The organism is Corynebacterium sp. sy017 (genome assembly GCF_017918135.1).
Taxonomy (GTDB): Bacteria; Actinomycetota; Actinomycetes; order Mycobacteriales; family Mycobacteriaceae; genus Corynebacterium.
Genome location: NZ_RZUE01000001.1, coordinates 634,387 through 692,057, shown reverse-complemented (window position 1 = coordinate 692,057; position 57,671 = coordinate 634,387). Strand labels below are relative to the sequence as shown.

Sequence of the window (57,671 nt, the reverse complement as noted above, 5' to 3'; positions counted from 1 at the left end):
GATCTGTGCCCTAATAGTTGTGTCTCCGGTATTTTTGCAGGCGGCTATTGGGCTTGTCCGGTATGGTAAGTGCCACGAGATCAGCTTTGATTGCAGGGTTGAGATACGCTGCGCGGAAATGTTTGCGATCGGATAGACCGAGCGCTTCCATGAGCTCGGCACTAGATAGCTCTTCGTTGCCGAGTGTATTAAGTAACTGAGCGACTTGGGGGGTGACTTGGGGGGTGACTTGGGGGGTGACTTGGGGGGTGACTTGGGGGGTGACTTGGGGGGTGACTTGGGGGGTCTGGTAATTCATATCCGCCAATGTCACAGCAAAAATATCATCTTTGCTACTAAATTGAGGCATATGTTCTGGGCGGAAATTGCTTTGCTGCTCAGTTTCGCGGCAAATTCTGCGTAAACCACTACCGCGGCGTTCCATGAGTCCAACTCGATGAAATAAGTCAGCTATGACTGGGTTCCGTCGTCTGCTCTTTACTTCATCTGTCAATGGGTCATCAGGTAGCGTGCCACCCTGAAACATGGCTCCTGGAGATGATATGACCATACGATCATCGTAAATATCCACATTAATTTCTGTTCCGTTGAGCAGATAATCTCGATGGATAAGTGCATTAACTAGGGATTCAGTAATTGCGCGTTGTGCATAGCTTGGTTGGTCAGAACGACTTTCTGGTTTTTTCTGCCAAGGGGTTGTGTTGTGTCGCATGACAAAAGCACGAGCTTCCCTTAAGAGAAACAGCAGACCGCCAGAAAGTTCCATGTCGTCGAGAGCATCGTCTTTTGCTAAACCTGCCCACCGAGTACAAAATACCCGAGAATGTTTCATGAGCGGTTCGTCTGCTAATAAAGCGCCTGCATTAGTGAGCATTTGCCCGCTGGTATCTACCAAACCAAAAGAGGAGAAATCAGAGTCGCTAAACTTATTGCCGGTAGCCTCTGCATAGATAGCTTTCAAGACCGTGAAACTGCCATTGGTAAAAGGAAAATTGGATATCAGGGAGTCGTATGTCTCGTTTTTTCCTCGTAAAATTAGTTCATTAAGAATCTCTATAGGTGCTAACTCGCTGCGGTCACCAAGCCGTATATATGCTTCACGACGTCCATCCCCGCGATAATAATGTGGTGTATTCATATCTGGGTAAATGCCAGCTCAGTTTAGCTACTTGCCTGTAAAATCTTTCCACGTACTATCACCAGGTAAACCAGTCCATTTTTCTAGTTTCCTCTTTACTATTTCCTTGGCTTCATCAAAGGGTACTCCTGGATCGACCTCGAAGTTTTCTAAGGAAAGAGTCCCCTGTGTATTTCGTGCTGCAACACGACCGATCAGTTCGTCACCCAAAAGCAGAGGCAAACCATAATAACCAAAAGTCCTTTTAAGAGCCGGTTTATATGCCTCGAGTAAATACGTTTTTCCAAAAAGTGCTTTTTGTCTGCCACGTGTCCAAATTAATGAATCAAAAGGAGACAAAGCAGTAATGCTATCAAGATCATGCGTAGGTGATTGCTCAGTCACAGTGTGAGGGGAAAAATCACGGTAGTGTGTATCGAGGTACCATATCGCCGTGCTGTCTGCTACACGCGTTGGCACTGCTCCTACACTAAGAATATGATCCTGGATAGCTAAGGTTTTTGGGATTCTGATGTAATCGCGGATGTGATCCTCGGTGGCAATACCTAGTGCTTTGATAGCAATAGCTACTGTTTCTTTCAGGCTAGTATCACAATCAAGTCTGCTATAAACCGGAAGGTCTGCTTGCTGTGGTGTCCGGTAGATTCTTTGCCATTTATCATTTCTATCTACAACCACTAATTCTCCGATACTGAGCAACCATTCACACGCAGTTTTAATGGGACTAGAACGCTCCCATCCTTTTCCGTTGAGTTTGCCTAACTCGGCAACTGTTGCAGGTCCGGAATCTGCAATGCGCTGTGCTATTTCTGCTGCTAATTTCTTGTCTATTGCAGGACCAGATAATCCCTTGTCACGAATGTGAGCGCGTTGCCATTCAAGACGTGGCCACATACTTAGCGCTAATAATGAATGTGCGTGCCCCCACGTCTCGAATAATCCTGCTTGTTGGGTAAAAATGGATTGGATATTTTCAGCTGGTACACCACGCGCTAAGAGTACCAACTCATGTGAGCGCAACACTGGTCGGAGCGGATCAATCTGGACACACCCTAAGCGTTCGATGGTGGTGAGCAGATCGGTATTGCGTTGTTTACCTCCCAATCCTTGTGCTGCTACAGCAATTGCGCGTGCGTCGGAAAGGCTAAGGGAAAGCTGCGGGGGTATGGGATTATGCGTCATGATTTTGCGTCCTCAAATTATGGAGGTGTTGTGGGAGCAACATTGTGGATTAAAAGTATAAGACAAAGCGTTTTAGCAGGAGATCCTTACGCAAGAATGGTCATCTTAATCGACTGCGCTGCACAAATTGCTCTGTCTTGAGCTAGGGAAGCTGTTTTGGCTGTTGCACACAGGTTTCCGATTCTCGATCGGTAGGTGCCCACCTCAGTGATAATATCTCCTTGGTTTCGTAAGGGGAACCATTCTGGGTTTCCGGGGTAACGCTTGATGTTCTCAATTCCTTGCACAGAATCTAGGGTTCCAGTTTGTGAAGCGTACAGGCTTACGTGTGAGAATCCACCTTTTATTTCCCGGTGAGTGGGGGAGTCGAGTGGTGCGCCTAGTGCCTGATTAACTGCCATTGCATAAGGGTTAAAATTTGTTGTCTTGAGTATTCCAGGTGTGATGAGTGCTCCTGCCATTCGAGCATTTATTTCAACCAGCTCAAACCCCGTAGCTGTTTCGATGAACTCTATGTGAGCTAAACCGAGGTCATAGTCGAGAGCTCTCAATATATCGAAAACCCAATTTTCTACATCTTTTTCCCAAGGAGAGAAAGCGTCCCACGGAAACGACTTCACGCGTTCTGTAAAAAACGGTGGTTGGGACAGAATGCGATTTGTAATGCCAAATAATATCTCTGATGATCCATCACACCACACCTCAGCAGAATAGGTAGGGCCGAAGTAAAAATCTTGCTCGAGGTAATCCTCTAGATGTAGTTCTGCCTCTGAAGAAAATGCGGACATCTCTGCCTCGGATTCAACGAGATGAATTCCAATTTTTCCGGTACCGCCGCGTGGTTTTATAATCTTTGGCCAGTCTTGCGACGTGGATGCCAGACCGGAAGAAATTAGTTTTTGTTGAACTGACTCCTTGTCTCTAAAAAACTTTAACTTTGAGGTATCGCCGAATTGATAGTATCCAAAGGAATCTCGCATTGTGGATGCGATAACGCCCCAAGTATCTGTAACGCTAAAGACTTGGGCAATGCTTGACTGATTCTCTTTCACATAATTTTCGAGTTGTGCGCGATCTCGAGTGGGGAACTTAACTATTTCTGCGCAGGTATCGCCATAGTGATTCGGATTTTCCGCCAAAACGCGTAGGCTATAGCCATGTTTTGTTGCAGCTGAGGCCATTTCATCCAACTCAGACATAGCTTCGATGGCAAGAAGGATATTCTGCTTTGTCATGTTGTCTTCTCGTCTTTATAAAGTGGGGGATTATGGTTTTCTCTTGAGGTATCAATCAGTCTATAGGTACTTTGATTCTTATGCGTAGAGGTGGATTATGGAGGCCATGAGTTGCGTCGAAGTCAAGTGCAGAATGATCATGGTCTGAACGTAAGAGGTTTAATATGCACATAGCTCCCATGTTTGAGCGCTATCAATGGCTTGAGAGGAATCTGCCGAAACGACTACGCTGGCTTGCTTTGGTTTTCGCTCCGGCGGGCACGAGCTGCATCGTATTCACCGCTGGCCTGCTGAGCGTCGCCGGTTCACTGGTGATCACGGCAAGTATTGGCAGAGTGACGTCAGGTGTAAGCACTCCAGTCAGTGTTATTTGGTTTCTCATCTTGGGATTCCTAGCTGAAAGTGTCGGGTACTGGGTCAAGGAACGCCAAGAGTTGCTTCTTACTGTCGCGGTTCGGCAGTTGACTTACCGACGCTTTCGGGAAATTTTTGGGAGCTCGTCTGTTTCACGGCAAGCCCACGAGTATGTTCTAACGTACCCGACGCAAATCAGCCAGTTCGCTTTCATTGTTGATTTCGCCGTCTCAGCGCTTCAGATTGTGGCCTTTCTCGTTACTTCGCTCGTGTTGTATGGTACAAGCGGCGCTGTTGCTGTATTGCTTATCGCCGGATTAGTGCTCCTCAGTGTCCGACTCGTCCACTTGGTAGGCGCACTGTGGAAGCAGTATGTCGCTCTAGAAGGGGAGCGCAGACGCTGGATCCAGCGCGTAGCGGACGCGCTGCCGCGAGGGCAGGCCATTCCCAGTTGGGGCAACGCCCTGGGTAAAATTGCCCGCATCCGAAACTCCGAAGAGCGGCTTCTACACAGACGCGTACCACTACAGGTTCTGAATGGATTCCTTGAGCGGGGAGCGCTGACTACCACGCTCGCTGTTGTTGTGATTCTCGGTGCATGGCTCTGGCCTGCTACTAGTTTCGGTATTGGAATCATCCTAGCGGCTCGTTACCTGCACGCAGCTGTGCAGAACAACATTGTGAACTATCGGGTTATCCGGCTTGCTGTGCCGATGATGCGTGAGCTCGACAAACTCGAGACGACTCCGAATCTCGCGGAAGAACAGCAAGATTTGGAGGAGCCTCCTTCGATTGCTACAGAGGTGCTCGAGGCCACTTGTGATCGCGCTGAAGCCTTGCGCATGTCTGTGACCAACTGTGATTCTGCTTTCGTACCTTGTAACCCGGAAATTCCTCAATCTGTGTTATCAGCATGGCGGACTTCTTCTTCACCACAACAAATATCTCAGTTCACGAGCCTCGCGTTAGATATGGGGCTCAATGAGGACGTAATCAAACGGTTATGGCAGGACGCAAAAACTTTATCATCGGGAGAGAAGCACCGTGCCGCAATTGCTCTCGTCTTGGTTGACAAACCACACTGGCTAATTCTGGACGATACGTTCGCGGCACTCGATCCTCTGACACGCGAAGTAGTGGCCGAGAGGATTTTGGAATGCGTTCCAGTGTGCACGCTCATAGCGAGTTCGGAGGAGTATGTGCCTAATGTGTTCACCCCCGACAGTAACGTGAGGGCAGACCGTCGGGAGTTAGAGGGCTATGTTCCCAGTATCGCTGAAGGAGTAGACGACGGTTCAACAGATACAGGTGAGGTACAGGATCTTCCCGACCCTCAACAGAAATATGCCACGTTCCGACGATCAGTCGGGTTGTTGTTTGGACCCCACGTGGTGTGGATTGCGATTGGTGCTCTACTGCTGGGTAGCTCCGAGGTTGCTTTTGCGTTGACGCTTGCCCAAGTTGATGCGCTGTCTGCTCAGATTGCTGCAGTTTCAGCTGCCTGCGCGTTGGCAGCAATCGTTGGATCTGTCATGTTCTTTGGTTCGATCTATCGAGTTCCGATCGCTAGGTTGAGCTGCTTGCACGGCAGGATTATGCAGAGGATCAATTACTTTGCCAGTCCTAGGACAAGTGGGGCGGTCGTGGGGCGAATCGGTGAAGACTTCTCTGACCTTCAGATGTCGGTGCCTAGTGCCCTGGGTTCGGTATTCCTAGTCAGCGTGCAGACCGTTATGCTCATCGGAGGTGCAGTGGCCGGCGCCCCGCTGTTCCTCATTGTTGTCTTGGCGGTTGTTCCCCTCGCGCTACTCGCCATGCGTCAAGGATCGAAGTGGATTCTCCCCGCCTCAACGACAGTTGCGAATAGTCGAGGAGAATTCATTGGAGCCGTTGGAGCACAGGCTGGCTTACACAATGTGCCCGTGAGCACGGGGCTGAATCGGGCTGTGGAAGAAGCCTATGCTAATTCAGAGACTACATATATCAGCAGCTCGGTTCAGTTGGCGAATGCGTATGCGCTCCGCACAGGACTGATTCAGTTGCTCGTGTTATCACTGAACGTTTCCGCAGTGATGCTGGTGCTGTTGTTCGGAGAATCAAGTTCACTGGTTGCTCCTGTGGCCGTAATCTATTTTGCAGTGACTCTGTCGTCTGGTGTTCAATCCACAGTGGAAACATTACAAGAGGTTGGCGTAGTCGGCTTGACTATGGAGCGTGTTCGGATGCTCGAAGAGTTTCAGATGGTTCGCTCTCATCCACCTGTGCGGTATGCCGATCTGGAACGGCTGGAGAATGCTCTTGATTGTGGGTATTCGATGGTTGCTTTGATTGGACCAACTGGCGCTGGGAAGTCTGTCATACTTGATGCTCTGTACTATCGACATCCCGAAGGTGAGGTTGCTATCGTGCCAGATGTTGATCCATTCGCGTCTGAGTTATCAGATTTGAGTGGTATCGCGCTTGCACATTCCGTTCTGCGGGAAGACACTGCCCGACTTATTTTGCTCGATGAAACCTTGAAGAAGCTCACTCCTGCACAGGAGCGCGCTGAGATCGAGTCGCTGGCGCGCGCTCTCGAAGGCACCGGCAAGCAGATTGTGATTGTTCTCCACTCGCGCTCTAACCTCGATTACTTCAGGGCAGTGGTGAATCTGAATGAATGAACTGGTAGAAGAACTACACTTTTCCGAGACTATTCAGAGCACAAAGCCAGATTTACCGAGCCATACTTGTCGTGTGGTGTTTATGAACGAGTACGGTTTCTCGTTGTATAAACCTGACCGCGAAGTAATCCCACCTTGATAGCAGCATATCCGATCCTTGACATTGTCCATCGAAAACGTACAGTTTTCGGTACAGGAGGTGGGTTATGAAAAATCATGAGCTATACCGAGTCTCAGGCGAATTGCGCCCAGGTGCTTGACGACGTCGTCGATAATGGTGAGGAGACGATTATCACGCGTGCTAGCCAGAACCAGTCGTCATTGTCTCGCTCGCAGAGTATGAGTCCTTGAGGGAAACTGCTATCTTTTATGTTCTCCCGCCAATGCTCACAACACGTGTTTTCTCTTTATGGTCTTGGTGATTCACTTGCCGTATTGGATGGGGTGTGACCCCTAATCTCACCTGCTATCAGGAAAAGAAAACCTCTCGGTTTGCGTATCCGACTAGGTAAAACGCGTAACCTGAGAGGTTTGGTTCGTACTCAAACCTTGCAAAAGCTGAGTGCATGAGTACATACGTGGAGCTAACGGGATTCGAACCCGTGACCCCCACACTGCCAGTGTGATGCGCTACCAACTGCGCCATAGCCCCAGTGAGTAAAGAGTTACACACTGCAGCTTATGGTACTGTACGAGATTCCTAAGAAACAAAATGCCTGTTAATTGCCCTGATAATGGCATTGCACACTGAGAAGAAGTAGTGATAGTTGAGTTGTTTGAGTGTGTCTTTGTCCCATTGTTTTCGTATCGTTCTGCTGCGGTATTTAGGGGCTTATACTGGCGATTAGCTTTTTTACGTTGTTATGAGTTATAGTCTTAATCCGTACCGCGCACTATTGTGTTGTAGCTCTATAAGCTAATAATCATTAGTGTTGATGTATGCCGGGACGTGGCGCAGTTTGGTAGCGCACCTGCTTTGGGAGCAGGGGGTCGCAGGTTCAAATCCTGTCGTCCCGACCAAAAACTATCACCCTCATCCAAGTATTTTTTGGGTGAGGGTGATAGTTTTATTTAGGTTCATATTTTTCTATTACACACAGGAGAGTGACTCCGTTGAAGAGTTCCGTCGAGAAGCTGAGCGATACCCGCGTTAAGCTCACCGTTGAAGTGCCTTTCGAGGAATTGCAAGGCGAAGTAGATCAAGCATACCGTGCTATTGCCCAGCAGATTACCATTCCTGGTTTCCGTAAAGGCAAGGCACCACGTCAGCTTATCGACGCTCGCGTGGGTCGCGGTCCTGTATTGGAGCAAGTTGTCAACGATATGCTCCCATCTCGTTACCAGCAGGCTGTTGAGGAAAACGAGCTTGTGGTGCTTGCACAGCCAACCATCGACGTTACCAAGATTGAAGATGGTGAGCTTGTTGAGTTCGTTGCTGAGGTAGATGTTCGCCCAGAGATTACCGTTCCTGATTTCTCTCAGATTTCTGTGACTGTTCCGGCACTCAAGACTGATGAAGAGGCTGTGGACGCAGAGATTGATCGTTTGCGTGAGCGCTTTGCTGAGCTTAAAGATACTCGTCGTAAGCTCAAGACTGATGACTATGCCATCATTGATCTTTCAGCTGCTGATGTTGAAGGCGAAACTGTTGAAGACACCAAGGCAGAGGGGCTTTCTTACCGTGTTGGCGATGGTTCCTTGCTTGATGGTCTAGATACTGCACTTCGTGGTCTTAAGACTGGTGAGTCTGCTGAGTTCACTACCACGATTAAAGATGGTGAACACGCTGGTAAGAAGGCGACATTGACTGTTCATGTGCAGCAAACTAAGGAACGCAAGCTTCCTGAGCTTGATGAAGAGTTCGTTCAGACTGCGTCTGAGTTTGACACTGTGGAGCAGCTACGTGAGTCAGTGAGCTCTCGAGTTGCAGAGCAGGCTAAGGCTGCTCAGGCTGCAGCTATTCGCGACGAAGTCCTCAAAGCTGCACTTGCTCAGACGAGTTTCGAGTTGCCTGAAGCAATCGTCGAGGAGCAGGCTCATGCCCAGTTGCATCAGGTTATGGGACAACTTGCTCACGACGACGAGGCAGTGAATTCCCTCCTTGAGGCGCAGGGCACTACTCGTGAAGAGTTCGAGGCTCAGGCGCGTGAGGCAGCTGCTGAGTCAGTTCGTAACCAGCTATTCCTTGATGTTGTTGCGGAACAAGAACAGCCAGAGGTATCCCAAGAGGAGCTTACTGACCACATTCTCTTTACTGCACGCTCTTATGGCATGGATCCAAACCAGTTTGTGGCGCAGTTGCAGCAATCAGGTCAGATCGCTCAGCTTTTTGCTGATGTTCGTCGTGGTAAGGCAATGGCTGCCGTACTTACCCGTGCATCTGTGACAGATGATGAGGGTAACACAATCGACCCTAATATCTACTTCGGTGAGGAAACTGAAGCAGAGGCGGAATCCAAAGAGAATGACGCTGCAGAATAAGTTTTATACGTGAGCGTTACACTCTACGAAGACCTACGTGCCAGGTGGCGGGTAGGTCTTTGTGCTTTGCGTATAACTCTTTTGTCTATCGCTGGTCTGTACCGACTGACTATACCGCCAGCAGTGACTCATCAACGCTGTGAGCGAACAAGGACTTGTTTAGTCGAGAGCGTTGGTATTGTTAATCTCATTGCTTGCATTAAGCATTTTTATAAAAATTTAAGGAGACACCATGAACCAAAATCCAGCTGTAGGTGATTCTGTTTTTGATCGCCTGTTGCGTGATCGTATTATCTTCTTGGGAACAGAAGTCAATGATGAGATAGCTAATAAGCTATGCGCGCAGATTCTTTTGCTTTCTGCAGAAGACCCTCATCGCGATATTTCTCTTTACATTAACTCCCCAGGTGGCTCTGTTACTGCTGGTATGGCAATTTATGACACCATGAAATACTCGCCATGCGATATTGCTACTTATGGCATGGGTCTTGCTGCATCAATGGGGCAATTCCTCCTCTCTGGTGGTACCAAAGGTAAGCGTTTTGCGCTGCCCAATGCGCGCATTATGATGCACCAGCCCTCGGCAGGTGTGGGTGGTACTGCTGCGGATATTGCGATTCAGGCTGAGCAATTTGCGCAGACTAAGAAAGTTATGGCAGAGCTAATCGCAGAGCATACTGGTCAGAGTGTGGAACAAATTACAAAAGATTCTGACAGAGATCGTTGGTTTACCGCTGAGCAGGCAAAAGAATATGGTCTTGTCGATCATGTGATTACTTCCGCTCAGGGATCAATAGCTAATTAGTATCTACAGAACATATCAAGGAGAATTCCACTATGAACAACGCTATGCAGATGCCTAGCTCACGTTATGTATTGCCATCTTTTATTGAGCAATCAGCTTATGGCACAAAAGAAACCAATCCTTATGCCAAATTATTCGAGGAGCGCATTATCTTCCTTGGTGTGCAGGTAGATGATACTTCTGCCAACGACATCATGGCACAGCTACTCGTTCTTGAAGGACTCGATCCTGATCGTGACATCACCATGTACATCAATTCACCTGGTGGTTCCTTTACATCTCTCATGGCAATCTATGACACTATGCAATATGTGCGTCCAGATGTGCGTACTGTATGTCTTGGCCAAGCAGCATCAGCTGCTGCGGTATTGCTTGCTGCTGGTGCTCCAGGAAAGCGTGCAGTATTGCCAAACTCTCGTGTGCTGATACATCAGCCTGCTACTGAGGGGGCGCGCGGACAAGTATCTGATTTGGAGATTCAAGCGCGAGAAATTGAGCGTATGCGTACACTCATGGAGCAAACTCTTGCACGTCATACTGGTCGTAGTGCAGAGCAGATTCGCATTGACACTGATCGAGATAAAATTCTTACCGCCCAAGAAGCAGTAGAATATGGCATCGTCGATCAAATTTTTGATTACCGCAAGCTCAACGGCTAAAGACCGGTTCAACACCCCGGAAAACCCTTAGAATACACCTCGGGAAAACTGAGGTGTATTCATTTTTCTGTGTATTTCAGAAGATTAACGTGCATTGATAAGCGTCGTGCAGCGTTTTATACATAGAAAAGACTAGAGTGGGTAAGACCGGGAAAAACATTAGCAAAAGAAAGTGACTGGCACCTCTACAATGTCGCGTATGCAAGAAAGTGCTGATCTGCTCAAATGCTCATTTTGTGGCAAGAGCCAAAAACAAGTGAAAAAACTTATCGCTGGTGGCGGCGTATATATTTGCGATGAATGTATTGAGCTATGTAATGAGATCATCGAAGAAGAACTAGGGAAAGAAAACGCTCCGGCGCAGGAAGCTGCGGCAAAACTCCCACGTCCCTCTGAGATTGCGGCATTTCTAGATAAATACGTTATTGGGCAGGATGAGGCAAAGCGCACCCTTGCGGTGGCAGTCTACAATCATTACAAGCGTGTTCGTGCCGACGAAGCGAGCAGCATTAGTGCTCGTTCAGGGCAAGAGGAGCAAACAGAGCTCCAAAAATCAAACATCCTTTTACTCGGTCCAACAGGGTCGGGAAAAACCTATTTAGCTCAAACCTTAGCGCGTTTGCTTGATGTGCCTTTTGCTATTGCTGACGCTACCTCATTAACTGAAGCTGGCTATGTTGGTGAAGACGTGGAAAATATCTTGCTGAAACTTCTTCTTGCCGCAGATCATGATGTTGAGCGGGCACAACGTGGCATTATCTATATTGATGAAGTTGATAAAATCTCGCGGAAATCAGAAAACCCATCGATTACTCGTGATGTTTCTGGTGAGGGCGTACAGCAAGCCTTACTGAAAATATTGGAAGGAACTGTCGCGTCCATTCCACCTCAAGGTGGGCGCAAGCACCCCAATCAAGACTTTATCCAGCTTGATACCACAAATATCTTGTTTATCGTCGCAGGTGCGTTTGCTGGCTTAGAGAAGGTTATTGAGGATCGTAAAGGCAAAAAAGGGTTAGGGTTCGGCGCTGAAATTACCACCAAAGAAGAACGGGAAAATACACATATATTCCGTGAGGTGCAGCCTGAAGACCTGGTGAAGTTTGGTCTTATCCCTGAGTTCATTGGTCGCTTGCCCATTGTTGCTGCCGTGGATAATCTTGATCGCCAATCCTTAGTGCGAGTGCTGACTGAGCCGAAGAACTCCTTGGTGAAACAATACCAACGTCTTTTTGAGATGGATGGTGTGGCATTGCGTTTTAGCGAGGATGCACTGTTAGAAATTGCTGGTCAAGCGGTGGAACGTGGCACTGGTGCTCGTGGGTTGCGAGCAATAATGGAAGAAACATTGGTGCCGATTATGTATGACATTCCTGATCGGGAAGATATTGCAGAAATTGTGGTTACTGCGGCGTCGATTCGGGGCGAAGAAGAGCTCCGTATCATTGAAGCTGGCGCAGAAAAAACTGCCTAGCGATAGATCCTAGCGTGGGGTGGCGGTTTATAGATCGCCATCAATGCCGAAATTGAGATAACCATTGTTGTAGTTAGCATTTGTGGCATTATCGCTGCTGCCGAGGTAGCTCACCTCATCGGTGGCTTTAATGGGAGAGGTCAAAAATGCTAGCACTGCGTCGGTTGCCATACGTGTGAGTCCTTGCGTATTGGCGTCGTCAGCAAGGTCAATATCATAAAGATTTAAGGTGATTGACCGATGCGAAATTCGGAAAATAGCCAAAGAGACGATGAGCGCAAAAATATCCTGAGCAGAAATACCTGGTCGGAATGCTCCAGAGTCTTGTCCTTGCATGAGTATTTTATCGAGTTCGAGGATAACTGCGGATTGGTCGTCGAGTAGTTTTGTGTCTTCCACTGCATCAGGGTGGTGCAGATTTTCAATCAGTAAGAGCCGAACTGCGTGTGGATTTTGGATATAGCAACGGAAAATAGCCTCGACAATAATGCGGATTCCCTCTGCCGCAATACCCGAGTCATTCTGAATTTCCTCAGCTGAGGGGCGTAATAACTCGATAGCGTGAATGAGACAGCTGTGATAGAGCCCTTTCTTATCCCCAAAGTGGTAGTGAATCATGCGCTTTGTCATGCCAGATTCTTTAGCGATTGAGTCAAGACGAGTGTCGGCATAACCAGATTGAGCAAAGGCAACCATAGCAATATCAAGGACATCATCTGTCAATGCTTGTGAAAGGGAGTCAGAGTTGTTCATTATTGTCTCTTTTACTATTGCTGGTTACTAAATTTTTGGCGCCCTCGTGCACGAAGCGTCAGCAGCCTCTACAAGAAGATACAAGAGATAAATGTACCGAAAGTTTTTAACTCATTGTCTTGCTATCCGAAACAGCGCATATTTTTACATACCTTTGGGGGTGCTTTGCAGCTAAGGGGTGTTTTCTTGCTTAAAAATAGTACACAGAATGATCTGAATAACTCACGACGACCACCTAAAGATAAATACCGCCTGACCAACAAGACAGGGTAATATGGTTTGCCGTGATGAATAACAACCGCGCAGATAAATTACCTCGTCAATGGGACCCTAAGGCCGTCGAAAGCGAACTTTATGAATCGTGGGTAAAAGCTGGATATTTTGAGGCTGATCCGCATAGCACCAAACCAGCTTTTTCCATTGTATTGCCGCCGCCAAATGTTACTGGCCAATTGCATATGGGGCATGCGCTTGACCACACTCTCATGGATAGCATTGCACGGCGTAAGCGTATGCAAGGTTATGAGGTGTTGTGGCTGCCTGGTATGGATCACGCAGGTATTGCGACCCAAACCAAAGTAGAGGGAATGCTCAAAGAAACTGAAGGCAAGAGCCGTTGGGATTATGGGCGCGAGGAATTTATCCACAAGGTGTGGGAGTGGAAAGAAAAATATGGTGGCACTATTGACCAGCAGATGCGTGCCATCGGTGATTCCGTTGATTGGTCTAAACAGCGCTTTACTCTCGACGAGGGACTCTCGCGCGCGGTACAGACAATTTTTAAGGCGATGTATGACAAAGGCATGATTTACCAGGCACATCGCCTTGTGAATTGGTCACCAATTTTAGAGACGGCAGTGTCTGATATTGAAGTGACCTATAAGGACGTCGAAGGCGAGTTGGTTTCTATCCGTTATGGTTCGCTTAAAGACAATGAGCCTCATGTGATTGTGGCAACGACGCGAGTGGAAACCATGCTTGGTGATGTTGCTGTTGCGGTACACCCTGAGGATGAACGCTACAAGGATCTGGTGGGTACGAGTTTGCCGCACCCATTTTTACCTGAGCGTTCTTTGATTATCGTCGCAGATGATTATGTTGATCCCGAGTTTGGTACTGGTGCGGTGAAAATTACTCCAGCGCATGACCCTAATGACTATGCGCTCGGTATGCGACATGGTTTGGATATGCCGACCATTATGGACGCAACTGGACATATTGCTGATACTGGTACTGAGTTCGACGGCATGGATCGTTATGAGGCGCGAGTGAAAATCCGAGAAGCACTCGCCAAGCAGGGGCGCATTGTAAAAGAGGTACGTCCTTATGTTCATTCTGTCGGACATTCTGAACGCTCTGGTGAAGCAATTGAGCCACGACTATCCTTGCAGTGGTTTGTCAAAGTGGAGGAACTAGCCAAAATGGCGGGTGAAGCTGTGCGCAGTGGGGATACAAAAGTGCACCCTAGCGCTCTTGAAGCTCGTTATTTTGAGTGGGTTGATGATATGCACGATTGGTGTATTTCTCGCCAATTGTGGTGGGGGCATCGCATTCCTATTTGGTATGGTCCAGAGGATGCTGATGGTCAGCGCGATATTGTTTGCGTGGGGCCCGATGAGCAACCACCGGCAGGTTATGAACAAGATCCTGATGTGCTCGATACGTGGTTCTCGTCAGCGCTCTGGCCATTTTCGACGATGGGCTGGCCAGAAAAAACACCAGAGTTAGCGAAGTTCTATCCAGTATCGGTACTGGTAACAGCCTACGACATCCTCTTTTTCTGGGTGGCGCGCATGATGATGTTTGGTACTTTTGCTGCACAGTGCACCCCAGAATTATTAGGTACGAGCGCTGAGACTGATCGCCCACAAGTACCTTTTACTGATTTATATTTGCATGGTTTGGTTCGTGATGAACATGGACGCAAAATGTCTAAGTCCTTGGGTAATGGTATTGATCCAATGGATTGGGTGGATCGCTTTGGCGCCGACGCCCTGCGTTTTACCTTGGCACGCGGTGCGAATCCAGGTGTCGATTTACCAGTGGGTGAGGATGCTGCACAAAGTTCGCGTAATTTTGCAACCAAGCTATTCAATGCCACAAAATTTGCTTTGATGAATGGCGCGCACATTGGTAGCTTGCCTGCTAGAGAAGAGCTTACCGACGCTGACCGATGGATTCTTGATCGATTAGAAACCCTACGCTGCGCAGTTGATGATTATTATGATCGCTATCAATTCGCTAAGGCTAATGAAGCACTCTATCGTTTTACTTGGGGTGAGTTCTGCGATTGGTATGTAGAGTATGCCAAAGTGCAGATTCCACGTGAGGCTAGTGCTGCTGATGCTAAGCAGCTACAGGTTGGGGAGAATACGCAGCTTGTTCTTGGGCATGTGCTCAATACGGTTTTGCGCTTGTTGCATCCAGCAATGCCTTTTGTGACGGAAGTATTGTGGAAAGCTCTCAGCGGTGAAGAAACTCTTACCCATGCTCAGTGGCCAGATGAGCGGTATGGCAATGGTGGTGCGGCTATTGATGAACGAGCTGCACAGCGTATTGCTGACGTCGAAAAGCTCGTTACTGAGATTCGTCGATTCCGTTCTGATCAGGGCGTTAAGCCTTCACAAAAGGTGCCAGCACAGGTTGATTTCGCTGCGTGTGATTTGGCGGAGCAAGAACAACTGGTTCGTTCTTTGGCAAAGGTCGACGCACCTGGTGCAGATTTTGCTGCCAGCGCAAGTATTGAGGTGGCGTTGAGCAACTCTGTGGTAGTGGTAAGCCTTGATACCTCTGGCACTGTTGATAAAGCAGCAGAACGTAAGCGGCTCGAAAAGGATTTGCTTGCTGCACAAAAAGAGGTAGAGACAACGCAGAAGAAATTGAATAATGAGTCTTTCTTAGCGAAAGCGCCCGAGGCGGTGGTGGCAAAAATTCGGGATAGGCACCAGGTTGCCGAAGATGAAGTCACCCGTATTAGCGCTCGGTTGGAGGAGCTGAATTAAGTGAGCGATACGCGTGATACACATGAGGGCATACCGTCTGAGAAGAAGCATTCTGAGCAAGAGCACGTTGCTGAGCTAGGGCATAGCTCGGATATTATTAGCGAGGATTCTTTTGCTTCTCTGGCAGATATTTCCCAATTGCTCTCTGATGAGGCTGGGTTGGATCTTGGTGAATTAGAGCTCAATGAGTCTGGTTTGTCGCTACCGCTTAGTCGGGCACAACAGGCTCAGGATACACCTGCTGGTGATGATGCTCAGGATTTTTCCTCTGGGCAGCGTCGTGAGATAACCGATGAAGATCTGCAAGCATTGGCTGCGGTGGAAGCTGAGCTGAATCAGCGGTGGAGTGAGGAAAAGATAGATCCGAGTTTGGATCGTATTGCCATGCTTGTCGATGTGCTTGGACACCCAGAGAATGCGTATCCAAGTATTCATGTGGCTGGGACGAATGGTAAAACCTCCACTGTGCGCATGATTGAGTCACTGTTGCGTGCTTTTCATCGTCGTACTGGGAGAACTACCAGTCCACATTTGCAGCTTGTTACTGAGCGTATTGCTATCGACGGTGCCCCAATCCATCCCAGCGATTATGTGCGGCATTGGGAAGAAATAAAACCCTATGTAGAGATGGTGGATCAGCGTAGCCAAGCTGAGGGCGGACCACGGATGAGCAAATTCGAGGTACTTACTGCTTTGGCTTATACTGCTTTTGCTGATGCGCCAGTTGACGTTGCTGTTGTGGAAGTAGGCATGGGGGGTCGATGGGATGCCACTAATGTGATTAGTGCTGATGTGTCTGTGATAACTCCCATTGGGCTTGACCACACCGATTATCTTGGCGAGACAATAACTGAGATTGCTGAGGAAAAAGCTGGGATTATCAAGTCGCGGTGGAATAGTGACGATCTCTTAGCACCTCCAGATAACGTCACCATTGTTGCTGAGCAAGATCCTGCTGCTTTGCGAATTATCCTGGAGCAAGCAGTGGCAGCTGATAATGCTGTGGCACGTGCAGGCAGTGAGTTTGGTGTGGTAGCTGCGCAGCTGGCGGTTGGCGGGCAGCAAGTAACTATCCGCGGTTTGGGAGGAGAATACCCTGATATTTTCTTACCATTATCAGGAATACATCAAGCACATAATGCTGCTGTAGCTTTGGCTGCTGTTGAGGCGTTTTTTGGGGCAGGAACTGGTCGCCAATTGGATATAGACACAGTACGTGCGGGGTTTGCTGCGGTGCAGTCGCCAGGGCGATTAGAACGAGTGCGTAGTGCACCAACTGTGTTTATTGACGCAGCGCATAATCCTCATGGCGCGCGGGCTTTGGGGCAGGCATTATCTGGTGAATTTGAGTTTTCTAAGCTCATTGCGGTTGTTGCTTGTTTGGCGGATAAAGATGTACGTGGCGTGCTCATGGAGTTGGAGGCTCATGTATCTGAGATTGTGGTTACTACTAATTCCTCACCGCGTGCATTATCCACGGAAGAACTAGCAGAATATGCGCAGGAAATTTTTGGTGATGAACGAGTGCATACGGCGGAGGATTTGCCTGGTGCTGTAGAGCTAGCTGTCGCGCTTGCTGAAGACACAGATATGCAATCAGGGGCGGGAGTTGTTATCACTGGTTCGGTTGTGACCGCTGGCCAAGCCCGAGCACTTTTTGGAAAGGAACCAGCATGAGGGAAAAAGCTACAGCACAGTCAGTAGCAGAAGCAGAAGAAGTAGAATATGGTCCACTGGGCCCTGGTCATGCGCCAGCAAAGGATCCGCTCAAAGGTGTGCGTGGGGTGATGTCTGGCACCATGATGATGGAGTCCATCTGTTTTTACCTTATTCTCACTGTGATTTTGCGTGTGGACAATGGTATCCATTGGACTCCAGTGAATTGGGGCTATATCACTGTAGTGGCAACAGCAATGCTCATATTGAGTTTTCTGCAATTTACTCGTTGGGCTATTGCTGCCGACGTCATTATCCAGGTTTTTGCTCTTATCGGTATTTTTGTGCACCCGAGTGTGGCTATTATTGCCTTCATTTTTATTGCTGTATGGGCATATTTATTCTATTTGCGCAAAAACCTTATTGAGCGGATGAAACGTGGTTTATTAACAACACAGCATATGTAGCACTATTGCTTATGGGCGCTGCCTATGGGGGCACTGGTGAATTATGTGTAGTACCTAAGAACTTAAGCCACAGTTCATTTTCTTTTTACATTTATCCATTAGGGTTCCAAAAGGTCTGACAGGATGGATCAGCTAAGAGATAAACACCAGTAGAGAATTACCGTGGCGTAACAATCCAGATACGGCATAGGTTTTGCGGAGAAAGGTTTGACGTGCATAAAAAAGCTCTTGCTCAGCGCCTTGGCAGTGTAGCCCTAGCCACTTTAACATTGGCAACTCCACTTGTGCTACCAGCAGCACCAGCATCAGCACTAGATATTCCAGCACTACAAGGTGCACAATTGTTGCCTGGTTACCCAGCCCCTGTGCAACATCCAGGAGCACCAGTGCCGCAACCTTTTACTCCTGATTATCTTGCGGGGTATATCTCAGACATCAGCTCTTATAGCTTTGGCGTTTATGCCGATGTTATTGCCGGCTTTGATGATTTGCGCGCACATCACCCTGAAATCATGGCGCAAAATCTTGACATCACAGTTGCTAATAACAATGCAGCTGCAAGCAATCCACAACTTGTTGCACAGGCGCAAAAAGATGCCTTAGCAGATAAAGATGGTGTGTTACTTGCGTTCTCGGATGCTCTCGGTGGGGAACTCGGTGGTTATTTCCGCCAGGCTCTTGCGGAGAATCGTTTGCCTAAAACAACATTCTTGCTCGGCAATGGTTATCTCGCCCGTGCCGGTGGGCTTGCTTCTTCTACTTTTGTAGAAAAAGAATTGTATGGTTATAAGCGTCCTTTTGTGGTGGCTCCAGAGCGCATTCACCGCTATGAAGTAGCTGATCGTGAGCTTTACGACGCTTCCTCTAAATCTTTCCCCTCTGGTCATACCAACCAAGCCACGTGGACTACCACTCTGCTTGCGCAAATGTTGCCAGAGTTGGCACCACAAATCCTCGCCCGTGGTTCTGAGGCTGGTTATCACCGTACTGTTATGGGTGTGCACTATCCGCTCGATGTTATTGGTGGTCGCATGACTGGTACTGCTGCCGCTGCTGATCGCTGGAATGATCCACGTATGCGTGATGCGCTCAACCAAGCCAAAGCAGAATTGCGTGCTGAATTAGAGTGGCGTGCTGGAAAACCACTAGCACAGGTAATAGCTGGTGATTCTGCATATCGCAGCACTGCTGCCGCTGTTGCCGAGTACACACAGCGCATGAACTATGGTTTTGCGCCAGTCTATAACACGCAGGCACCTATGATTGTGCCACAAGCTGCACCTGATTTATTGTTGGCCAAGTATCCTGAGCTCAGCTATGAGCAGCGAGCTGAAATTCTACGCGCAACTGCGGCTCCTGCTGGTTCACCATTGGATGATCAAAGCCCGCGTGGTTCTTGGCAGCGTATCAACCTAGCGGCTGCTTTTGCTGCTAAGGTGAGCGTCGATAGTGCAGGAAAAGTTACTGTTAGTGGCATTTAATAGTGTGGTTATCTCGTTGCGGTGCTCAATAGGGAACCGAAGATCAACGCCACTGCTGCTATCCCGATTGCTATAGCGCACTGTGGTGCTGACTCGTTGGCTAAATAGATTCCGCCAAGCATTGCAGTGCCACAGATTGTGCCGCTTTGGCGAGCAGTATTGATAAGCCTACTCGCTATGCCCTTATGAGGCTTGTCGACGCTGGCCAAAGTACAAAAACTAACAATGGTTAATTGCGTTATCCGTAACACGCATGATGCCAAGGAACAAAACCCTAGAGCTCCCAAGCCAAACCCATGATGCATAGTGCGATGGGCATCCCCATGAGGTACTGGTTTCGCTCCTAGAGGTGCAGCGACTATCGCTGAGCACGGGCAGCAGAGGTTGGCGCACGAAAATATCGTGCTTGCCGCATGAGGCGAAAAATATCGGTTATTTTTTATTTGTGGTGTGCGAAAACTGCACGATGGGGATAACTAAGGTAAGTTCGCTTATATGACTGAACGTACATTGATCCTCATTAAACCAGATGGTGTTCGTAACGGACACGTAGGCGACATCATCTCTCGTATTGAGCGCAAAGGTCTTTCGCTTGTGGCTCTCGATCTTCGTGTTGCAGATCGTGAGACTGCTGAGAAGCACTATGCAGAACACGCTGATAAGCCATTCTTTGGTGAGTTGGTTGAGTTCATCACTTCAGCTCCGCTGATCGCCGGTATCGTGGAAGGCGAGCGAGCGATCGACGCGTGGCGTCAGCTAGCTGGTGGTACTGATCCAGTTGCTAAGGCAACCCCTGGTACCATTCGTGGAGACTTTGCCCTCAGCGTCGCAGAGAACGTGGTGCATGGTTCGGATTCTCCAGAGTCTGCAGAGCGTGAGATCGGCATTTGGTTCCCTAACCTGTAAAACCATAACGAATACTGAACTTTTTTCTTCAAGCCCTGTGCATTTTTATGCGCAGGGCTTTCGCGTAGGGAAGTGAAAAATATGAGACAATGGGATACGACAACTAAATAAAACTGAATAACAAGATTGAATAGTTATACATACACAGTGCTGGTGCGTTTTACTCCTATGCCCTGCGGAGCGGCGGTTTATCAGATTATTTTCCTGGGGTTGTAGTTGGGTGAACAGTGCTATGGCACGATGAGGAGAAAATGATCGTGAGCGATAACAAAAAGAAGAAATCACGGCTTGACCAGGCGTCGATAGACCAGAGTATTGGTGAGAGTATCCGAGTATATGCGCTTGCAAAATATCTACACCGATCAAGTAAAGATATTGTGACCTTGCTACAGGAGCATGGTATTGCGAAGCGGGCGCAATCCAATCTTTCGCGCCAGGAGGCATTACAAGTCATAGAGTGGTTGGGGGACGCTACGGGGGAAACTGCAGGTGATGGTGCAGAGGCAGAGGAAAAATTACGGCATCGGATTGAGAAAAATGTCGAGAATGAGATTCATCAGATTGAGCAAAAGGTAGAAAAAGACCTCAATGAAAAAATTGATGATGCACAAGAAAAAAAGAAATTGCGTCATCAGGTAGAAAAAAATGTGGAAAACGAGGTTCATCAAATTGAACAGAAAGTGGAACAGGAGTTAGAGCAGCGCTTGAGTAATGACTCCGGCACAGGAGATTCTTCCTCACCGCACAAAGCAGATGCGGCTGACCTTGCAGCGCTTAGTGCAGCTGTTCCGCTTTTTCTGGCGCCACAATTGCCTGAGCCTGAGCTGGAGGATTATGCAGAAGAAGACGATTTAGCTGCTTCTACGGACAGTGCAGACAGTGCAGGCAATGCGAGCAACGTCGGCAAGGCTGCGCGCAAGGAGAGTGCAGATACTTCGCCTAAGACACCTCAAGACTCACAGGATACGGAGCAAATTACCGAACCAGTATCTATTCATGGTTCTACCCGTTTGGAGGCGCAGCGACGTCGTCGTGCGGAAATGCGTGAAGAAGCTCGTAAGAAACGCCATGTTGTGTCGCAGGCGGAGTTTTTAGCGCGGCGAGAATCTGTGGTGCGCACGATGATTGTGCGTGAGCGTGAACGTACTGATCATCCAGGGTCAGTGACCCAAGTATGTGTGCTTGAAGATGGCATGATGGTGGAGCATTTTGTGACCTCTGAGGCACAGGCCTCCATGATTGGCAATATCTACCTGGGGCGAGTGCAAAATGTGTTACCAAGCATGGAAGCAGCGTTTATTGACATTGGTAAGGGACGCAATGGTGTGCTTTATGCTGGTGAAGTTAATTGGCGTCAAGCTGGACTAGGTGGAAAATCACGAAAAATTGAGCATGCGCTCAAGTCTGGTGACCAAGTTTTAGTGCAGGTCACTAAGGATCCTGTTGGGCAAAAGGGTGCTCGGTTGACTACCCAGATTTCTTTGGCAGGGCGCTATTTAGTTTATGTTCCAGAGGGGCGTTCTGCTGGTATTTCCCGCAAATTGCCCGCGCCAGAGCGCAAGCGACTCAAAGATATTTTGCGTCGTGTGGTGCCGAAAAATGGTGGCACAATCATTCGTACCGCTGCTGAGGGAGTAAGCGAACAAGCTATCGCTGCCGACGTTCAGCGCTTGCATAATGTGTGGGAGCATATTAACGAGCTTTCTCACAAAGAAAAAGAATCAAAAGGTGCCAAGCCAGTTACCCTCTACGAAGAGCCAAATATGCTGGTCAAGGTTATTCGTGATTTATTCAATGAGGACTTTTCTGAACTCATTGTTGAGGGGAAGCGTGTATGGAATATCGTCCACGCATATATTTCTTCGGTAGCTCCTGATTTGTCCGATAAACTCATTCGGTTTAATCCTAAAGATCATGGTGGGCAGAATGCTTTTGAGGTGTATCGGGTTGATGAGCAGCTAGAAAAGGCATTATCGCGTAAGGTGTGGTTGCCTTCTGGCGGTACATTGATTATTGACCGCACTGAGGCTATGACCGTCATTGATGTTAATACTGGAAAATTCACTGGTTCTGGTGGCAACCTTGAAGAAACCGTGACGCGCAATAATTTGGAAGCTGCCGAGGAAATTGTGCGCCAGATGCGTTTGCGTGATCTCGGTGGCATGATTGTCATTGACTTCATTGATATGGTGCTGCCAGAAAACCAAGATTTAGTATTGCGTCGTCTCAAAGAAACACTGGGACGGGATCGCACTCGCCACCAAATCTCCGAGGTTACTTCTTTAGGACTCGTCCAAGTAACCAGAAAACGCTTAGGCACTGGTTTACTAGAAACATTTGCGACGGAATGCCAACATTGCGAAGGTCGTGGCGTAATCGTCCATGCAGATCCTGTTGAGCACTACGATGAGTCTGCATTTGATAAACCGCAAGAGCAGGACCAAGAGTCTACCCCTGATGCAGATTCTGTTGCACCGAGTGAAAAGCCAGCAAAAGCAAAGGCGAAGCGTAGTATCGAAGAATTGGCAGCTGCTGTTATCAAGAATATGGACACTGATTCCGATGAGGATTCTGTGGAACAAGATGTCATTGCTGATAATTCACGATCGAATACAACAGCGGATACCAGTGTGCTCGATATTGTTGATTCTGCGCTTGCACGTGCACATGAGGAAGACCCGGATGAGCCATCTGCCCAGAACTACTTGCCAGCTGACGACTATGCGTCTGATCGGAAACAACGCCAGCACGGTACCCAGTCGCGTCGTCGTGTAGTCCGAGCGAATTCAGCTGCTGCACAGGAAAAGCGTACTGATGGGCAGCACGAGGCTGCGACTCATGAGGCTGTGAGGGGAGGAACCCAGGCCGAAGAAACAAAAGCAGTAGGTTCTTCTCGGGCGGCTGTGAAGCGTCGTCGAGCGGTGCGGAAAAATACTCATGCGGTGCAGGCTGAAGCGGTTGAGATTGAGCAGACATCGACGACGCACCCTGAGCAGCAAACCAAGCAGAGTGTGCGAGAGGGCGCAAAGAGACATCGACGTCGTGTTGTTCGTAAAAATAAGCACATGGATGAAGGCGATACGCGCGTCGGTAATGCTACTAGAGATGTTGTTGAGGTTGATGAGAAACGGAAAACCTCCCATACTTCTGGTCGGGGTCGTGGACGACGTAGGGTAACGAGAAAGCATAATTAACCCCGCTATTAGCCCCAAGGGCAGCCAGTTTGTGTTTTGGCTGCTTTTAAGGGTAGTCTTTGACAGTCGCTGTTTTAGCATTTTCTTCCTGGCTAGCTTTCGTTGGTTATTGGTTATGGAATGCTAAACGCAAGAAAGTTTCTGTTAAGTAGTACTCTTTGCAGCAGATTGCATTTGAGAGTGATGTGTTGCTCAAAGAGTCCGAGTTTTAGATAAGGGGTAGCCCTCGTATGTACGCGATCGTCAAGACCGGCGGCAAGCAGTACAAGGTTGCTGAAGGTGACCTCGTCAAGGTCGAGAAGATCGAGGGTGAGCCAGGTTCGTCCGTGGCTCTCACCCCTGTTCTGCTCGTCGATGGCGCAACTGTTACCACAAAAGCTGAAGAACTTGAGAAAGTAAAGGTTTCAGCTGAGATTGTTGAGCACGTTAAGGGTCCAAAAATTAAGATCCTTAAGTACAAGAACAAGACTGGTTACAAGAAACGTCAAGGTCACCGTCAGCCGCTGACCGTAGTGAAAATTACTGGCATTAAGTAAGGTCTAACCACCTTCTAGATTTTTCCCGAAGGAGGGGAATCCACATGGCACACAAGAAGGGTGCGTCAAGCTCAAATAACGGTCGCGATTCCAACGCCAAGCGCCTTGGTGTAAAGCGCTTTGGCGGCGAGCAGGTAAACGCAGGTGAAATCCTCGTTCGTCAGCGTGGCACTAAGTTCCACCCAGGCGAGAATGTAGGACGCGGTGGCGATGACACCTTGTTCGCATTAAAAGCAGGTGCAGTACAGTTCAGCACCAAGCGCAACCGTCGCACTGTGAACATTGTTCCAGAGGCTGTTTCTGCATAAGCCATACAACCTTAAGGTTTAGTGAGCTTTTAACACCCCTTACTCAGGGGTGTTTTTCTTTTACTGTAGACTGATACAGAATCCATTAAGAATGAAAAAGGTGGCGTCATGGCGCGTTTTGTTGATCGAGTAGTGCTCCATTTATCAGCTGGCGACGGCGGCAATGGTTGTGCGTCGATTCACCGAGAAAAGTTTAAGCCTTTAGGCGGCCCAGACGGCGGTAACGGCGGTCATGGTGGCGATATTATTCTGGAAGTATCCGCTCAGATCCATACTCTTTTGGATCTCCACTATCGCCCTCATATCAAGGCGCAACGCGGTAGCAATGGTGCAGGTGATCACCGCAATGGTGCCAGAGGAGAAGACCTCATCCTTGCGGTTCCACCAGGGACAGTTGTACTGAATGAACAAGGCGAAACACTTGCTGATTTGACGCACGTGGGTATGCGTTTTACTGCTGCACAAGGCGGGTTTGGTGGTTTGGGTAATGCTGCTTTGGCGTCGAGCGTACGCAAAGCACCAGGTTTTGCTCTCAAAGGTGAACCTGGTGAGCAGCATGATATTATTCTTGAACTCAAATCAATGGCTGACGTCGGACTGGTTGGTTTTCCTAGTGCCGGAAAATCATCGTTGATTTCTGTACTCTCGGCAGCAAAACCAAAAATTGGTGATTATCCTTTTACCACGCTCCAGCCGAATCTTGGTGTGGTAGAGATTGGGCATAAAACTTTTACCATTGCCGATGTGCCAGGGCTAGTTCCCGGAGCGTCGCAGGGCAAAGGGCTGGGGCTTGATTTCTTACGCCACATTGAGCGTACTGCAGTGTTGGCGCATGTGGTTGATACTGCCACGATGGAGCCAGGGCGTGACCCAATGAGTGACATTGAAGCTCTAGAGGAAGAACTTGCGGCGTATCAATCAGAATTGGCACAGGATGCCACTCTTGGGGATCTGCGTTCGCGGCCGCGCATTATTATCCTCAACAAGGTTGATATTCCTGATGCTCTGGAATTAGCCGAGTTCCTTAAAGACGATTTAGAGGAGAAATTCGGCTGGCCAGTGTTCATTATTTCTGCAGTAGCACGTAAAGGTCTTGATGAGCTGCAGTATGCTCTTTTGGAGATTGTGGAGCAAGATCGTAAGCAACGTCCTGTAGAAAAGATGGAGCCTAAGCAGATTATTCGCCCACAAGCTGTGCGTAAGCGTGGCGATGGTAGTCAGTTCCGTATTGAGCCTGATCCAGAGATTGAGGGTGGTTTCTTGATAATCGGTGAGAAGCCACAGCGGTGGATTCGGCAAACTGATTTTGAGAATGATGAGGCTGTGGGGTATCTGGCTGATCGCTTAGCCAAAATTGGCGTTGAAGATGCGTTAATGAAAGCTGGGGCTAAAGCGGGTTGTAGCGTGAGCATAGGGGAAATTACTTTTGAGTGGGAGCCGACGGCAGGTGGGGTAGATCCTACGCTTGCTGGTCGTGGTCAAGATGCCAGGTTATTGCGCAATAATCGTCGTTCCGCAGCTGAGCGTAAACGCGAGTCTCAGGTGCGTCGTGGTTTGATTGATGAATACGATTATGGCGATGGTGAAGTTGCTGAACGTGAGCGTTGGCAAGGTTAGGCAGGTAGATGGTGAGTGCGTCTCGGCAAAAGCTCGTAGCAGCTCGTCGTGTAGTAGTCAAAATTGGTTCCTCGTCTCTTACTGGTGAAGATTATCGAGTCAATCCAGCGCGTATCGACGCAGTGGTCGATGCAGTGGAAGCGCGTATGGGACGTGGTAGCGATGTTATTATCGTGTCGTCTGGGGCAGTTGCCTCAGGAATGGGCGCATTGGGTTTGGCAGAGCGCCCGCGTGATTTAGCCACAAAACAAGCGGCAGCTGCCGTGGGTGGGGTACAACTTGCCCATACCTGGGGAACAAGTTTTGCTCGCTATTCTCGTCACGTTGCTCAGATTTTATTGACCTCTGCTGATTCAGGAATCAGAGAGCGGGCGCGTAATGCTCAGCGTACGATTGATCGTCTTTTTTCTTTAGGCTGTGTGCCGATTGTTAATGAAAACGACACTGTTGCTACAGAAGGGTTACGCTTTGGCGATAATGATCGTCTGGCTGCTTTAGTTGCTCACCTAACGTATGCGGATGCACTGATTTTATTGTCTGATGTTGATGGACTATACGACAAAAATCCAGCGCAGCCTGATGCGCATTTCATCACAGATGTTCGGGGTGCTCGAGACTTACATGATGTTAATGCTGGCGATGGTGGTGCAGTAGGCACAGGCGGTATGGCTGCTAAGGTGCAAGCGGCGCTACTTGCTGCCCGTGGTGGTATTCCCGTGCTTATGACTTCTGCAGATAACATTGATCTTGCGCTTAGCGACGCTAGCGTGGGCACTATGTTTCATCCGCATACTCAGCGGTTGCCGGCGTGGAAGTTTTGGGTACTCTATGCGGCAGATACCTCAGGAACGATTAGCATTGACGCAGGGGCGAGTGCTGCATTGCGCGCTGGTGGTACGTCATTGTTGGCAGTGGGTATTGAGCAGGTGCAAGGCGATTTTGCTGCTAGTGACATTGTGGATATTGCAGATAATACAGGCAAGGTCATTGGTCGTGGTGAGGTGTCCTATGATTCAGAGATTGTGCGTACTCTTATGGGAAAGAAAACAGAGGAAGTGCCGGCTGGGATGAATCGTGCGGTTATTCATGCTGATTATCTTGCTTTGTACTAAAGTTTATCCACAATAATTGGACACTGAGATATTGAGATATCGGGTCCTTGAGATACTAGATATTGCGCCCCTGAGGTAATGGAGACGTCACATAATGCACACTGATACTGATACTGATACTGATACTGGTACTAGCACTGACGCGATAGCTATTCGCGCACAAGAACGTGAGAGCATTCTTACTATGGCGCGTGCTGCCAAAGCTGTAACGACGCCTCTGGCCAAGCTCAATACAGAGCAAAAGAACGCAGCACTGTATGCAGTAGCACAACGCCTAGAGCAGGCTAGTGCTGAGATTATTGCTGCTAACGAGCATGATATTAGTGCTGCTAAAGACAATGGGCTTAGTGATTCCCTCATTGATCGGCTGCGTTTAGACCAGTCTCGTATCAGTGCAATGGCTCAAGGGTTGCGAGAAGTAGCAGCTCTTACCGACCCAGTAGGTGAGGTTGTTGCAGGACAAGTCATGCCCAATGGGATCACGATGCGCAAGGTGAGAGTGCCCCTGGGGGTTATGGGCATGGTGTATGAGGCTCGCCCGAATGTGACGGTGGATGCTTTTGGACTGGCTCTCAAATCAGGCAATGCTGTGTTATTGCGTGGTTCTAAGAGCGCACGTCATTCTAATGAGAAGTTGGTTGCTCTTGTTCAACAGGTGCTCGTCGAGCAGCATATTCCTCGTGAGAGTGTGCAGTTATTGCCATGCCAGACGCGTGAGAGTGTGCGTGATCTTATTCAAGCTCGTGGGCTGGTTGATGTGATTATTCCTCGTGGTGGGGCAGGATTGATTGAGTCGGTGGTGACAAATGCCACTGTTGCGACTATTGAAACGGGTACGGGTAATTGTCATTTCTATATTGATCGTGATGTGCTTGATCTCAACCAGGCTATAGCCATGCTTATCAATGGCAAAACTCGACGTCCTTCAGTGTGTAATGCTACAGAAACGGTGCTGATTGACCAGGCGTTACCTACTGAGGATCAATATAAAATCATCCATGCGCTGCAACAAGCTGGGGTGCAGGTTCATGGTGATATTGAGCAGTTAGCTCCTTGTGGCGCTGGTGGCATTATCGCTGCTACAGAGCAAGATTGGGCGGAGGAATATCTGTCTTTTGATATTGCTGCGAAACTCGTCGACGGTGTTGCCGGGGCAATAGCGCATATTCGACGTTATTCCAGCGGCCATACTGAGGCGATTGCAACTGGTAATATCCGCACAGCAACGCAATTTACTGAGGAAGTCGATGCGGCTGCGGTCATGGTGAATGCCTCTACCGCTTTTACCGACGGTCAGCAATACGGCATGGGCGCTGAGATTGGTATTTCCACGCAAAAACTTCATGCTCGCGGCCCTATGGCGTTACCAGAGTTGACTACCACGAAGTGGATTTTGCATGGCGACGGGCAAACTCGCCCTTAGCCCCTGGCTACGCTGAGCCTAAGAGATGTGCGCTAGTTCTCGTGGGTGTGGGTGTCCCGGATGAAAATTGCACACGCAATAGCTCCGACAATCGCAAGCACTGCTGCAATAATGAAAATGCCATGCAAACCGTCGACGAAAGCCTCAAGTGCCGTATGCGCTAATTCGGCAGAAAACCGCTCAATCACTGTGAATTGACCAGCTTCTGCCGCCGTCGCTAGGGCAGCAGAAATCTCTGCAGGGATATGTGGTACCTCGCCCAGTGCATTGCGAATGGAGTCGGAAAGATAAGCTCCGTAAACGGCAACACCAAAGGAAGTGCCAAGGGGTAATGCGGTATTGGCAATGCCACTTGCCGTACCTGTGCGACCACGCGGAACAACCGAGACTGCTAAATCCATCAGGTGCGGCAACATGACACCCGTTCCCATGCCGATAACTACATAGGCAGGAATGAGGGCTTGCCAGCTGCTATCTGGTTGAATAAGCAAGCCAAGTCCTAAACCAATGGCGACAATAATCATGCCGATTGCTTGTACAAAACCTAACCGAATATAGTTGCCGAGTTTGAGGCCAACAGCAGCAAAAATTACGATGGGGCCTGCCATTGCCGTGGAAACATAGCCGATTTCTAGGGCAGATAATCCTACGTGTCCAGATAGCCAGAGCACCAGAAATGGCATCATGCCGAAGCTGAACATACGGGCAGCAAAAGCCGCAAAAGTGACTGCGGAGAAAGAGGGAATGGCAAATAAGCGCATATCGATCATGGCTCGGTTGCCTTTGGATAGTTGAATACCCGTCATAAGCACAAAGAGTAAGATCGCTGCGGAGAAACTCAATAGGACAAAACCATCAGTCCACCCACGTTCTGCGCCAGAAATAATGCCATAATTCAGGCTAAAGAGCATGGCAGCTGCGATGAATACCGTACCAATATCAAGAGGTGGTAACTCTTGTGCGTTATCGTCTTCGAGTAACCCGGCTCTATGCAGGTCGGGAACAAAAATAAGCGTGGCAATTATGGTGAAGATACCAATGGGGATATTGATAATAAAAATCCATTCCCAAGCACCGTATTCCACGAGAAAGCCGCCGACGAGCGGGCCAAGGGCACTGGCTGCGGCACTTGCCCCCATGAGAATAGCAATGGCACGAGTGCGTTCCCTGGATTCATGCGCGCGGAAACTATCGCTGAGCAGTGGAATACTGGTGCCGAAAACCAAAGCACCACCAGCGCCTTGTACTGCACGTGCTGCAATGAGCATTGCTTCGGAGCTGCTGAGAATACACGCAATAGATGCAGCTAAGAATAAAAGGTGCCCGACGAGGAAAATTGTTCGTCGCCCGATAATGTCAGAAATGCTGCCTGCGGAAAGTAAGAGAGAAGCAAAAGCCAGACTGTAGGCGTTGATTACCCATTGTCCGCCGCTAAGGGAAAGCTGTAAATCCTGTGCAATAGCAGGTAGTGCAACGAGTACGATCGTGATGTCTAAGGTCATCATCACTGATGAAATCGTCGCAACTGTGGTGCTCCATCCTTTGGGGCGTGCTATCGGCACACGGTGGCGACCAGAACGATTACTTTTCTTAGCGGCCGAGGCTGGAGCTGATATTGCAGACGCAGCAGGATAAGTCACCTCAGTAGTAACCTCAGTATTGGAATTGTCGGAATTGCTCATTTTTAATCTAAAGATCTCAAGTCGGAGTATCGGTTTAGCAGTATATGCCTTTGGTTTTCGCCAATTTAGGTAAGTAGTTTACTCTCCATAACAAATGTTGGGGGTTGGCGCACAGTGTTGTTTCGCTGATTCTCAGGTGAATGGAACGAGTATGTGCATTCTTTCTTCTGGTTGTTCTTGTCCACAGTAGCTACACTAGGTGGCTATGACTACACCTGAGGCATTGCATGAGCATAATCATGACACGACACCTCCTTCTGTATTGGGAAATGATGCTTTCTCTCATCAAGCGCAGCGCATCGGCATCATGGGTGGCACTTTTGATCCGATTCATCATGGCCACCTTGTTGCGGCTAGCGAAGTTGCCGCTCGTTTTGAGCTTGATGAAGTAATTTTTGTGCCCACTGGTAATCCCTGGCAGAAGCAAGATCGTGATGTTTCAGCTGCAGAGGATCGCTATCTCATGACAGTTATTGCTACTGCCTCAAACCCACGCTTTAGTGTGAGCCGGGTAGATATTGAACGCCCAGGTGCAACCTATACGGTAGATACCCTGCGCGATATTCGGAAGATTTTTCCACGCGCACAACTTTTCTTTATCACTGGAGCTGACGCACTGAGCAGTATTTTGTCGTGGCACAATTGGGAACAAGCTTTAGAGTTAGCAACTTTTGTGGGGGTTACGCGCCCTGGCTATGAGCTTGCCGACGATTTTCTGCCGTTGCCACAGCGTCAAAAGGTTAAGCTGATTGAGATTCCAGCTATGGCTATTTCTTCCACAGGGTGTAGGCAACGTGCAGCCCAGGGGTTGCCTGTGTGGTATCTTGTGCCCGACGGTGTGGTGCAATACATCGCTAAGCGTGGTCTTTATCAACGCTAGATTGAAGCTAGTATCTCTTGAATGTGATCGTGTGTATCTTGGTATATGACAATGCTGTGTTGTTGGCTGCTAAGAGATATTAAGCCAGTGTAAAGTTTTAAGCGGTGGTATTGTTTGTGTGTTTTGGTTTGCTGCACGTTTTGCACTGCCACAAAAGAGGAAAATAGCTATAAATAAGGATTTTGTGTGACCGCAACTAATGAAACCATTGACCTAGCTGCCATTGTTGCTCGTGCGGCTGATGAGAAGCAAGCAACGAATATCGCTGTTGTGGATGTGTCGGATGTTATGGCGATTGCGGAAGTATTTGTATTAGCTTCTGCCGATAACGAGCGTCAAGTACGAGCCATCGTCGAAGAAATTGAAGATCAGCTTACTGCTGTCGGGCAAGAGCCTAAACGACGTGAGGGGAATCGAGAAAACCGCTGGGTATTGCTTGATTATGGCATGTTAATTGTTCATGTGCAGCGCAATATCGAGCGTGATTTTTATGGTTTGGATCGACTCTATCGGGATTGTCCACTCATTGAAGTCGAGGGCGTGGAGACAATGCAGCGTGATGAGGATTGGGCGGACGATATTGATGTCCGTACTGTAGAGTCTTTGGACGATATTCCACTTGCTGCCCCAGAACCTCAAGACGAGTTATAACCTATGCCGCGACGGTTACTTCTACTGCGACATGGGCAAACGCAATATAATGCCAATAAGCGTATGCAAGGTCATCTTGATACAGAACTGGCGGAACGCGGCATTGCACAAGCCCAGTTAGTGTCAGATTTCTTAGCGAGTCAGCCTATTAAAAAAATCATTGCGTCTGATTTGCAGCGTGCTAGAGTCACTGCAGAGATTATTGATCGCAACATTGGCGTTGGGGTAGAGATCGATCAGCGTTTGCGTGAAACTAATTTGGGGCAGTGGCAGGGGAAAACTCACGAGGAAGTAGATGCAGCTTATCCTGGTGCTCGGGCGCGGTGGCGCAATGATGCTTCGTGGACTCCGCCTGGTGGTGAATCTCGGCTCAGCGTCGCTCAGCGTGCTCGTGCAGTGATCGACGAGTTAGTGGCCGATTATCCACAATGGGATGACGAGGATACAACAGTACTTGTTGTCGCGCATGGTGGTACCATTAGCGCGCTTACCTCCTCTTTGCTGGAATTGCACCCTAGTCAATATCCACTTTTTTCTGGTCTTGGCAATACATGCTGGTCAGCACTGATAGCGCGTCCGCGTTTTGGTTGTGCCCCTGCAACAGATGAGCCTGTGCAATGGTATCTTGAGGGCTGGAACATGGGGGTCTACGCTACTGACACAGCGCCAAGTGCCGATCAATAATTGTGGCACCAGTGGATGAGCCGTTATCCACAAGCAAACTAATGCAGGTCAGAGGGTTTTCCACAGAATATCGTGCTCTATTGCCCTGCACGTTTTTGCTTTCGACGCACAACCTTTACTCTTGTGCCCATGGGGCGGGTATATGAACGAGTAAAAGAATTAGCACGACCAACTGGGCAAGAAGATGTGCTTAATGTGCAACCACTACCACCACGCTATGCACTATCTGGTCGCCAGCTTATAGGGGTAGCGATTTGTGCATTGGCAATAGTAGGAGCACTCTTTTTCTTCTCTGGTACCTCTGTACCACAACAAGTAGTGCCACCAGCAGAAATAACTCCATCTGCGGCAGGTAATTCTGTGGCAGATAATAGCGCACTGCAATCAACAGCGCCATCAGCAACGGAATTGGTGGTTTCGGTTATTGGAGATGTGTCTAGGCCAGGCTTGCATACGCTGAGTCCACAGGCAAGAGTAGCCGATGCACTGAGCGCAGCTGGTGTTTCGCAGGAGCGATTTCACGAACCACGGTTTCATGCCCTCAACCTTGCACAGCAACTTCAAGACGGAAAACAAGTATATGTGCCGTATCCAGATGAGCCTATCGTCGCGCCGCAATCGGATGCAGATAGTGTGAGTGCTGAGAGCGGGAAAATAAATATCAACACAGCAAGTGTCGAACAATTGCAGACTCTTAGTGGAGTCGGGCAAAAAACTGCGGAAGCTATCATTGCGTATCGGCAAAGCATTGGTGCGTTTAGCAGTATTGATCAATTGCTTGAGATCAAAGGAATTGGTGCTGCTAAATTTGCTCAAATAGAAAACCAGGTCACATTATGAATGACCTGCGTCTGGTACCTGCTGCATTGAGTGTTTGGGTAAGCACCTTTGTTATGTTGCGAACTGGTCAATGGTGGTGTGCGGCAGCAGTAGTAGCGATAGGAGTCTGCCTATGCGCATTGTGGGATAAAATGCAGGCTGGTGTGGTGGGGCTTGGCGGTTTCTGTGCCTTAGTGTGCGTGGGAATAAAGATAAATGTGTTGCAACGTAGTGGATTGGCACATCAATTACCACCTACTATGATGGTGCGGGCGCAATCTCGACCTTTTCAGACGGATTCTGGATGGATTATCGAGGCTCGCTTTGCCCATAGTCCCGGTAGCATACCTATTTTTTATCGCGGTGCACATATCTCGCAAAGCAGCTGTTTATATCCGGGAGCACCTTTTGTGGTGAGTGGGAAAGCAGTCGCTACAGATAAGGCTGTGCTATTGAAGCATATGTATATTGCGAGTGATATACGGTGTGTGGAACAGACAGAACCCACGATATGGGAAAAATATGTTCAGCTTATGCAGGGAATAAAGGATAATTTCTTATCCGCCGTAGGGCACTATATTGATGATGATGCAATCGCTGGTTTGTATGCTGCGATGGTTATGGGGGATACGAGTTTACAAAGCGAATATGACAAACAAATATATGCTGCAACAGGATTAGCGCATTTAAGTGCGGTATCTGGCGGTAATGTGGCAATCATTACGACGACTGTCATGCTTCTGCTTGGATTATGCGGTTGTAGTCCACGCATATGTGCTGTTGGTGGGCTAGTTTCCTTGATACTATTCGCTTTATTTATTGGGTATGAGCCTTCGGTGATACGGGCAAGTGCCACCGGAGCAGTGAGCATGGTGGCTGCATTGAGTATTACGCGAGCACCACCAATACATACGTTGTCTCTTTCTGTTATTGGCATTGTGGTGTGGGATAGTGACATGGCAAGCAACTATGGGTTCTTGCTCTCTGTTTCTGCTACTGCTGGGATTATCGTGCTTAATCCGATCTTTTATCGTGTTTGCGCCAATATACCCTGGTGGCATATCCCCGATGTAGTAAATAGAACAGCTGCAGTGGCATTGGCTGCTGAGATGGCGACCATTCCTGTTATTGCTGTGATGAACCATACGCTATCTCTGGTGAGTTTCTTCGCTAATGTTTTAGTTGCAGCGGTGGTAGCACCAATAACTGTGTTGGGTTTGCTTGCAATTGTGCTGAGTAACTGTGGGTTTTTCAGCGGCGTAGCCTATATTCCGATAGCCTTGTGCCAACCATTAGTGCGTTGGATATATTGTGTTGCCGAGCGCGGTTCTCAATTACCCTACGCACACATTTCCTTATCGCAGGGGTGGGTAGGGGTGGCGTGGAGTGTGTTGCTGGTGGCCTGGGTTATCTCTTTGGCATTATTTTATGGTTCCCGAAAGAAAAGACCTGAGGAAAGATCTTAAGGAAAAGTTTAAGTGGGATTGTGCTCACTTATTTTCTAGACTGAAGTGAGCACAAATGAGCAAGTAGCGGGAGCATAATGATTCAGCAGTCACATCTTATCCTCGGCGATGAGGAGTTTTTGGCAGAAAGAATACGTACTGAGCTGATTGCTCAGATAAAAGAGCAATCATCGTTGGGTGATAACATTGTTGTTTCACGGTTGCGTACCGGAGATGTTACGTCGGCGGAAATGATTGAATTGCTTTCGCCTTCACTTTTTGGTGAAGATCGCATTGTTATTTTTGAGGAAGCGCAAGACGCAGGTAAAGAACCCATACAGCTTGTACTTGAAGCAACACATAACCCCACCCCAGGTGTTTATCTGATTATCATGCACAAAGGTGGTGGTCGCGCTAAAGCTGCCGTCGAAAAGCTCAAGAAATATACACAGGTGCATGAGGTTGCAAAGCTCAAAGCGCATGAAAAGTCTGCGTGGCTTATGGCAGAGTTTCGTCGCTATGGGCTTTCGCCTACTCCCGACGTCATCAATGCGCTGCTTGAAGGGGTTGGCTCAGAGCTGCGTGAGCTTGCTAGTGCTGTGTCGCAATTGGTTTCTGATACTGATGGCAAGGTCGATGTAGCAGCTGTTCGACGATACTACGTTGGTGTTGCTGAGGTTTCAGTATTCGATATTGCAGATTTTGCTTGTTCTGGCAATGCTGTGCGTGCTTTATCGGCAACACGGCGGGCTTTGCAATTGGGGATTAGCCCTGTTGCTTTAGCTGCTGCGTTGAGTAGCAAAGTGTCAGCTATTGCCAGGTTGTATTCTACTCGGGGCAGAATCAATGGAGCGGCATTAGCTGGGCAATTGGGTATGCCGGTTTTTGCTGTGGAGAAAACGGCTAAAGTGGCGCGGCGGTGGAGTGGTGATGCGGTGAGTCGGGCAGTCATTCTTATGGCTGAGCTTGATGCGTCGGTGAAAGGACAGCGTGGTGGCGATGAATCCTTTGCCGTGGAGGACGCTGTGCGAAAAATATCACAGCTCGCGGGGTAACTCCTTGCGTTAGGAAGGTCGGTCAAAGAAAGGCTGGGAAAACAATGAGCGATATACATAGTGAGGAAGAACTAGAACAAGTAGCTGAGTTTGCAAGCAGGCTTTTTGATTTGGCTCGCAGCAATGATCCGCAGGCGAGTATAGATTTGGCTGCCTATATTGATCAGGGCGTTGATGTTGATTTGATGAATCATGAGGGTAATACGTTTGCAATGTTGGCTGCTTATTGTGGTAATGCCCAGACATTGCGGGCGTTGATTGCTCGTGGCGCAGATGTGAACAAGCTCAATGACAGGGGACAGTCGCCGCTTGCCGGGGCTATTTTTAAGAAAGAGATGGAGATTATTTCCATTTTGCTTGCCGCTGGTGCCGATCCTTATGCGGGGCACCCGAGTGCGGTGGACACGGCTCGTATGTTTGGGATGGATGATTTATTTACATTTTTAGAATGAAATGTATGTTATATCCATCGAGACGCTACTATGTGATCTAAGCAATAAATCTTTGCTTCTTATGTGTCCTCTAGATTTAGCGCACCATGACAGGAGATTCTTTGTGTTTTCAACCCAAAGACCACTAAGCCAGCTCAAACGTCTCATAGCGGTAATAGTTCTGGCGACGATGATGCTGTGTGGCTTGAGTGCTTGTGGCACAGAAGATGATAAAGGATCTGTGTATTTCCTCAACTTTAAGCCAGAAGCTGATGAAACTTTCCAAGCAATAGCTCGTGAGTACGAAAAAGAAACAGGCGTGCCCGTGAAAGTGGCTACAGCTGCCTCCGGCGAATATGAACTAACGCTCAAAATTGAGATGATGAAGCGTCATTCGCCCACGCTTTTTAATGTCAATGGCCCTGTTGGTTTGCATAAATGGTTGCCCTATACCGCAGATATTTCTGATGCAGAGTTTGTCCGCAATCTCAAAGACGACAATCTTGCACTCAAAGGCGATGACGGAAAAACTTATGGCGTGCCCTTGGCAGTAGAAGGCTATGGAATTATTTATAACCAGGAGATTTTTGATAGATATTGTGCATTGCCAGGTGCCAAGGTAGCGTCGGCGGCACAGATAAATAATTTTGCCACTCTGAAAGCAGTGGCGGAAGATATGCAGGCTCGCAAAGATCAGCTTGGTATTCAAGGTGCTTTTGCTTCTACATCACTAGCATCAGGTGAGGATTGGCGTTGGCAAACTCACCTGACCAATATCCCCATTTACTATGAACTCAATGAACAAGGCATAAGTGATACAAAGGACATTAAGTTCACATATAACCAGGAGTTCAAGCAGATTTTCGACCTGTATCTCAATAACTCCACTATTGATAAAAAATTAGCGCCCTCGAAGAATGTAACAGATTCCCTTTCTGAGTTCGCTCAAGGAAAAGCCGCCATGATCCAAAACGGCAATTGGGCGTGGAGTCAGATTTCTGGGGTAAAAGGCAACATAATCAAAGAGGACAACATTAAATTCTTACCCATTTACACTGGTCATGCCGGCGAGGAAACTCAAGGGCTTGCAGTAGGTACTGAAGTATCACTAGCAGTTAATGCGCGAGCCACTAAAGCAGATCAACGAGCCACAATTGAGTTTGTGAATTGGCTTCTTTCTTCCGACGTCGGTAAGCGCTATGTCTCTGAAGATCTTGGGTTTAACGCACCTTTTACTACCTTTGGTCCAGACGACATTCCGAGTGATCCGCTTACCGCGGAAGTAGCCAAGTATGTTTCTAATGAGCAATTGCGGACTATTCCCTGGATTTTTACTATCTATCCTTCCCAAAAATTCAAGGACACCGTGGGGCAAAGCATGGCGCAATATGCTTCTGGTAGTGCTCAGTGGCAGGACGTCGTCGACGTATTTGTTGATGAGTGGAAAGCAGAAAAAGAGGAGCAATAATGAGAACTCTCAAAAAATACTTTCCCATTTTTGTACTGCCAACACTCTTGGCATTTTTGATAGCGTTCTTGGTGCCTTTTATCCTCGGAATCGGATTATCGTTTACTAAGTTCACGACCTTCAGCGATGCGCAGTTTGTTGGACTTGAGAATTACCGTCTTGCCTTTGGCGGGCGTAGTGGTTTTGATAAAGCATTTGTGTTTACCCTCTTGGTGGCACTGGTTTCAGTGCTGAGTGTGAACATTTTTGCTTTTGCCCTGGCATGGTTATTGACTAGGAAACTGGCGGGCACAAATTTCTTCCGCACTATTTTCTTTATGCCCAATCTCATTGGCGGAATTGTCCTTGGTTATACCTGGCAAGTGCTGGTTAATGCGATATTGGCAAAGTACGGAACCACTATTGTTGCTGATTCTTCCTTTGGCTATTGGGGACTGGTTTCTTTGCTGAACTGGCAGCTCGTAGGGTACATGATGGTTATTTATATTGCGGGCTTACACAGCGTGCCACGAGAGCTCATCGAATCAGCATCCCTCGATGGGGCAGGCAAGTGGCAAACCCTCAGGCACGTGACTATCCCCATGGTGATGCCCGCCATTACTATCTGTTTATTCCTTACCCTCGCCAATACCTTCAAGATGTATGACCAAAACCTTGCGCTGACTAATGGTGCACCGCGCTCGGAAACGGAAATGGTGGCGCTCAACATTGTACGTACCATGTTCTATGAAGTAGGAAAAGAGGGAATAGCGCAAGCTAAGGCTGTGATTTTTGTGGTGATTGTGGCTGTGATTGGAATGTACCAGTTGCGTGTGACAAGGAATCGAGAGGTAGAAGCATGAGTACGCGTAGCAGTATAAAAAATAGCAGTATAAAAAAGAAGAACACCAGTGAACTTGGTACCTCAAGTCGAGTGCTCATCTACCTCATTCTTATTTTCTTAGCTCTCGTCTTTCTTGGTCCTATTCTTTTTGTGCTGATTAACTCATTTAAGGCAAAGTTCTCTATCGCCGATAACCCCTTTGCCTTACCACTGGGCGATATGTATGTGGGAGTAGAAAACTATGCCAAGGGATTGGCAGTATCGGGTACACTCTCGGCAGTGCTATGGTCAGCAGTGATTACAGTGCTCTCAGTTATGGCAATTGTGTTCTTCTCATCAATGACTGCATACTATATTGCCAGGGTGCGCACGTGGTGGACCAAGGCACTGTACTTTGTCTTTGTTTTTTCTATGGTTGTCCCATTCCAAATGGTCATGTTTCCCAGCGCAAAAATTGCGGATTTACTCTATCTAGCAAATCCGCTGGGTATGGCAGTGCTGTATCTTGGGTTTGGCGCTGGGCTATCGGTGTTTATTTTTGTGGGATTCCTTAAAACTATTCCCACAGAAATAGAAGAAGCTGCAAGTATAGATGGTTGTTCACCACTGCAAATCTACTTCAGAGTGGTGCTGCCCATGCTCAAGCCCACCATGATTACTGTGGGCATCTTGAACACAATGTGGATCTGGAATGACTATTTGCTGCCTAACCTGGTGCTTGGTGCGGGAAGTAAATACCGCACGATTCCCATTGTGCTGCAATTCCTAGTTGGTTCTAATGGTAACCGTGATATGGGAGCCATGATGGCTATGCTGGTGTTAGCGATTATCCCTATTGTTATTTTCTATGTCCTTGGGCAGAAATACATTATCGAAGGGGTAGCTGCAGGCGCAGTTAAAGGATAATAATGCCCAAACCCACTAAGCAGCGCACCCTTTCCGACTCCTCATGGTGGCACCTGTTTTCCCTCGCCACCGACGTCATCCTCATCAATTGGCTTCTCATCTTATCCGCAGTGCCAATGCTGAGCATTGGTGCTGCTATCCATGCCGCGGGCACGCAACTCATTAAACTTCAAGCAGGCCAACAACCACGAACACTCCAACTCCTTGGCAACTTCTTTCGAGAACTTTTTTCCTGGAAAACCACCCATTGGCGCTACGCAACAGGCTCTTGGTTGATTTTGCTCGGGATTTTTCTCCTCAGCGCTTATGAAATAGCGGTGATTACTCGTGCCGGTCTAACCAGAACCAGCACAATTGTGTGCCTTGGTGCGGTATTCTCCGGCGTGGCACTAAGCATAAGTATCATGATGTGGGTGTGGTTATTGTTGTGCCAGCGCCAAGAGCACTACTCATTCACCGGGTTATTGTCCCGTGCAATTCGCTGTTTTCTTAGCGACGCACCTGCTAGCTTGGTGGGAGCATTATTGTGGTTTGTGCCGGCTATTGCGATATATCTCTACCCGCCGGGGTGGCTGGTCGTCGTGGGTTTTTACGCTGTTATTGGCTGTGCTTTGACGCTATACTTATTTCAACTTTGTGCATTACGAAAACAACTGTGATAATTCCTAAAGCCCAAAACCCCTGCTCGATATGACTCATGTGCCATATTGAGCAGGGGTTTTGCGGGAAATAGTAACCTAGAACATTTATAACTAGGAAACCCAAGAATTAGGACATCTTGTTAAAAGCGTGTGCCATCTTAGATTTCTTGTTCGCAGCATTGTTGCGGTGGAAAACACCTTTGGTTACTGATTTATCCAAGGCACGGGAAGCAACACGCAATTGTGTTTCTGCAGCAGCTTTGTCGCCAGCTTCAACGAGTGCACGGAACTTACGAATCTCGGTGCGAACCGCAGAGCGGATAGATTGATTACGACGACGAGCCTTCTCGTTGGTGAGAACGCGCTTCTTCTGTGACTTGATATTTGCCATGATTACCTCTTTATCTCTTACTTATGCCGGCGCTCGTATTTACTTCCACACTTAAGGTGGTTCTGCGTCAAGGATGAACCCAAGGTCCTGTTCATCTTAGGTGGCGCACGAAAAATATCAGCGACGAACGTGAATAAATAGCAAAGAGAAACTATAGCACGCTTGGCGTGAAAAAGAAAACAACTACCTCTATGCCTTATTTATGCTTAGGCTTGTATTCTTATATCCAGCCGTACTCGGCGCGAAGTCGGTTAGCGATTCGCTCAAAACGACTCCGGGGAATGATAGCGCCTTGTCGTCGAATAGCTATTTCTGGTACTCGAATGATTTTGTCTAGGCGCACCCAGTTTTGTTTGCCGCTTTCATCCCACGGTCCTACGCCGATGTCGAGCCATGAATCTTCTTTATCGTGCTCGGGGTTAGAGGAGGTGAGTAAGCCAAGAACTTCAGCACCGTGGCGGGCAATAACCACTAATGCTCGTTCTTTCTTTTTGTTCGTGGGGGCAAAGAACCAGACGATTTCCCCTGGATCTACTTGTCCATCCATGTCAGGGGCGTAGATGATATTGCGGGCACATTCACTCGAAGAACTTACCTGGCAGTCAATGTATTTATGGACATTATGCTCTGCGACGGGGGAGTGATTTTTTTTATGCAAACCAAGGCGTTCATTGAGCGCAGACAAACCAGTATCAAGCGGATTTTGTTTAGTGCCGCGTTGCGTTTTATTTTTTGCCCACAGCGATTTCAGCTGTGACCCAACACGAAATTTGCTGCTCATAGTGGTTTCACCTTCGAGTGATGGCTATTAGCCGGGCATTATCTGAGAAAATACCTAATCTATTTTTAGATTTCCCTAGTCTAGCACGATCTTTTTCTGTTTACCTGCCGAAAGCCTAAAAATTCTTAATGCGCTAATTGTGTGGATTGGTATCCAATGGCTATGACAGCTGCTGCACAACACCAAAATGCTGCTAATCCGATTGGCACTACTATTCCTGCGGAAGCATAATGCAAGGCAACTGCCATGGAGCATAAGGAGAGGATTCCGCCGAGTCTCGACAACGCACTGGATAATGATGTGATAGCGCCAATTTTTTCCATAGGGGCTGCTTCGTTAATTCCAGCGCGACAGCTATTGACAATAATTGTGCAGATGAAAATAAAAGCTGAGTATGGGATAAGTGAGGCGATCCCGGTGGACATCAGGCTGGCATAAAGGAGTAGCAGGATTGGGATAGATATGAGAAAAGGATGTGCAAAAAGAAATCGAGCAAATCGACTCTGTTTAGAAAGGAATCCGGCGAGAAAACCGATTGCCTGGAAAGTTAAATAGAGGAAAAGAAATGTATTTTCGCTCAGCCCTTTATCCAAAAAACTCCCTTGCCACAGTTGGAAATGAATTTGGATAATGCACTGCAAGACAGTCATGAGCACAATATAAAATTGCACTGTCGACGATTCTCGCACGGTATGGAAACTTTCAGATATATGCGATCTGAATAGTTGTAGTGATGTGGTGTTGTGCCTTTCCCGTTTGACGTGTGTTTCTGGGATCTGGAACCATAGCAGAACAGAAATGATGGATAGTACGGCTAGTAGTGCAGAGATGAGATAAATGTTGTATCCGATGGTGGTATAGAGAATGCCACCGAGGGTGCCGCCGATAATCATTCCGCTGATATCAATTTGACTGCTGCGGCCGACTAGCCAGGAAATGCGTTGTGCTGCTTGTCTTTGGTCTAGTGCTGTGGCTTTTGCGTTATTGACTAAGGCTGCGTCGAGAGTGCCAGAATTCAGTGATGCCGAAAGGGCATAGATGCCCCAGGCGATCATGAGGATTACCGGCCCTGTGCCAGCAAAAACCATCAGAAAGAACACAGCAAGAATAATTTTTGAGGCGATGTAAAGAGTTTTGCGGTTGACCAGGTCTGCAATGACGCCACTGGGGAATTCGGTAAGGAGAATGACTAGGCTAAAAAGCGCTTGCATGACAGTTATTTGTGGCAGTGTCATGCCTTTATTCAGTAAGAGTGGGGTCAAAATTGCATGGGGCATAGCCATCGCGGCGGATACCAGGCACGATGAGACGAAGAAAGAATGTGTGCTTGAACGTCGGTGGGCTATGGAAGAAGAATACATCGTGCCTGATAGTACCTAATGTCTGCTTTGTACCATAAATGCGGTAGTGTGATAGCGGAGTTCGATTAGCGTTGAGGAAAAGGAACTGCATGGTGAACAATTACGCAGAAAAAACTTTTACGGATATTAGTAGAATCCGAAATTTCTGCATCATTGCCCACATTGACCACGGTAAATCCACCTTGGCTGACCGTATTTTGCAATTATCGCAAGTTGTCGATGCTCGGGATATGCGCGATCAGTATCTAGACAATATGGATATTGAACGCGAGCGTGGCATTACGATTAAAGCCCAGAATGTTCGGTTGCCGTGGGTTCCGCAGTCGGGTCCTTATGCGGGGGAGGAAATCGTCATGCAGATGATTGATACCCCTGGTCACGTGGACTTCACCTATGAGGTATCGCGTGCGCTTGAAGCCTGTGAAGGCGCAATTTTGCTGGTCGACGCCGCCCAGGGTATTGAAGCCCAAACTTTGGCGAATCTCTATTTGGCGATGGAAAATGACCTGGAGATTATTCCGGTGCTCAACAAAATTGATCTGCCTGCTGCCGACCCTGACAAGTATTCTTTGGAAATCGCCAATATCATTGGGTGCGAACCAGAAGATGTGTTGCGCGTTTCCGGTAAAACCGGCGAGGGTGTGGCGGCACTCCTGGATAAGGTTGCGGAGCTGGTACCAGCACCAACTACTGAGTATGACGATGAAGCCCCAGCGCGCGCTATGATTTTCGATTCTGTCTACGACACCTACCGGGGCGTGGTGACCTACATTCGTATGATTGATGGCAAACTCTTGCCACGCCAGAAAATCAAGATGATGTCTTCTGGCGCAGTGCATGAGCTGCTAGAAATTGGCATTGTGTCTCCTACACCCAAAAAGTGCGATGGTCTAGGACCTGGTGAAGTAGGGTATTTGATCACTGGAGTGAAAGACGTGCGCCAATCAAAGGTGGGCGATACCGTCACGTGGGCACAACATGGTGCCCAAGAACCTTTGCAAGGTTATGCGGAGCCTAAACCTATGGTGTACTCGGGTCTGTTTCCTATTTCCCAGGCGGACTTCCCGGATTTACGTGATGCTCTTGAAAAATTACAGCTTAACGACGCTTCGCTGAGCTTTGAGCCAGAAACATCTGTGGCGTTGGGTTTTGGTTTCCGTTGTGGTTTCTTAGGTCTGTTGCATATGGAGATTACCCGTGACCGCCTAGAGCGCGAGTTTGGGTTGGATCTGATCTCCACAGCACCGAGTGTGAGTTACCGGGTGGTATCCGAGGATCTCACTGCACACCAGGTGCATAATCCTTCTGATTGGCCGGCTGGCAAGCTCCATGAGGTATGGGAGCCTATTGTCAAGACTACGATTATTGTGCCGAGCGAGTTCGTCGGTAGCACGATGGAATTGTGCCAATCAAAGCGTGGTCAGATGGGTGGAATGGATTACCTGTCTGAGGATCGGGTGGAATTGCGCTACACCATGCCTTTGGGCGAGATTATTTTTGATTTCTTTGATTCCTTGAAGTCGCGCACCAAGGGTTATGCGTCGCTGAATTATGAAGATGCGGGTGAGCAAGAAGCCGATTTGGTGAAAGTGGATGTGCTGCTCAATGGTGATCCAGTGGATGCCTTTAGCGCTATTGTGCATCGTGATTCTGCACATTGGTATGGCAATAAGATGACGAAAAAACTCAAAGAGCTTATTCCACGCCAGCAGTTTGAGGTGCCGATTCAGGCGGCAATTGGCTCGAAGATCATTGCGAGAGAAAACATTAGAGCAATGCGCAAAGATGTGTTGGCTAAATGTTATGGTGGCGATATTTCGCGTAAGCGTAAGCTGCTAGAAAAGCAGAAGGAAGGTAAGAAGCGCATGAAGTCCCTGGGGTCGGTGTCAGTACCGCAGGAGGCTTTCGTTGCTGCCTTATCTACCGACGAAAACTAATGTTTTTGTCTCCAATGGTGAAAGGCTAAAGCGGGTGTGCATGATTTTATTCATGCACACCCGCTTTGCGTAGAGTTTAGGGTTTAGTTCTCGCCGATTTTACCGTCGATGGTGTCGCGTACTTTCTTTACCTTGTCTGCTTTATCTGCACCAAGTTTGTCAGTAGCGAGCTTTTCTGCCTGGTCAAGAACTTTATCAGAGGTTTCTTCATTCTTGAGTAGGTCTTTTGCTTTGTCGAAAATACCCATAGTGTAATCTCTCCTTAAAACATGAATATGGGAAAACAACTAACACAAGCCAGTGTGCCATAAAATGCAGCAGGGTGCCGTATAAGGAAGATCAGGACGGTAAGGAAGGTGCCTTAGCGCCCAAAGAGCAGTGCAATGCAAAACATCACTGGCAGGGAGAGGAATGTCGAGAGCAAAATAGTATCCCGAGTGATTGTTTGCCCTCGCTGGTAGGTAGCGGCATAGTTATACACATTTTGTGCAGTCGGTAGTGCTGCCAAGATCACTACTGCATAGAGTTGATCGCTATGAAGGTGGAATAACGACCCAAAGCACAGTGCGAGAACCGGCATAAGCAGCACTTTTATTGTGGTGGCAAGAATGGTGAGTGCTCGCAGTGATTCTGGTGCAAGGACGCTGGCCTTGTGCAGGGAAGCGCCAAAACTGAGCAGAATAACCGGAATGGATGCCCCGCCTAGGATACTCAGTGGTTCGAGGACGAGTTCTGGCACATGAAGCGAGCAAATACTCACCACCAAACCAGAAAAAGCTGCCAGCACAACGGGGCTGAGGAGAGAATTTTTGAGGGAGTGGAGTAATTGTTGCCAGACACGAGTGTTTTGGTTATTTCTCGTGATGAGCGCCAGAATAATCGGGGTGAAAATCAACATTTGTACCAAGAGCAAGGGTGGTACATATGCGGTGCTGCCAAGGACATATATGCCCACTGGTAGCCCAATGTTGTTGGAATTGACGTAGCCTGAGGCAGCAGCACCCATTGTCAATGTGGCACCATCGACCTGAGAAGTATTTTTATAGCGCGTATAAGCATAAGCGAGTGCAAGGAATAATGCAGCACTGGCTAGTGCGGTCACAATGGATACCAGGCTAACTGTGCTGAAAAAAGAATCAGTTGGCGCTGTGCTGACTACTTGAAATACCAAGGCGGGGGTGGCGGCGAAGAAAGCAATGCGGTTGAGGGTGAGGCGTTGCTCGTCGGAAGCGATAATGTTGAGGCGGGCAAGGAGATAGCCAACAAAAATGACGGTAAAAATGACCGCAAAACCTTCTAATACGCCAATCATGCGACGTTATCCTCTCTCATTGATAATCCCTACTCTCTAATTGCGTTGCCCAAAAATTGCGGTTCCAACTCGAACACTCGTCGCGCCCTCTGCAATGGCCCACTCAAAATCGCCTGACATTCCCATAGAAAGCTCTTGGAAATCCTGGGCATTAAGTCCTGGTGGTAATTGCGTACATAATGAGTCGCGCAAGTTGCGTAATCGAGCAAAACTAGATCGCACCACTTTTTCCTCGTTGCTGCGTTGTGCCATGGTCATGAAACCGCGTGGGCGTAGGGTGGATAGCTGGGCAAGATGAGGTAAAAACTCAGCCACTTCCTCTGGCGCAAACCCACCTTTTTGCTCCTCGCCAGAGGTATTGACCTGGATAAACACATCTAAGGTGCGGCCTTCGCTACGAAGGCGTTTATCCAATTCCTGCGCTAGGCGCACAGAGTCCAACGCATGAAACTCATCTGCATATGTGGCTATCTCTCTAGCTTTATTGCGCTGCAAGCGTCCAATGGCACACCACCGTGGCTGGGTAGTCAGCGCGGTATGCTCATCGCGCAGCGCTTGGGCTTTCTGCGCCAATTCCTGTGGACGATTTTCGCCAAAAATAGTCATACCAGCGTTAAGAGCATTGTGGATGACAGTGAGTGGATAAGTTTTGCTCACTGCGATAAGTCGAACTGACTCCGCGCTACGACCAGCGTGTTCAGCAGCATGGGCTATCCGCTCCTGCACCCGGGCATAATTATCTTTTAAGGTGCGAATACTGGCGGCGCGCGTAGTATCAGGAGAGCTCATGGGCACTAATCCTAGCGCATATTTTACCGCCGCATAGAGAAGTCCTATGATCGAGCTTATGCACTCTGAGCTTATTACCCTTGCCACCAGCCGCCACTATGGGCATACCATCAAAGAATATGCCCTTACACTACCCTGGGACTATGCTCATCCCACTGAGCACTTTGACCTCTTTGCCAGAGAAATAATCCCTGATGGTGGCGAGAATTTCCCAGCTTTGCTCTATTTGCAAGGCGGACCTGGTTTTCCGGCTCCTCGTCCTCTTGCCCCGAGCGGACTAATTGGCGAAGCACTCAAAAAATATCGTGTGATTTTGTTGGATCAACGTGGCACTGGCAGATCACACCGTATTGACGCATATAGCGGCCAAGAAGATAACACACTGGCACGCCTTTCGACGCTACGCCAAGAAAATATCGTCGCTGATGCAGAACAACTCCGCCAAGCCTTGGGCATTAAGAAATGGTCGCTCTTTGGGCAAAGTTTTGGCGGTTTTTGTATTACTGCGTACTTGAGTGCTTATCCTGATTCTGTAGAAAAGGCATATTTAACTGGGGGATTACCGTCGATAAGCGCGAGTGTTGACGAGGTGTATCGGCATACTTTTGCTAAATTGACGTATCGCCAAGAGCAATTTTTTAGCCAATTCCCTTGGGTGAGCCAGCGCATTAGGGAAGTGGCACATCATCTTGATAATGCCCAGGAGTTGTTGCCAACTGGTGAGCGGTTGAGTTCGCGTAGAATGCGTACGGTGGGTATTGATCTTGGGCGCGGGAATGGATTTTATTCTTTGGCGTATCTTTTCGAGGATCCTTTTCATGAGGTTCGTGGGGAGAAAAAGCTCAAAGGTGATTTCTTGGCTAAAGTAGGTGCGGCTGTTAGCTTTGCGCAAGCGCCACTGTATGCGGCGATTCATGAATCTATCTATGGCGGCATTGGTGCTGGTTCTGGTGCTACGGCTACTGCGTGGTCAGCACATCGAATTCGGGAAGAAATACCTGGGTATGAGGAGCACGCAGACCCACGCAAGGCTGATAAATACTATCTCACGGGGGAGCATATCTTCCCGTGGCAGTTCGACGAAGACCCAGCGCTGGCTGCTTTTAGTGCTGCGGCACAGGAACTCGCACAGTACCAGTGGCAGGAGAGCCCTTATAATGCACAGGTATTAGCACAGGCTGAGGTGCCTTGTGCCGCAGCGGTGTACTATGACGATATTTTTGTGCCGCTAGAGTTATCAATGGAAACAGCGCATACCTACAAAGATTGCCGACTCCATATCACCAATTACTATCAACACGATGGTATTGGTAATGATGGTGCCGGCATTTTTGCGCTCCTTGATGAGAAATTACGCGACCACTAATACGCACCTCATGTGCACCTCAACGTGGTTAGCCACTGAGCAGTTGTTGCACTTGGGCTTTGAGGCTGCTCATGCGCTCATAGGCCTGTTGCCACGGTACAGGTTGGTCGGCTAGACATTCGCAGAACACTTCCAGGTAGCATTTGACTTTTGGCTCTGTGCCGGAGGGTCGAATGATAATGCGATCTTGGTGTTGCGTCTCAAAGATAAGGCAGTTGGTTTGCGGTAAGTGCTCTAGTGCACCACGTTCTTCGGGGGCGCGGGCAAGGTCAATGACAGTGGTGACTTTATCCGCACCAATAGTTTGTGGTGGATTGTCGCGTAGCGTATCCAAAATTGCGCGCAATTCATCTTGATTATCGCTACGCACACTTACTGCGTCGCTATGGTACAAACCATGTGCATGGGCTAACTCATCCAACACATCAACCAAAGTGCGATTCTGTTCCTTGAGCCTAGCCGCAATAGTGGCAGTGTAGAGTGCAGCGGAAATGCCGTCCTTGTCGCGTACCACATCAGGCTGACAACAAAAGCCAATTGCTTCTTCATACCCAAACGCCAAGTGCGGGACGCGCGAAATCCACTTGAACCCCGTAAGAGTAGGCTCATAGTCAAGACCATGCGCTGCGGCAATATGCGCGAGCAATCTACTTGAGACAATAGAGCTGGCAAGTTTTTGTCCCGGCTGGGCAGTTTGCGCAGCATAATGCCCAAGGATCGAACCAAGCTCATTGCCATTGAGTTGACGCCACTGACCATTATGCTTGAGTGCCACAGCACAACGGTCTGCGTCTGGGTCGAGGGCTAAGATGATATCGGCATCGTGTTGCGTGGCAGTGCGAATAGCAAGATCAAGGGCTCCTTGTTCCTCAGGATTAGGGAACGAAACAGTAGGGAAATCCGGGTCAGGATAAGCCTGTTGGCTTACTAAAATCACATCATCAAATCCAGCACGAGCTAGTACCCGCGTTAAGGTTGCACCGCCCACACCATGCATTGCTGTTGCGACGATACGCAGTGCGGCTGCCGTTTGTGGTGGGTTCAGTTCTGCCTTTGCCAATACCGCTGCCTCATAGTCAATCTGTGGGTATTCAGCGTGCACACAGTGGTGTTGAATACGCTGGTGTATCTCATTGGCATGAGGAGCTTGGGCGATATGAGCTGCAATTTCAGTATCTACTGGTGGAATAATTTGCGACCCAGCGCTCGCCCCACCCAAGTACACTTTATAGCCATTGTCTTGGGGCGGATTATGTGAGGCGGTAATCATAATGCCAGCATCAGCTGATAAGGCACGCACAGCATGGGCTGTTACCGGGGTGGGATTGCGTGGTTCTAAGAGCACAGGGGTACCACCAAGTAACGAGATAACAGCAGCGGCGTCACGGTGAAATTGGGCAGAACCATGCCGTGCATCACAGCCAAGAACAACTCGTGGCTGCTGAGATACATTTTCTTTGAGCCAGCTCACCAGACCATAAGTAGCTCTAAGTACCACAGCAGTATTCATACGGGATTCGCCAGCTCCCAGGGCACCGCGTAACCCAGCAGTGCCGAACTCTAATGGTCCAGCAAACCGCCCCCGCAGCTCCTCGACGTTCTGCGTGCGGATCAGCTCAAGAATCTCAGCACGAGTGCGCGGATCAGGGTCATGTTCTGCCCAGCGCTGGGCTTGGTTAAGTAGTTGCTCGTTAGTCATGTGCCTGACTCTCATCAGCATCCAACCCTGCCAGCACCGCAGCAGAAGCAGAAAGCCCTAAACGAGTAGCTCCATTTTCGATCATGGCAGTTGCTGTTTCCGCGTCTCGAATACCACCGGATGCCTTCACACCCAATTGCCCGCCGACGGTATCCGCCATGAGTTTCACCGCAGCAACACTAGCGCCGCCAGCTTTATGGAAACCGGTAGAAGTCTTGACGAAATCAGCTCCTGCCTGCTGGGCAGCTTTACAACACGCGACGATTTCCTCGTCGGTTAGTGCTGCTGATTCAATAATCACTTTGAGCACTTTGCCAGGACACGCAGCACGAACTGCGGAAATTTCTGCTTCTAGCTCGTCAAATTGCGCAGTTTTTACTAGGGCTAAGTTGATGACCATATCAATTTCATCAGCGCCATCAGCAACAGCTCGTGCTGTCTCAGCAGCCTTAATCTCAGCGTGTACTGCGCCAGAAGGAAAACCAACAACGGTTGCGATCTTTAGGCCTTCTGGAACATCGACCGGCAATTGGCTAGGAGAAATGCAAATGGAATATACACCAAGGCGTTGAGCTTCGTCGATAAGCTCTTGAATTTGATGAGCAGTTGCCTCGGGGGCAAGGAGAGTGTGGTCGATAAGCGCTGCAACAGCTGCTTTATTTAGTTTCTGCGTAGACATATGTGCCATCCTTAAAAAAATTTATGAACAACTAACTCTTGGTAACCCGGCCCAAAATAACACTATCGCGCTCGGCAGCCGGCTCCTGGGTCACAGCCACACCAGGCAGCAAAGACTCCAACGCACGCTCAAAACGGTACTCATCATCAGAGTGAAGCGTGAACAAGGGATCGCCACTGCGAACAAAAGCGCCCAAATCCTGGTGAATCTCAATGCCCGCACCCGCTTGTACCGGATCCTCTTTACGAGCACGCCCAGCTCCCAAACGCCAGCTCGCCACACCCAACGCCAAGGCGTCCATCTGGCTGAGATAGCCATCTTTGTCTGCATACACAGTATGAGTATGGGCAGCGGTAGGTAGTGCAGCATCTGGATCGCCGCCCTGGGCACTAATCATGGCACGCCACGTGTCCATCGCACGCCCATCTTTGAGGGCTTGCTCCACATCAGCGTCATGCACCCCAGCTAATTCCAGCATTTCGCGCGCCAGCGCCACGGTAAGCTCCACCACATCAGCAGGGCCACCACCGGCAAGCACTTCCACGGATTCACGCACTTCAAGGGCATTGCCAATCGTTTTGCCCAGCGGGACGGACATATCGGTCAGCAATGCCACGGTGTTCGTGCCGGCGTCGGTACCCAAATCAACCATTGTCTGCGCCAATTCACGTGCCTTATCCAGGTCTTTCATAAAAGCACCCGAACCAACTTTGACATCCAGAACCAGGTTGGCTGTGCCTTCAGCAATTTTCTTACTCATGATGGAACTTGCGATAAGCGGAATGGACTCCACCGTTGCCGTGGTGTCTCGAAGCGCATAGATTTTCTTATCCGCAGGCGCCAACCCCGCACCAGCAGCACAGATAACGCAGCCTGGATCTGCGAGAATCTCCATCATGCGGTCATTAGAAATGGCAGCTTGCCAGCCCGCAATGGACTCCAATTTATCTAATGTGCCACCCGTGTGTCCCAAGCCACGGCCAGATAATTGCGGCACTGCCACGCCAAAACTTGCCACCAATGGGGCCAGTGGCAAGGTGATTTTATCTCCCACGCCACCCGTTGAATGTTTATCGCTGGTTATTTTTCCGAGGGAAGAGAAATCCATAGTTTCGCCGGAATGGATCATTGCCCATGTCCATTGGGCAATTTCTTCCCGGTTCATACCGTTGAGGAAAATTGCCATATTCAGGGCGGACATTTGTTCATCGCCCACCACGCCGCGGGTGTATGCGTCAATAACCCAGTCGATCTGTTCTTTACTGAGTATGCCGTGGTCGCGTTTTGTTCTAATGATGTCTACCACATCAAATTTCTCTGCCATAAGGAGAGCCTTTCGCGTTAAGAGAATATAAAAATAAGTCCTTTTTATTCTAGCGATTTTCTTGGCGAGAAAGCGCTATGCTGAATGAGTTAGTTTGTGACTAGTAACCAAAAGCAGAGAGAAGAATCATGAGTCCAGAAGAATTGCTTGAATATGCACGACGTGCTGCTCGCACCGCTTACGCACCTTATTCGCATTTTCCAGTTGGTGCAGCATTATTGCTTTCCGACGGCAGGGTAGTTCCTGGCTGCAACTTTGAGAACGCTTCCTATGGATTAGCCATTTGTGCTGAGCGCAATGCGATTGGCACGGCAATACATGAGACACCTGGTGGCAGAGCTATCGACGAGGCAAAGTTTCGTATCGAGGCGGTTGCCATTGTGGGCAAAGCTGGCCAGCCTTGTTATCCTTGCGGGGCGTGTCGTCAAGTATTGCGCGAGTTTGAGTGCCAGCAGGTGATCGTCGAGAGCGAGGGTGGGGCACGCAGTATTCCGTTTGAGCAGATTTTGCCCTATTCTTTTGGTCCTGAGTCGCTCTAGGCTGCATAGATTTCTCTATTGCTTGATAGATAATTTATTATTTTCCTAGCTCAATTCTTAACTTAATTGCGGCTTATATAGTTATTTCTTAGATTGAATGGCGGTAAAAATATGGAGCGCTTTCAAGGCCTGCTTGGCATTATTGCTATTTTGGCGATTCTGATTGTGTGCTCACGCTCACGCAGAAATATCAACTGGCGCACACTCGCTGTGGGCTTGGCACTGCAAGTTGTATTGTCCTTGCTGGTGCTGAAGTGGACAGTGGGCTTTAAGGCAATGGAATCGGTATCCAAGGGCCTAGAAAAGCTCACCGAATTCACTAATGAAGGTACTTCTTTTGTATTTGGTTCCCTCTTTGATACTGAGAATGGCTTTGTCTTTGCGCTGAATGTCTTGCCGGTCATTATTGTGCTGGGTGCCATTATTGGCGCACTGTACTACCTGCGTGTTATTCAGTTCTTTGTTGATATTTTTGGCGGGGCGCTCAAGAAACTGCTTGGCACATCAAAGGTGGAATCCGTGTGGGCGTCCACGGTTATTTTCCTTGGGCAGTCTGAAGCGCCGCTGGTTATTGAGCCTTATCTGAAGAAATTAACAAAGTCGGAACTTTTCACCTGTATGACTGGTGGTTTTGCTTCTGTTGCTGGTTCCACACTTATTGGCTATTCCCTGTTGGGTGCGCCATTGGAATATCTGCTTGCCGCTAGCGTGATGAATGCGCCTGGTTCTATTTTGGTGGCTAAGGCGTTCATGCCGGAGACGGAAGAATCCACTTTGGATGCGAATGTGCGCGAAGTGCGGGATACGCAATCCCATAATCTTATCGACGCCATTGGTCGCGGAGCCATGAATGGTGGACGTGTGGCAGTAATTGTGGGTTGTTTGCTTATTGCTTTTATCGCCGGCATTAGTATGTTCTCTGCCGTTATTGGTGGGGTGGGGCATCTTTTCGGGCAGGACAATTGGTCTTTGGAAGGTTTATTTGGTGCTATTTTCTCCCCTGTTGCATGGCTTATTGGTGTGCCGTGGGATCAGGCGCCGCTTGTGGGCTCTTTCATTGGCGAGAAAACGATTATTAACGAGTTTGTCGGTTACACCAGCATGGGTGAAAATCTTGCCCAATTGGATAAGAAATCACTGATGATTTCCACTTTTGCTTTGGCGGGATTCGCTAATATCTCCTCCATTGCTATCCAGATTGGTTCTATTGGTGCTTTAGTGCCCGAGCGCCGTGGTGAGGTGGCGCGTCTGGCACCGCTGGCTTTGATGACGGGTTTTGCCACCAATATGCTCAATGCGGCGATTGTTGGTGTGGTTGCTCTATAAGGCGCAGTTAAAGCATATAGAGCTTTCCGACGACCAGGCACGTTGTGCTTTTAATCGCATATTTAGGGGTGTGACTGCTAGTTATGAGCTAGTGGTCACGCCCCTTTTGTGGTTATGATGAGAAATGCTTTTAGGTTTTTCTCAGCTTTGTGTTTGTGGTTGGGATGGCTTGGAAAGTGCTTTTTTGTTCTTTTTCCTAGGAGAGAAATAATGTTGTTGAATCGTTTTGCTAAGCGTGCTGCGGCTGTGGTTGCCGTGAGTATGCTTGGTGCGGGTTTTCTAGCCCCCCCCCCTCAGTATTAGCCGGTCCTGGCGGTAGCGGCGACTACCAAGGCGGCGCTGATAATGTTCATGGTGCATGGGGTGGTGCGAACTGTGATACGGGTTCGGTCTGTGTCAAGCAAGTGGGGGATGAAACAAAGGTTAAGTGGCAGGTGCAGTTATCACCGCTGGCGATAGCTGAGAATCGTATTCAAGCCACGCATGGTGCACAGATTATGATTCCTTCCACCGTCAAGGATGTGTCGATCAAACTTACGCATATGCCAGATGAATCTCCACAGGAGACTGAGGACTATGATCCTGTGCAGGAGGTGGATTATCAGGTTCCAATTGTGGAGTCGAAAGATGAAGTAACTGATAATGATACGTACAAAGTGTCGTCGTTTGTGAAGAATCCTGATGGTTCTTTAGCTGATGATAAAACGGGTATATATGGTGTTCAGCCTTCTTCTTTTGCTGAGCAGCCTGATTGGGATTTTTATCAGGTGTATCTGAATACAATCGGTATTTTCACATTTGAGGTCACCGGCTCTGTTGAGTCTGTTGGCGACGATACCTATGTGCCGATTCGTGCGGATAATATGTTGTGGAGGTGTGCCTCCGAGGGAGGTGCAAATGATTCCCATGGTGTTGGTAGTGCTATGGAAGGCTGTGTTTCGTTAAAAGAATCTGAGTGGGCACAAACTGGTGAGTTGCCTCCTGTTACTACCAAAGAGCAGTCTGAGGATACTCGTAACAAGATTGTCGAACTATATAAGAAGCAGGGGAAAGTTGATGGTTTGACTGGTGTTGGTGCGTGTGCGGTAACGCAGAATACGGATCGTTTTGACACTATTGGTAGTGATATTGAGGATGCTGCCGAGGGTAAGCATCATGCTTATCGGGATATGTTTAATCTTCACTTGAATCCTACGGTGAGGTATTATGGTCCGCTCAATGGTGATGAGGATAACTGTGATCAGGGTTTCCAGCACATTACGTTGTGTCCTGATGAGGAGCCTGAGGTGCCACCTAGCAAGGAGCCTGTAGAGTCTGAAGAGCCACAGGAATCTGAAGAACCTACTCCTTCTGAGGAGCCACAGGAATCTGAAGAGCCTACGCCTTCTGAGGATCCTGAAAAGGTTGGTCCTGCTAAGCCTTCTAAAGAATCTGAGGAGTCACAGGAGTCTGGGGAGCCTACATCTTCTAAGAAAATGCAGGAGCCTGGAGAATCTACTTCTAGTGAAGAACCTGTTTCTTCTGAGAGTAAGTTTGTACCATCTGCTCAATCTGATCAGGGTAAACCTGCCGATTCTAAGCCAGAATCTAAGCCTGAGTCTAAGACCGTTATCTCTGAAAGTGTAAAGGATAACGTCGCTAAGCAGGCTAAGACTGTAGCGAAGAAAGACCGTCCTAAAGTTACTACGGGTGGTCATTTGCGCGTAGCGTAATTTTTGTTTTGCACAATAGTCCTAGCACCAATGGTGCTAGGACTTTCTTTATGTCTTGGGTTATGATGAGGGGGCTTTTAGGTTTTTCTCAGCTTTGTTTTGAGGAATCTGGAAAGTGTTTTTGTTCTTTTTCCTAGGAGAATAGAGGAAATATGTTTTTACAACGTTTTGCTAAGCGTGCTGCGGCTGTGGTTGCCGTTGGTGTGCTTGGTGCGGGTTTTCTAGCCCCCCCCCCTCGGTATTAGCTGGTCCTGGTGGTACTTGGTCTGAGAAGGAAAATGTTTATGGCTATTGGGGTGGCGCGAACTGTGATACCGGTACTACCTGTGTGAAAAAAATTGGTGATAAAGCAGAGGTTACCTGGCAAGTGCAGGTAGCACCATTGCTGCAATCTGAGGATCATATACAGACCTCGAAGAGCGTGCAGATTATGGTTCCTGCCACGGTTGATGTGACTTCTATTCGTTTAACTCATATGCCGACTTCTGGTGAGTTGGGTGATGAATCCAAGGGGGAGGATTCTCATAAACTCTATTGGAAGGACGTTCAGGGAAATACTGTAGGTGAATCATACAGTCTGTTGCTAGAACCAGAGGATGCTAGAAAAGCATATGAAGAAGATTGGGAATATGCTACTGAGCTAAGGTTTGGTCCTGCGCAGGAAGTGAATTATGAGGTTCCCATTAAGGATAGTTCTGAATTAGATTTGTCCAATGTTGAGCGTGATGCTACCTATGGTGTTACTCCGTTTTATAAGTTTACTGCTGAGGAATCAGAGAAGTTAGGGCAGCCTCGTGGTGTTGAGCCTTCGTCTTTTGCTGATCAGCCTGAGTGGAACTTCTATCAAACCAGTTTAGGTGAGAATCTTGGTGTTTATACTTTTGAGGTCACCGGTACTGTAGAAGCGGTTGGTGAGGATACGTATGTGCCGATTCGCGTTGATAATGTGATGTGGAGATGTTCTTCCGAAGATGAGTTTGGTAGCGGTGAAGGTCAAGAGGGTTGTCAGAGTCTGAAAGATTATGAGTGGGGTCGTACGGGTGAGTTGCCTCCTGTTACCACCAAAGAGCAGTCTGAGGATACTCGCAAAAAGATTGTGGAATTATACGAGAATCAAGGCTCGAAGCACGGTTTAACGAATGTGGGTGCGTGTGCTGTGACAGCGGATATTGGTCGTTTCGATACGATTGGTAGTGATACTGAGTTACCTGTTGGTGATCGTTATCGGAAATATGCGCAGACGTTTAATCTTCGCTTGAATCCTGCGGTGAATTATTATGGTTCGCTCAAGGGTGCTGAGGATAACTGTGACCAGGGCTTCCAACACATCACTATTTGTCCTGATGAGGAGCCTGTAGAGTCTGAGGAACCTACTCCTTCTGAGGAAGAGGAAGTTGAACCTGCTAAGCCTTCTAAGGAAACTGAGGAGCCAACCTCTAGCGAGGAACCACAGGAGTCTGAGGAACCAACGCCAAGTGAGGAAACTCAGGAGCCTACTCCTTCTGAAGAACCACAGGAGCCTGAGCAGGAGAAACCTGTGAAGCCTGGTGAGCGTCCTGAGGAACGTGAGGAGCCTAAGATTCCTGTTGTTCCACCAACTGTGCCTGATACAGACACTGAGGTTGAGCAGGGTGAGGTTGTTACCACCGTGGTAGAGTCTGAGCAGGATAAACCTGCCGATTCTAAACCAGAATCCAAGCCTGCACCTAAGACCGTTATCGCTGAAAGTGTAAAGGATAACGTCGCTAAGCAGGCTAAGACTGTAGCGAAGAAAGACCGTCCTAAAGTTACTACTGGTGGTCACTTGCGCGTAGCGTAATTTTTGTTTTGCACAATAGTCCTAGCACCAATGGTGCTAGGACTTTCTTTATGTCTTGGGTTATGATGGGAAACGCTTTTAGGTTTTTCTCAGCTTTGTGTTTTGTGGCTGAGGGAGATTGAGAAGCGTTTTTGTTCTTTTTCCTAGGAGAGAAATAATGTTGTTGAATCGTTTTGCTAAGCGTGCTGCGGCTGTGGTTGCCGTTGGTGTGCTTGGTTCGGGTTTTCTAGCCCCCCCCCTCGGTATTAGCTAGTCCTGGCGGTACTGGTGCTTATAGTGGTGGCGGTTCTGATGATAGTGGCTACCAGTTTGTTGATAATGTTCATGGTTATTGGGGTGGCGCGAACTGTGATACCGGTACTACCTGTGTGAAAAAAGTCGGTGATAAAGCAGAGGTTACCTGGCAAGTACAGGTAGCACCATTGCTGCAAGCTGAAGATCGTGTACGAACCTCGAAGGGTGCTGAAATTATGGTGCCTGCAACGGTTGATGTGACTTCTATTCGTTTAACTCATATGCCGTTTCTTAATGATTCTGGTGATGAATCTAAGGGGGAGGATCCTGATAAATGGTATTGGAAGGACGTTCAGGGAAATACTGTAGGTGAGGCCTCAAACGAATATGAAAAAGATTGGGAATCTGCTACTGAGCTAAGGTTTGGTCCTGCGCAGGAAGTGGATTATGAGGTTCCCATCAAGGATAGTT

At 48.4% G+C, this 57,671-nt stretch carries 51 protein-coding genes and 2 tRNA genes (1 of these 53 running past the window's edge); 37 read left to right on the top strand and 16 right to left on the bottom strand.

The window, feature by feature from the left end:
* Positions 1-10: 10 nt before the first annotated feature.
* The 3 genes from EML15_RS03090 to EML15_RS03080 all read right to left on the bottom strand — a co-directional run bounded on the left by EML15_RS03090 (position 11) and on the right by EML15_RS03080 (position 3,555).
* Positions 11-1,138, bottom strand: a complete 1,128-nt coding sequence (locus EML15_RS03090; RefSeq protein WP_210471989.1) for a Fic family protein — start codon at positions 1,136-1,138, stop codon at positions 11-13.
* A 27-nt stretch (positions 1,139-1,165) separates the two neighbouring features.
* Positions 1,166-2,320, bottom strand: coding sequence for a crosslink repair DNA glycosylase YcaQ family protein (locus EML15_RS03085; RefSeq protein ID WP_144273358.1), 1,155 nt, complete (start codon positions 2,318-2,320; stop codon positions 1,166-1,168).
* Positions 2,321-2,406: 86 nt separating this feature from the next.
* A complete protein-coding gene (locus EML15_RS03080) occupies positions 2,407-3,555 on the bottom strand; it encodes a hypothetical protein (protein ID WP_144273357.1) in 1,149 nt (382 codons plus the stop codon).
* Positions 3,556-3,890: 335 nt separating this feature from the next.
* Between EML15_RS03080 and EML15_RS03075 the strand changes: the two genes are divergently transcribed.
* On the top strand, positions 3,891-6,572 hold the full coding sequence (locus EML15_RS03075; protein WP_210471988.1) for a hypothetical protein: 2,682 nt from the start codon (positions 3,891-3,893) through the stop codon (positions 6,570-6,572).
* 216 nt (positions 6,573-6,788) lie between these two features.
* A complete protein-coding gene (locus EML15_RS10115) occupies positions 6,789-6,923 on the top strand; it encodes a type II toxin-antitoxin system Phd/YefM family antitoxin (RefSeq protein WP_221932623.1) in 135 nt (44 codons plus the stop codon).
* Between the two features lie 228 nt (positions 6,924-7,151).
* Here EML15_RS10115 and EML15_RS03070 read toward each other — a convergent pair.
* Positions 7,152-7,224 (bottom strand) — tRNA-Ala (locus EML15_RS03070).
* A gap of 291 nt (positions 7,225-7,515) precedes the next feature.
* Between EML15_RS03070 and EML15_RS03065 the strand changes: the two genes are divergently transcribed.
* From EML15_RS03065 to clpX, 5 genes are all read left to right on the top strand, one after another.
* Positions 7,516-7,592 (top strand) — tRNA-Pro (locus EML15_RS03065).
* A 93-nt stretch (positions 7,593-7,685) separates the two neighbouring features.
* A complete protein-coding gene (gene tig / locus EML15_RS03060; protein ID WP_144273475.1) occupies positions 7,686-9,053 on the top strand; it encodes a trigger factor in 1,368 nt (455 codons plus the stop codon).
* 232 nt (positions 9,054-9,285) lie between these two features.
* Positions 9,286-9,858: an ATP-dependent Clp protease proteolytic subunit gene (locus EML15_RS03055; RefSeq protein ID WP_144273356.1), complete on the top strand. Its 573-nt coding sequence runs from the start codon at positions 9,286-9,288 to the stop codon at positions 9,856-9,858.
* A gap of 32 nt (positions 9,859-9,890) precedes the next feature.
* Positions 9,891-10,517 (top strand): ATP-dependent Clp protease proteolytic subunit, encoded by a 627-nt coding sequence (locus tag EML15_RS03050; RefSeq protein WP_144273355.1) that lies wholly within the window; start codon positions 9,891-9,893, stop codon positions 10,515-10,517.
* A gap of 190 nt (positions 10,518-10,707) precedes the next feature.
* On the top strand, positions 10,708-11,991 hold the full coding sequence (clpX, locus tag EML15_RS03045; protein WP_144273474.1) for an ATP-dependent Clp protease ATP-binding subunit ClpX: 1,284 nt from the start codon (positions 10,708-10,710) through the stop codon (positions 11,989-11,991).
* Positions 11,992-12,018: 27 nt separating this feature from the next.
* Here clpX and EML15_RS03040 read toward each other — a convergent pair whose 3' ends face one another.
* Positions 12,019-12,744, bottom strand: a complete 726-nt coding sequence (locus EML15_RS03040; protein ID WP_144273354.1) for a TetR family transcriptional regulator — start codon at positions 12,742-12,744, stop codon at positions 12,019-12,021.
* 287 nt (positions 12,745-13,031) lie between these two features.
* On the opposite strand from EML15_RS03040, the gene EML15_RS03035 reads away from it, so the two are divergent.
* From EML15_RS03035 to EML15_RS03020, 4 genes are all read left to right on the top strand, one after another.
* Positions 13,032-15,746, top strand: a complete 2,715-nt coding sequence (locus EML15_RS03035) for a valine--tRNA ligase (RefSeq protein WP_144273473.1) — start codon at positions 13,032-13,034, stop codon at positions 15,744-15,746.
* Between the two features lie 120 nt (positions 15,747-15,866).
* Positions 15,867-17,423 (top strand): folylpolyglutamate synthase/dihydrofolate synthase family protein, encoded by a 1,557-nt coding sequence (locus EML15_RS03030; RefSeq protein WP_246858123.1) that lies wholly within the window; start codon positions 15,867-15,869, stop codon positions 17,421-17,423.
* Positions 17,420-17,869 carry a DUF4233 domain-containing protein gene (locus EML15_RS03025; RefSeq protein WP_144273353.1) on the top strand — a complete coding sequence of 150 codons (450 nt, stop codon included), beginning with the start codon at positions 17,420-17,422 and terminating at the stop codon, positions 17,867-17,869. Before EML15_RS03030 ends, EML15_RS03025 begins: the two co-directional genes overlap by 4 nt.
* Before the next feature lie 269 nt (positions 17,870-18,138).
* On the top strand, positions 18,139-19,350 hold the full coding sequence (locus tag EML15_RS03020; protein WP_144273471.1) for a phosphatase PAP2 family protein: 1,212 nt from the start codon (positions 18,139-18,141) through the stop codon (positions 19,348-19,350).
* Positions 19,351-19,358: 8 nt separating this feature from the next.
* Here the strand turns inward: EML15_RS03020 and EML15_RS03015 are convergent, their stop codons facing one another.
* Positions 19,359-19,655 carry a hypothetical protein gene (locus EML15_RS03015; RefSeq protein ID WP_144273352.1) on the bottom strand — a complete coding sequence of 99 codons (297 nt, stop codon included), beginning with the start codon at positions 19,653-19,655 and terminating at the stop codon, positions 19,359-19,361.
* 190 nt (positions 19,656-19,845) lie between these two features.
* Between EML15_RS03015 and ndk the strand changes: the two genes are divergently transcribed.
* The 7 genes from ndk (at position 19,846) to EML15_RS02980 (ending at position 28,446) form a co-directional block, all read left to right on the top strand.
* The gene (gene ndk / locus EML15_RS03010; protein ID WP_144273351.1) at positions 19,846-20,256 is read left to right on the top strand and encodes a nucleoside-diphosphate kinase; all 411 of its coding nucleotides are present in this window, start codon (positions 19,846-19,848) and stop codon (positions 20,254-20,256) included.
* Positions 20,257-20,513: 257 nt separating this feature from the next.
* Positions 20,514-23,450 carry an Rne/Rng family ribonuclease gene (locus EML15_RS03005; protein WP_255455973.1) on the top strand — a complete coding sequence of 979 codons (2,937 nt, stop codon included), beginning with the start codon at positions 20,514-20,516 and terminating at the stop codon, positions 23,448-23,450.
* 230 nt (positions 23,451-23,680) lie between these two features.
* Entirely contained in the window at positions 23,681-23,986 is a 306-nt protein-coding gene (rplU, locus tag EML15_RS03000; RefSeq protein ID WP_144273349.1) for a 50S ribosomal protein L21, read from the top strand.
* Between the two features lie 44 nt (positions 23,987-24,030).
* Positions 24,031-24,294, top strand: coding sequence for a 50S ribosomal protein L27 (gene rpmA / locus EML15_RS02995; protein WP_144273348.1), 264 nt, complete (start codon positions 24,031-24,033; stop codon positions 24,292-24,294).
* A gap of 108 nt (positions 24,295-24,402) precedes the next feature.
* Positions 24,403-25,911 (top strand): GTPase ObgE, encoded by a 1,509-nt coding sequence (obgE, locus tag EML15_RS02990; RefSeq protein WP_144273347.1) that lies wholly within the window; start codon positions 24,403-24,405, stop codon positions 25,909-25,911.
* A gap of 8 nt (positions 25,912-25,919) precedes the next feature.
* Complete coding sequence (gene proB, locus EML15_RS02985) at positions 25,920-27,023, top strand: glutamate 5-kinase (RefSeq protein ID WP_144273346.1); 1,104 nt, start codon at positions 25,920-25,922, stop codon at positions 27,021-27,023.
* A gap of 94 nt (positions 27,024-27,117) precedes the next feature.
* A complete protein-coding gene (locus EML15_RS02980; RefSeq protein WP_144273345.1) occupies positions 27,118-28,446 on the top strand; it encodes a glutamate-5-semialdehyde dehydrogenase in 1,329 nt (442 codons plus the stop codon).
* 32 nt (positions 28,447-28,478) lie between these two features.
* Here EML15_RS02980 and EML15_RS02975 read toward each other — a convergent pair whose 3' ends face one another.
* Positions 28,479-30,128, bottom strand: a complete 1,650-nt coding sequence (locus EML15_RS02975) for an MFS transporter (protein ID WP_246858064.1) — start codon at positions 30,126-30,128, stop codon at positions 28,479-28,481.
* Positions 30,129-30,333: 205 nt separating this feature from the next.
* On the opposite strand from EML15_RS02975, the gene nadD reads away from it, so the two are divergent.
* The 11 genes from nadD (at position 30,334) to EML15_RS02920 (ending at position 39,949) form a co-directional block, all read left to right on the top strand.
* Positions 30,334-31,008 carry a nicotinate-nucleotide adenylyltransferase gene (nadD, locus tag EML15_RS02970; RefSeq protein WP_144273344.1) on the top strand — a complete coding sequence of 225 codons (675 nt, stop codon included), beginning with the start codon at positions 30,334-30,336 and terminating at the stop codon, positions 31,006-31,008.
* Between the two features lie 186 nt (positions 31,009-31,194).
* Positions 31,195-31,659, top strand: coding sequence for a ribosome silencing factor (gene rsfS / locus EML15_RS02965; protein ID WP_144273343.1), 465 nt, complete (start codon positions 31,195-31,197; stop codon positions 31,657-31,659).
* A gap of 3 nt (positions 31,660-31,662) precedes the next feature.
* Positions 31,663-32,343: a histidine phosphatase family protein gene (locus EML15_RS02960; RefSeq protein WP_144273342.1), complete on the top strand. Its 681-nt coding sequence runs from the start codon at positions 31,663-31,665 to the stop codon at positions 32,341-32,343.
* 129 nt (positions 32,344-32,472) lie between these two features.
* The gene (locus EML15_RS02955; protein ID WP_144273341.1) at positions 32,473-33,183 is read left to right on the top strand and encodes a ComEA family DNA-binding protein; all 711 of its coding nucleotides are present in this window, start codon (positions 32,473-32,475) and stop codon (positions 33,181-33,183) included.
* Complete coding sequence (locus EML15_RS02950; protein ID WP_144273340.1) at positions 33,180-34,628, top strand: ComEC/Rec2 family competence protein; 1,449 nt, start codon at positions 33,180-33,182, stop codon at positions 34,626-34,628. Before EML15_RS02955 ends, EML15_RS02950 begins: the two co-directional genes overlap by 4 nt.
* 77 nt (positions 34,629-34,705) lie before the next feature.
* Positions 34,706-35,662: a DNA polymerase III subunit delta gene (gene holA, locus EML15_RS02945; protein ID WP_144273339.1), complete on the top strand. Its 957-nt coding sequence runs from the start codon at positions 34,706-34,708 to the stop codon at positions 35,660-35,662.
* A 44-nt stretch (positions 35,663-35,706) separates the two neighbouring features.
* Positions 35,707-36,114 carry an ankyrin repeat domain-containing protein gene (locus EML15_RS02940; RefSeq protein ID WP_144273338.1) on the top strand — a complete coding sequence of 136 codons (408 nt, stop codon included), beginning with the start codon at positions 35,707-35,709 and terminating at the stop codon, positions 36,112-36,114.
* A gap of 103 nt (positions 36,115-36,217) precedes the next feature.
* Entirely contained in the window at positions 36,218-37,561 is a 1,344-nt protein-coding gene (locus tag EML15_RS02935) for an ABC transporter substrate-binding protein (protein ID WP_246846892.1), read from the top strand.
* Positions 37,558-38,403, top strand: a complete 846-nt coding sequence (locus EML15_RS02930) for a sugar ABC transporter permease (RefSeq protein ID WP_144273469.1) — start codon at positions 37,558-37,560, stop codon at positions 38,401-38,403. Before EML15_RS02935 ends, EML15_RS02930 begins: the two co-directional genes overlap by 4 nt.
* A complete protein-coding gene (locus tag EML15_RS02925) occupies positions 38,400-39,290 on the top strand; it encodes a carbohydrate ABC transporter permease (protein ID WP_144273336.1) in 891 nt (296 codons plus the stop codon). The genes EML15_RS02930 and EML15_RS02925 overlap by 4 nt, the downstream gene beginning before the upstream one ends.
* Positions 39,291-39,292: 2 nt before the next feature.
* Positions 39,293-39,949 (top strand): hypothetical protein, encoded by a 657-nt coding sequence (locus tag EML15_RS02920; RefSeq protein WP_144273335.1) that lies wholly within the window; start codon positions 39,293-39,295, stop codon positions 39,947-39,949.
* Between the two features lie 109 nt (positions 39,950-40,058).
* On the opposite strand, the gene rpsT is transcribed toward EML15_RS02920, so the two are convergent.
* The 3 genes from rpsT to EML15_RS02905 all read right to left on the bottom strand — a co-directional run bounded on the left by rpsT (position 40,059) and on the right by EML15_RS02905 (position 42,380).
* On the bottom strand, positions 40,059-40,322 hold the full coding sequence (gene rpsT, locus EML15_RS02915) for a 30S ribosomal protein S20 (protein ID WP_144273334.1): 264 nt from the start codon (positions 40,320-40,322) through the stop codon (positions 40,059-40,061).
* A 220-nt stretch (positions 40,323-40,542) separates the two neighbouring features.
* Positions 40,543-41,103, bottom strand: a complete 561-nt coding sequence (locus EML15_RS02910) for a type II toxin-antitoxin system PemK/MazF family toxin (protein WP_144273333.1) — start codon at positions 41,101-41,103, stop codon at positions 40,543-40,545.
* 125 nt (positions 41,104-41,228) lie between these two features.
* Entirely contained in the window at positions 41,229-42,380 is a 1,152-nt protein-coding gene (locus EML15_RS02905) for an MFS transporter (protein ID WP_246858118.1), read from the bottom strand.
* Here EML15_RS02905 and EML15_RS10110 point away from each other — a divergent pair.
* Positions 42,337-42,483, top strand: coding sequence for a hypothetical protein (locus tag EML15_RS10110; RefSeq protein ID WP_246847024.1), 147 nt, complete (start codon positions 42,337-42,339; stop codon positions 42,481-42,483). The genes EML15_RS02905 and EML15_RS10110 overlap by 44 nt on opposite strands.
* Before the next feature lie 70 nt (positions 42,484-42,553).
* The gene (gene lepA, locus EML15_RS02900; RefSeq protein ID WP_144273331.1) at positions 42,554-44,401 is read left to right on the top strand and encodes a translation elongation factor 4; all 1,848 of its coding nucleotides are present in this window, start codon (positions 42,554-42,556) and stop codon (positions 44,399-44,401) included.
* A gap of 83 nt (positions 44,402-44,484) precedes the next feature.
* Here the strand turns inward: lepA and EML15_RS02895 are convergent, their stop codons facing one another.
* From EML15_RS02895 to EML15_RS02885, 3 genes are all read right to left on the bottom strand, one after another.
* A complete protein-coding gene (locus EML15_RS02895) occupies positions 44,485-44,649 on the bottom strand; it encodes an antitoxin (protein ID WP_144273330.1) in 165 nt (54 codons plus the stop codon).
* 113 nt (positions 44,650-44,762) lie between these two features.
* Entirely contained in the window at positions 44,763-45,713 is a 951-nt protein-coding gene (locus tag EML15_RS02890; protein WP_144273329.1) for an AEC family transporter, read from the bottom strand.
* 36 nt (positions 45,714-45,749) lie between these two features.
* On the bottom strand, positions 45,750-46,502 hold the full coding sequence (locus tag EML15_RS02885; RefSeq protein ID WP_144273328.1) for a YggS family pyridoxal phosphate-dependent enzyme: 753 nt from the start codon (positions 46,500-46,502) through the stop codon (positions 45,750-45,752).
* A 73-nt stretch (positions 46,503-46,575) separates the two neighbouring features.
* On the opposite strand from EML15_RS02885, the gene EML15_RS02880 reads away from it, so the two are divergent.
* The gene (locus EML15_RS02880) at positions 46,576-47,868 is read left to right on the top strand and encodes an alpha/beta fold hydrolase (protein WP_185967160.1); all 1,293 of its coding nucleotides are present in this window, start codon (positions 46,576-46,578) and stop codon (positions 47,866-47,868) included.
* 28 nt (positions 47,869-47,896) lie between these two features.
* Here EML15_RS02880 and EML15_RS02875 read toward each other — a convergent pair whose 3' ends face one another.
* Genes EML15_RS02875 through EML15_RS02865 form a run of 3 tightly spaced genes read right to left on the bottom strand, consistent with a single transcriptional unit; the run spans position 47,897 to position 51,570 of the window.
* Positions 47,897-49,567, bottom strand: coding sequence for a phospho-sugar mutase (locus EML15_RS02875; protein WP_144273327.1), 1,671 nt, complete (start codon positions 49,565-49,567; stop codon positions 47,897-47,899).
* Positions 49,560-50,246: a deoxyribose-phosphate aldolase gene (deoC, locus tag EML15_RS02870; protein ID WP_144273326.1), complete on the bottom strand. Its 687-nt coding sequence runs from the start codon at positions 50,244-50,246 to the stop codon at positions 49,560-49,562. Before deoC ends, EML15_RS02875 begins: the two co-directional genes overlap by 8 nt.
* A 31-nt stretch (positions 50,247-50,277) precedes the next feature.
* Complete coding sequence (locus EML15_RS02865; protein WP_144273325.1) at positions 50,278-51,570, bottom strand: thymidine phosphorylase; 1,293 nt, start codon at positions 51,568-51,570, stop codon at positions 50,278-50,280.
* Positions 51,571-51,698: 128 nt separating this feature from the next.
* On the opposite strand from EML15_RS02865, the gene EML15_RS02860 reads away from it, so the two are divergent.
* From EML15_RS02860 to EML15_RS02840, 5 genes are all read left to right on the top strand, one after another.
* Positions 51,699-52,109 carry a cytidine deaminase gene (locus tag EML15_RS02860; RefSeq protein WP_144273324.1) on the top strand — a complete coding sequence of 137 codons (411 nt, stop codon included), beginning with the start codon at positions 51,699-51,701 and terminating at the stop codon, positions 52,107-52,109.
* Between the two features lie 111 nt (positions 52,110-52,220).
* Positions 52,221-53,435: a nucleoside transporter C-terminal domain-containing protein gene (locus EML15_RS02855; RefSeq protein WP_144273323.1), complete on the top strand. Its 1,215-nt coding sequence runs from the start codon at positions 52,221-52,223 to the stop codon at positions 53,433-53,435.
* Positions 53,436-53,839: 404 nt separating this feature from the next.
* Entirely contained in the window at positions 53,840-55,147 is a 1,308-nt protein-coding gene (locus EML15_RS02850; RefSeq protein ID WP_144273322.1) for a hypothetical protein, read from the top strand.
* Between the two features lie 328 nt (positions 55,148-55,475).
* A complete protein-coding gene (locus tag EML15_RS02845) occupies positions 55,476-56,966 on the top strand; it encodes a hypothetical protein (protein ID WP_144273321.1) in 1,491 nt (496 codons plus the stop codon).
* 368 nt (positions 56,967-57,334) lie between these two features.
* On the top strand, positions 57,335-57,671 hold the 5' portion of the coding sequence (locus EML15_RS02840; RefSeq protein WP_144273320.1) for a hypothetical protein. Its footprint extends 1,115 nt past the window's final position; 337 of the gene's 1,452 nt are visible here — the first part of the coding sequence; its start codon is at positions 57,335-57,337; the stop codon falls past the right edge of the window.

Coding starts and splice junctions, on each gene's coding strand:
- EML15_RS02890 (WP_144273329.1), bottom strand. CDS start 45,713: ATGATTGGCGTATTAGAAGGTTTTGCGGTCATTTTTACCGTCATTTTT.
- rpsT (WP_144273334.1), bottom strand. CDS start 40,322: ATGGCAAATATCAAGTCACAGAAGAAGCGCGTTCTCACCAACGAGAAG.
- lepA (WP_144273331.1), top strand. CDS start 42,554: ATGGTGAACAATTACGCAGAAAAAACTTTTACGGATATTAGTAGAATC.
- EML15_RS03055 (WP_144273356.1), top strand. CDS start 9,286: ATGAACCAAAATCCAGCTGTAGGTGATTCTGTTTTTGATCGCCTGTTG.
- EML15_RS03015 (WP_144273352.1), bottom strand. CDS start 19,655: ATGCATCATGGGTTTGGCTTGGGAGCTCTAGGGTTTTGTTCCTTGGCA.
- EML15_RS02910 (WP_144273333.1), bottom strand. CDS start 41,103: ATGAGCAGCAAATTTCGTGTTGGGTCACAGCTGAAATCGCTGTGGGCA.
- rplU (WP_144273349.1), top strand. CDS start 23,681: ATGTACGCGATCGTCAAGACCGGCGGCAAGCAGTACAAGGTTGCTGAA.
- EML15_RS02875 (WP_144273327.1), bottom strand. CDS start 49,567: ATGACTAACGAGCAACTACTTAACCAAGCCCAGCGCTGGGCAGAACAT.
- proB (WP_144273346.1), top strand. CDS start 25,920: ATGGTGAGTGCGTCTCGGCAAAAGCTCGTAGCAGCTCGTCGTGTAGTA.
- ndk (WP_144273351.1), top strand. CDS start 19,846: ATGACTGAACGTACATTGATCCTCATTAAACCAGATGGTGTTCGTAAC.
- EML15_RS02895 (WP_144273330.1), bottom strand. CDS start 44,649: ATGGGTATTTTCGACAAAGCAAAAGACCTACTCAAGAATGAAGAAACC.
- EML15_RS02860 (WP_144273324.1), top strand. CDS start 51,699: ATGAGTCCAGAAGAATTGCTTGAATATGCACGACGTGCTGCTCGCACC.
- EML15_RS03040 (WP_144273354.1), bottom strand. CDS start 12,744: ATGAACAACTCTGACTCCCTTTCACAAGCATTGACAGATGATGTCCTT.
- EML15_RS02855 (WP_144273323.1), top strand. CDS start 52,221: ATGGAGCGCTTTCAAGGCCTGCTTGGCATTATTGCTATTTTGGCGATT.
- EML15_RS02905 (WP_246858118.1), bottom strand. CDS start 42,380: ATGCCCCATGCAATTTTGACCCCACTCTTACTGAATAAAGGCATGACA.
- EML15_RS02920 (WP_144273335.1), top strand. CDS start 39,293: ATGCCCAAACCCACTAAGCAGCGCACCCTTTCCGACTCCTCATGGTGG.
- EML15_RS02925 (WP_144273336.1), top strand. CDS start 38,400: ATGAGTACGCGTAGCAGTATAAAAAATAGCAGTATAAAAAAGAAGAAC.
- EML15_RS03085 (WP_144273358.1), bottom strand. CDS start 2,320: ATGACGCATAATCCCATACCCCCGCAGCTTTCCCTTAGCCTTTCCGAC.
- rpmA (WP_144273348.1), top strand. CDS start 24,031: ATGGCACACAAGAAGGGTGCGTCAAGCTCAAATAACGGTCGCGATTCC.
- obgE (WP_144273347.1), top strand. CDS start 24,403: ATGGCGCGTTTTGTTGATCGAGTAGTGCTCCATTTATCAGCTGGCGAC.
- EML15_RS02940 (WP_144273338.1), top strand. CDS start 35,707: ATGAGCGATATACATAGTGAGGAAGAACTAGAACAAGTAGCTGAGTTT.
- EML15_RS10110 (WP_246847024.1), top strand. CDS start 42,337: ATGCCTTTATTCAGTAAGAGTGGGGTCAAAATTGCATGGGGCATAGCC.
- EML15_RS02980 (WP_144273345.1), top strand. CDS start 27,118: ATGCACACTGATACTGATACTGATACTGATACTGGTACTAGCACTGAC.
- EML15_RS03035 (WP_144273473.1), top strand. CDS start 13,032: ATGAATAACAACCGCGCAGATAAATTACCTCGTCAATGGGACCCTAAG.
- EML15_RS02975 (WP_246858064.1), bottom strand. CDS start 30,128: ATGAGCAATTCCGACAATTCCAATACTGAGGTTACTACTGAGGTGACT.
- EML15_RS03090 (WP_210471989.1), bottom strand. CDS start 1,138: ATGAATACACCACATTATTATCGCGGGGATGGACGTCGTGAAGCATAT.
- EML15_RS02865 (WP_144273325.1), bottom strand. CDS start 51,570: ATGGCAGAGAAATTTGATGTGGTAGACATCATTAGAACAAAACGCGAC.
- nadD (WP_144273344.1), top strand. CDS start 30,334: ATGACTACACCTGAGGCATTGCATGAGCATAATCATGACACGACACCT.
- EML15_RS02955 (WP_144273341.1), top strand. CDS start 32,473: ATGGGGCGGGTATATGAACGAGTAAAAGAATTAGCACGACCAACTGGG.
- holA (WP_144273339.1), top strand. CDS start 34,706: ATGATTCAGCAGTCACATCTTATCCTCGGCGATGAGGAGTTTTTGGCA.
- EML15_RS02885 (WP_144273328.1), bottom strand. CDS start 46,502: ATGAGCTCTCCTGATACTACGCGCGCCGCCAGTATTCGCACCTTAAAA.
- EML15_RS02950 (WP_144273340.1), top strand. CDS start 33,180: ATGAATGACCTGCGTCTGGTACCTGCTGCATTGAGTGTTTGGGTAAGC.
- EML15_RS10115 (WP_221932623.1), top strand. CDS start 6,789: ATGAGCTATACCGAGTCTCAGGCGAATTGCGCCCAGGTGCTTGACGAC.
- EML15_RS03080 (WP_144273357.1), bottom strand. CDS start 3,555: ATGACAAAGCAGAATATCCTTCTTGCCATCGAAGCTATGTCTGAGTTG.
- deoC (WP_144273326.1), bottom strand. CDS start 50,246: ATGTCTACGCAGAAACTAAATAAAGCAGCTGTTGCAGCGCTTATCGAC.
- EML15_RS02960 (WP_144273342.1), top strand. CDS start 31,663: ATGCCGCGACGGTTACTTCTACTGCGACATGGGCAAACGCAATATAAT.
- clpX (WP_144273474.1), top strand. CDS start 10,708: ATGTCGCGTATGCAAGAAAGTGCTGATCTGCTCAAATGCTCATTTTGT.
- EML15_RS03025 (WP_144273353.1), top strand. CDS start 17,420: ATGAGGGAAAAAGCTACAGCACAGTCAGTAGCAGAAGCAGAAGAAGTA.
- EML15_RS03050 (WP_144273355.1), top strand. CDS start 9,891: ATGAACAACGCTATGCAGATGCCTAGCTCACGTTATGTATTGCCATCT.